The 57,671-nt window shown below is 37.4% G+C and carries 42 protein-coding genes (1 of these 42 running past the window's edge); 14 read left to right on the plus strand and 28 right to left on the minus strand.

Translation table 11 applies throughout. From position 1 onward, the window contains the following. Window positions 1–989: 989 nt before the first annotated feature. From CUS89_RS16260 to CUS89_RS01035, 7 genes are all read right to left on the minus strand, one after another. Window positions 990–1,280, minus strand: a complete 291-nt coding sequence (locus tag CUS89_RS16260; RefSeq protein WP_258082364.1) for a hypothetical protein — start codon at window positions 1,278–1,280, stop codon at window positions 990–992. Window positions 1,281–1,764: 484 nt separating this feature from the next. After that, window positions 1,765–2,931 carry a hypothetical protein gene (locus CUS89_RS01010; RefSeq protein WP_104870701.1) on the minus strand — a complete coding sequence of 389 codons (1,167 nt, stop codon included), beginning with the start codon at window positions 2,929–2,931 and terminating at the stop codon, window positions 1,765–1,767. Next, on the minus strand, window positions 2,912–3,967 hold the full coding sequence (locus CUS89_RS01015) for a hypothetical protein (protein ID WP_104870702.1): 1,056 nt from the start codon (window positions 3,965–3,967) through the stop codon (window positions 2,912–2,914). The genes CUS89_RS01010 and CUS89_RS01015 overlap by 20 nt, the downstream gene beginning before the upstream one ends. A gap of 87 nt (window positions 3,968–4,054) precedes the next feature. Next, on the minus strand, window positions 4,055–5,491 hold the full coding sequence (locus tag CUS89_RS01020; protein ID WP_104870703.1) for a restriction endonuclease subunit S: 1,437 nt from the start codon (window positions 5,489–5,491) through the stop codon (window positions 4,055–4,057). Beyond that, window positions 5,488–6,927, minus strand: a complete 1,440-nt coding sequence (locus CUS89_RS01025) for a class I SAM-dependent DNA methyltransferase (protein WP_104870704.1) — start codon at window positions 6,925–6,927, stop codon at window positions 5,488–5,490. Before CUS89_RS01025 ends, CUS89_RS01020 begins: the two co-directional genes overlap by 4 nt. An 87-nt stretch (window positions 6,928–7,014) precedes the next feature. After that, window positions 7,015–10,233, minus strand: a complete 3,219-nt coding sequence (gene hsdR / locus CUS89_RS01030) for a type I restriction-modification system endonuclease (RefSeq protein ID WP_181055279.1) — start codon at window positions 10,231–10,233, stop codon at window positions 7,015–7,017. Between the two features lie 411 nt (window positions 10,234–10,644). Beyond that, window positions 10,645–11,454, minus strand: coding sequence for a helix-turn-helix domain-containing protein (locus tag CUS89_RS01035; RefSeq protein ID WP_104870706.1), 810 nt, complete (start codon window positions 11,452–11,454; stop codon window positions 10,645–10,647). Between the two features lie 160 nt (window positions 11,455–11,614). Here CUS89_RS01035 and CUS89_RS01040 point away from each other — a divergent pair, with 160 nt between their 5' ends. The 3 genes from CUS89_RS01040 (at window position 11,615) to CUS89_RS01055 (ending at window position 16,116) form a co-directional block, all read left to right on the plus strand. Beyond that, on the plus strand, window positions 11,615–12,898 hold the full coding sequence (locus CUS89_RS01040) for a replication initiation factor domain-containing protein (protein WP_104870707.1): 1,284 nt from the start codon (window positions 11,615–11,617) through the stop codon (window positions 12,896–12,898). 393 nt (window positions 12,899–13,291) lie between these two features. After that, entirely contained in the window at window positions 13,292–14,527 is a 1,236-nt protein-coding gene (locus tag CUS89_RS01050; RefSeq protein ID WP_104870708.1) for a tyrosine-type recombinase/integrase, read from the plus strand. Window positions 14,528–14,787: 260 nt separating this feature from the next. Continuing rightward, window positions 14,788–16,116, plus strand: a complete 1,329-nt coding sequence (locus tag CUS89_RS01055; RefSeq protein ID WP_104870709.1) for an ISL3 family transposase — start codon at window positions 14,788–14,790, stop codon at window positions 16,114–16,116. 174 nt (window positions 16,117–16,290) lie between these two features. On the opposite strand, the gene rpsI is transcribed toward CUS89_RS01055, so the two are convergent. Then, complete coding sequence (gene rpsI, locus CUS89_RS01060; RefSeq protein ID WP_010733940.1) at window positions 16,291–16,683, minus strand: 30S ribosomal protein S9; 393 nt, start codon at window positions 16,681–16,683, stop codon at window positions 16,291–16,293. A gap of 15 nt (window positions 16,684–16,698) precedes the next feature. Continuing rightward, complete coding sequence (gene rplM, locus CUS89_RS01065) at window positions 16,699–17,127, minus strand: 50S ribosomal protein L13 (protein ID WP_153830627.1); 429 nt, start codon at window positions 17,125–17,127, stop codon at window positions 16,699–16,701. Window positions 17,128–17,504: 377 nt separating this feature from the next. Between rplM and CUS89_RS01070 the strand changes: the two genes are divergently transcribed. The 3 genes from CUS89_RS01070 to CUS89_RS01080 all read left to right on the plus strand — a co-directional run bounded on the left by CUS89_RS01070 (window position 17,505) and on the right by CUS89_RS01080 (window position 21,343). After that, window positions 17,505–18,716, plus strand: coding sequence for an argininosuccinate synthase (locus CUS89_RS01070; RefSeq protein WP_071867567.1), 1,212 nt, complete (start codon window positions 17,505–17,507; stop codon window positions 18,714–18,716). Between the two features lie 101 nt (window positions 18,717–18,817). Then, window positions 18,818–20,203, plus strand: coding sequence for an argininosuccinate lyase (argH, locus tag CUS89_RS01075; RefSeq protein WP_104870710.1), 1,386 nt, complete (start codon window positions 18,818–18,820; stop codon window positions 20,201–20,203). A gap of 156 nt (window positions 20,204–20,359) precedes the next feature. Next, on the plus strand, window positions 20,360–21,343 hold the full coding sequence (locus tag CUS89_RS01080; RefSeq protein WP_104870711.1) for a hypothetical protein: 984 nt from the start codon (window positions 20,360–20,362) through the stop codon (window positions 21,341–21,343). A gap of 29 nt (window positions 21,344–21,372) precedes the next feature. Here CUS89_RS01080 and CUS89_RS01085 read toward each other — a convergent pair whose 3' ends face one another. From CUS89_RS01085 to CUS89_RS01095, 3 genes are all read right to left on the minus strand, one after another. Further along, entirely contained in the window at window positions 21,373–21,621 is a 249-nt protein-coding gene (locus CUS89_RS01085) for a hypothetical protein (protein WP_258082365.1), read from the minus strand. A gap of 212 nt (window positions 21,622–21,833) precedes the next feature. Then, window positions 21,834–22,301 (minus strand): Dps family protein, encoded by a 468-nt coding sequence (locus CUS89_RS01090; RefSeq protein WP_104870712.1) that lies wholly within the window; start codon window positions 22,299–22,301, stop codon window positions 21,834–21,836. Between the two features lie 166 nt (window positions 22,302–22,467). Beyond that, window positions 22,468–24,018 carry a gluconokinase gene (locus CUS89_RS01095; RefSeq protein ID WP_374955045.1) on the minus strand — a complete coding sequence of 517 codons (1,551 nt, stop codon included), beginning with the start codon at window positions 24,016–24,018 and terminating at the stop codon, window positions 22,468–22,470. 59 nt (window positions 24,019–24,077) lie between these two features. Between CUS89_RS01095 and CUS89_RS01100 the strand changes: the two genes are divergently transcribed. Further along, window positions 24,078–24,752, plus strand: coding sequence for a prepilin peptidase (locus tag CUS89_RS01100; protein WP_104870713.1), 675 nt, complete (start codon window positions 24,078–24,080; stop codon window positions 24,750–24,752). 86 nt (window positions 24,753–24,838) lie between these two features. Here the strand turns inward: CUS89_RS01100 and msrA are convergent, their stop codons facing one another. From msrA to rpoB, 3 genes are all read right to left on the minus strand, one after another. Further along, window positions 24,839–25,363 carry a peptide-methionine (S)-S-oxide reductase MsrA gene (gene msrA, locus CUS89_RS01105; protein ID WP_104776040.1) on the minus strand — a complete coding sequence of 175 codons (525 nt, stop codon included), beginning with the start codon at window positions 25,361–25,363 and terminating at the stop codon, window positions 24,839–24,841. A 287-nt stretch (window positions 25,364–25,650) separates the two neighbouring features. Then, window positions 25,651–29,304, minus strand: coding sequence for a DNA-directed RNA polymerase subunit beta' (rpoC, locus tag CUS89_RS01110; RefSeq protein ID WP_104870714.1), 3,654 nt, complete (start codon window positions 29,302–29,304; stop codon window positions 25,651–25,653). An 80-nt stretch (window positions 29,305–29,384) separates the two neighbouring features. Beyond that, on the minus strand, window positions 29,385–33,002 hold the full coding sequence (rpoB, locus tag CUS89_RS01115; RefSeq protein WP_010733925.1) for a DNA-directed RNA polymerase subunit beta: 3,618 nt from the start codon (window positions 33,000–33,002) through the stop codon (window positions 29,385–29,387). Between the two features lie 475 nt (window positions 33,003–33,477). Here rpoB and CUS89_RS01125 point away from each other — a divergent pair, with 475 nt between their 5' ends. Then, window positions 33,478–34,461, plus strand: coding sequence for a biotin--[acetyl-CoA-carboxylase] ligase (locus CUS89_RS01125; protein WP_104870715.1), 984 nt, complete (start codon window positions 33,478–33,480; stop codon window positions 34,459–34,461). 863 nt (window positions 34,462–35,324) lie between these two features. On the opposite strand, the gene CUS89_RS01130 is transcribed toward CUS89_RS01125, so the two are convergent. Then, window positions 35,325–35,558, minus strand: coding sequence for a hypothetical protein (locus CUS89_RS01130; protein WP_104870716.1), 234 nt, complete (start codon window positions 35,556–35,558; stop codon window positions 35,325–35,327). A gap of 305 nt (window positions 35,559–35,863) precedes the next feature. Between CUS89_RS01130 and CUS89_RS01140 the strand changes: the two genes are divergently transcribed. The 3 genes from CUS89_RS01140 (at window position 35,864) to CUS89_RS01150 (ending at window position 39,478) form a co-directional block, all read left to right on the plus strand. Beyond that, window positions 35,864–37,237: a hypothetical protein gene (locus CUS89_RS01140; protein WP_104870718.1), complete on the plus strand. Its 1,374-nt coding sequence runs from the start codon at window positions 35,864–35,866 to the stop codon at window positions 37,235–37,237. A gap of 287 nt (window positions 37,238–37,524) precedes the next feature. After that, on the plus strand, window positions 37,525–38,388 hold the full coding sequence (locus CUS89_RS01145) for a hypothetical protein (protein ID WP_104870719.1): 864 nt from the start codon (window positions 37,525–37,527) through the stop codon (window positions 38,386–38,388). A gap of 235 nt (window positions 38,389–38,623) precedes the next feature. After that, window positions 38,624–39,478, plus strand: a complete 855-nt coding sequence (locus CUS89_RS01150) for a hypothetical protein (RefSeq protein ID WP_104870720.1) — start codon at window positions 38,624–38,626, stop codon at window positions 39,476–39,478. Window positions 39,479–39,974: 496 nt separating this feature from the next. Here CUS89_RS01150 and CUS89_RS01155 read toward each other — a convergent pair whose 3' ends face one another. From CUS89_RS01155 to CUS89_RS01170, 4 genes are all read right to left on the minus strand, one after another. Next, a complete protein-coding gene (locus CUS89_RS01155) occupies window positions 39,975–40,964 on the minus strand; it encodes a polyprenyl synthetase family protein (RefSeq protein WP_104870721.1) in 990 nt (329 codons plus the stop codon). A gap of 22 nt (window positions 40,965–40,986) precedes the next feature. Beyond that, a complete protein-coding gene (locus CUS89_RS01160) occupies window positions 40,987–41,553 on the minus strand; it encodes a Gx transporter family protein (protein ID WP_104870722.1) in 567 nt (188 codons plus the stop codon). A gap of 12 nt (window positions 41,554–41,565) precedes the next feature. After that, window positions 41,566–41,976, minus strand: coding sequence for a NusG domain II-containing protein (locus CUS89_RS01165; protein ID WP_104776045.1), 411 nt, complete (start codon window positions 41,974–41,976; stop codon window positions 41,566–41,568). 242 nt (window positions 41,977–42,218) lie between these two features. Further along, complete coding sequence (locus CUS89_RS01170; protein ID WP_104870723.1) at window positions 42,219–44,150, minus strand: NAD(P)/FAD-dependent oxidoreductase; 1,932 nt, start codon at window positions 44,148–44,150, stop codon at window positions 42,219–42,221. Window positions 44,151–44,453: 303 nt separating this feature from the next. Between CUS89_RS01170 and pplA the strand changes: the two genes are divergently transcribed. The 3 genes from pplA (at window position 44,454) to menA (ending at window position 47,686) form a co-directional block, all read left to right on the plus strand. After that, on the plus strand, window positions 44,454–45,392 hold the full coding sequence (pplA, locus tag CUS89_RS01175) for an extracellular electron transfer flavoprotein PplA (protein ID WP_104870724.1): 939 nt from the start codon (window positions 44,454–44,456) through the stop codon (window positions 45,390–45,392). 230 nt (window positions 45,393–45,622) lie between these two features. Continuing rightward, on the plus strand, window positions 45,623–46,720 hold the full coding sequence (locus CUS89_RS01180) for an FAD:protein FMN transferase (protein ID WP_104870725.1): 1,098 nt from the start codon (window positions 45,623–45,625) through the stop codon (window positions 46,718–46,720). Window positions 46,721–46,732: 12 nt separating this feature from the next. Continuing rightward, the gene (menA, locus tag CUS89_RS01185; protein WP_104870726.1) at window positions 46,733–47,686 is read left to right on the plus strand and encodes a 1,4-dihydroxy-2-naphthoate polyprenyltransferase; all 954 of its coding nucleotides are present in this window, start codon (window positions 46,733–46,735) and stop codon (window positions 47,684–47,686) included. 53 nt (window positions 47,687–47,739) lie between these two features. Here menA and CUS89_RS01190 read toward each other — a convergent pair whose 3' ends face one another. The 8 genes from CUS89_RS01190 to CUS89_RS01225 all read right to left on the minus strand — a co-directional run. Then, window positions 47,740–48,348, minus strand: coding sequence for a hypothetical protein (locus CUS89_RS01190; RefSeq protein WP_104870727.1), 609 nt, complete (start codon window positions 48,346–48,348; stop codon window positions 47,740–47,742). Continuing rightward, window positions 48,349–49,284 carry a hypothetical protein gene (locus tag CUS89_RS01195; RefSeq protein ID WP_104870728.1) on the minus strand — a complete coding sequence of 312 codons (936 nt, stop codon included), beginning with the start codon at window positions 49,282–49,284 and terminating at the stop codon, window positions 48,349–48,351. 59 nt (window positions 49,285–49,343) lie between these two features. Continuing rightward, a complete protein-coding gene (locus CUS89_RS01200; protein WP_258082366.1) occupies window positions 49,344–52,433 on the minus strand; it encodes a lysozyme family protein in 3,090 nt (1,029 codons plus the stop codon). Window positions 52,434–52,460: 27 nt separating this feature from the next. Next, entirely contained in the window at window positions 52,461–54,800 is a 2,340-nt protein-coding gene (locus CUS89_RS01205; RefSeq protein ID WP_104870729.1) for a VirB4-like conjugal transfer ATPase, CD1110 family, read from the minus strand. Continuing rightward, on the minus strand, window positions 54,797–55,147 hold the full coding sequence (locus CUS89_RS01210) for a PrgI family protein (RefSeq protein WP_104870730.1): 351 nt from the start codon (window positions 55,145–55,147) through the stop codon (window positions 54,797–54,799). Before CUS89_RS01210 ends, CUS89_RS01205 begins: the two co-directional genes overlap by 4 nt. Window positions 55,148–55,156: 9 nt before the next feature. Further along, window positions 55,157–55,981: a hypothetical protein gene (locus tag CUS89_RS01215; RefSeq protein ID WP_065096506.1), complete on the minus strand. Its 825-nt coding sequence runs from the start codon at window positions 55,979–55,981 to the stop codon at window positions 55,157–55,159. Between the two features lie 34 nt (window positions 55,982–56,015). After that, on the minus strand, window positions 56,016–56,243 hold the full coding sequence (locus tag CUS89_RS01220; RefSeq protein ID WP_019722809.1) for a hypothetical protein: 228 nt from the start codon (window positions 56,241–56,243) through the stop codon (window positions 56,016–56,018). A 412-nt stretch (window positions 56,244–56,655) separates the two neighbouring features. Continuing rightward, window positions 56,656–57,671: the 3' portion of a VirD4-like conjugal transfer protein, CD1115 family gene (locus tag CUS89_RS01225; RefSeq protein ID WP_104870731.1), read on the minus strand. 682 nt of this gene lie beyond the right edge of the window; the window shows 1,016 of its 1,698 coding nt (coding positions 683–1,698); its start codon lies off the right edge, out of view; it ends in the stop codon at window positions 56,656–56,658.

The raw sequence follows: 57,671 nt of genomic DNA on the forward strand, positions 1-57,671 counted from the left end.
GCTTAATTTGACAAATAATAGATTAAAACATTCGTATGCTACTGACCCATGAATATATATCCCTAGTAAATTATCATCAAGGTTTTGAATAAAAACTTTCTTTAATTGATGCAAACTTGATAAAATATTTTTTTCCATAATCAAATCCCCTTACTTTTTTTAATTTTACGATTAATTAATTTAGTAAATTATACTCTTTATTTTCTACTGTATCTAATAACTTTAAAATTTTATTAGCAATTGGCTTTCGAAAGCTATTCATATGCACAATATTATATTTTAGAAAAAGCAGTTAAATCGAGGATGTTCTTATAGTTTTTTCTAGATAAAAACCAAATTGAAATTTGGTAGTATCTACATGTATTTATACAATTCAACTAAGGAAACAACTATAGTAGCGACCATGTCAGCATGAGTTACACTAAGTATATATCCATACTTAGATCTTTTATCATAAAAAATTATCAGATAGTTTATCCTACTTCTAAAACCCAGAAAATTATTTGGAGAATATATTATTACTAATTCCAACCAACCGGCAGAACTTGCTTGTAACGTTTCATAGTAGGTTCGTTTCGACTCTTCAATTATCATTTCAATACTGATGTACTTGCCGACTAAATTCCCTGACTTGTATAGCAACTTCAAAGTCAGTAAACGCGACATTCGACCATTTCCTCACCAAATGGATGAATGGAGAGAAAGTCTCAAACAAAACAGAGAATCCACAGTAACGGATCAAACTCAGCCTGCAGAGTGGCTTGATTATATTGGTAACGCAACTCTTCAATTAAATCAGGTGCCAAATAAGAAAGTGCCGTACAAAGCAAACTCGTCCTTACCATCCAGCCCTTTTTCCGTGATAACATTATCGCCAATTTTGAAATTTTCTTTGTAGCTTTTAGCTGAGTAATCATAAAGGTTTTTGTGTAATGTTAAAATATTACTCCAAACTACTCGAATGTACTCATAACTATCATGAATTAGTTTCAAAACATCTCGATAACCGAAACTTCTTCTTCATCTAGATTACGAGGCTTAACTCCCCCCACAATTTGCTCCAAGCGACCATCAGTTGTCACGATCCCTTCAATTCTATTGAAAGCCTCTGTACTTTGAATCAATGCTAAGTCCGTCAGCTTTCTTAAAATATCTGGTTTTGTTGCAATATAGAGTTCTGGTTTTCCTTTATACTCAAGAATCTTAGTTATCATATTCAGCAGATTATTACTAAAATAAAGTCTTTTCAACTCACGATAATAGACGTCTTTCACCGCCATTCCATCTCATTTGGCGGAGAAAAACACCTAATGGCGGAGTAATTGGCTAAATTTATCTTACTTTCTTCAAATTGACTAAATCTTTTTTACAGTCGCTTCTTTCTGCTTCGATTTACTCTCGATGAAACCCCTTCAATTTGAACTCACCAACACTACTTATCAAAGAGCTATTAATTTTAGAAATCAAAAAAACACCCTCCAAACTGGAGAGTGTCTTGAATCTTTGATAAAAAGATTAACGTTTTGAGAATTGAGAAGCTTTACGAGCTTTCTTAAGACCTGGTTTCCGCAATTAAAATAATGAATATATCTAAATTCGTTGTAATATCAAGAATTATTAATATTTTTAAACAGATACTAAATCAATGAATTTTAACGAATTTTATAGTATTCGTACCCAGATACGTACATGAAAATCAACTGCAAACCAGAACACGACTATTTTTATAATATAACTAGAAATCATTGATTGCATCTGTCAAAATTAATTAAATGATTTTGCTACTATAAATTTAAATATATTTGAAATCCAGTTTAAAATTACTGGATTTAATATGCTGAATAATTCATCAAAAGAAGCGCTATTTAAAGCGATATTATCTTTATGATTCATTTTGAAATGGCACGTCTTATTTCTTAATAGAATAATAAAGTCATGCATATCCAATGTACTTATGTGTAAATTTTGATTTTCACAATCAAGATAAGTATACTTAACTTTTGATATTCCATTAGTTATGTTTTCTAAATATTTAGTATTCTCGCTTGCTCTCTTATTATCAAATTGGGTGATAAATGTAGCCAAGTGAGTACTTATCACTTGATATTCTTCTGGTGTTAAATCTATCGTATATTTTTCATTGTAAAGTTCCACAAGTATATAAGGGTCTTTAATGAATGTAGTACGTATGAAGGTTGAAAAAAACGTTAATTCCTTTCCGTTCTGTTTAAAAAAAGATTGTAAAGCTTCATATGATTCTTGATAAACTTGATTATTTCTGACGTAAATTAAAGGAAATACATATGAAATATACTCATAAATCCTATACAAGTGTATAAACGCAGAAAAATAACTTTTCTTATTTTGATAATCATAGAATTGAAGAAATTCATTTAATAAGGAATCATAAAATTTTTTATTTTGAGTATATAATTTAGCTATAGAATCTGTTTCATTACATGGATAGAACTCGGATATAAATTTCCCCATCGCATCAACTTGTATATTTTCCAATATTTTTTCGTCATTGGTTACATTTATTGTTGTTTGAAACATTTGAGAAACCATATCAGAGTTGTTATTAATATTATTTTCATTATTTATTACCTGAACATTTCCCATTAAAATTCTAAATATTATTATGATTGAATTAAAGTGGGGATATCCAGGTGTTTGTATATCTATTTCATCAGCAAAAAAAATATTATTCTGAATTTCTTTTAGATAAAAGAGGACCTCTTCTCGAGAAAACTCTTCAATAAGTTCTTCTACATTATCTATTAATAAACTAATTTCCAGTTCATTCTTTGCTGATGAAATTGTATCTGATAGATTAATTACTGATTCTTTTTCTAACCCTTCAATAATTTTTTCTAAAAAAATTCTTTCTTCTAAAAAAATTTCAGAAATTTTAATCTTCATCACCACCATAAACAAAATCTTCAACTTTTTCTGAAGATAATTCAGAATAAACCTCATATTTTTCAGTAAACTTAGATACTACTCGTCTTCTTTCTCTTGAAACTTTAATTTTTGATACATTCAACAATTTTAGAGCATAATCAATATTCTCAATTAAATATTTCATTTTTTTGTAATCCATATAAGTAATAAACTCGTTGTTTTTTGATATACCTGTAAAAACTCCTATCAAATTATTTTCATTGTTAAACCATGGTATTAAATTATCATCATGACGTTCCGCCTCTTCACAAATTTCTAAGATAAAACTAAGTAAATCAAATAAGTCAACAATATTATTTTTAATGTTTGACGTTACAATCTTTCTTGATACTATTTCATCTAATTTCTCTTCAATAATTTTTTGATTATCTATATCTATTGAGGAAGATGAATACGCTAAGTATGCTTTTGATAATACGTCACTTTTTATTTTTTTCTTTCCATCATTTCTTTTTGCATCCTTTTCAGTAACAACTATATCATCTAATTTTTCTCCAAATTGACTTAAGGTCTTTCCAACTAATATTTCTATTTGATGTCTAGTGGACATTGGCTTTTGTCCATTATTAAGAACAATCATTCTATACAGAAGTTTGTTCATAGAATCAGAAATAATTATTGAAGCATATAAAGGAGTAGATAAATCTAACTCTTCCTCTGATTCAATAAAGGCTTCATGTAACGTATTTATTCTTTGAATACCATCCAATATAAAAGCATTTCCTATGTTATTTTCGATCAACGTAGCTGCATTTTCATTTTTAAATTCATCAAATATTTGCTTATCGTCAAATGCTATAGTAATTGATGGCATAATACAGCCATCTTTTATATCTTTCTTTAATCTTTCATAATATTCTTTTTTCAATGTATTACGTTGAAATTCCAATCTATTAATTAATGGGTATAATTTTTCAAGTGCATACCCGTATGTTACTCTTATGGTCACATATGGACTACCTATAACTTTATCTTTAGTAATATCCAGTACTTTCAATGACATTTTGCCACTCCTTTTTTATAAAAATGTTATTATTAACATCATACCACATCAGAACATATGACTTTAAAAAGCATTGATTAACTAATCTCAACGTAGCAGCTCAGCTCTAATTTCCTCAATTTTTGAAACAATCTGTTTCTGCTCCTTTAGAGGAGGTATCGGAATTTTTGCTCCTAAAATATCTTCTCTCGATATACCGGGAATAACTCCTTTTGATGCTTTTTGTAAATGTTCCACGTAATTAAAAATAAACCAATATAAATATTTATCTTCCATCATCCTAGTCACATTTCTAATTGCTACAATTTGCCGAGCTATATGAACTTTTTCTGAATTTAAAACAGCTATATCGCCAATTGTTCCTTTTACAGTCAGCAAGATATCATTCCTATGCGCTTCTACTTTGGGATATTCAGTCCATCTAACTGATTTGATACTTCCTTCATGAAAGTTACTCGCTCCAGTAATATAAGGAATCCCTTTTGCTATATCTGAGTACTCAGACTTAGTGAGATCTCTGCCAGACAGCAAATAAACAACACTACCCAACCTCACCCATTTCCAATTCTCTGGAATGTCAAAAGGGAACTCTTCTTCACGGATCTCTGGTAGCGTTTTTTCTTTTTTGATCTTCTTCTCTTTTAGCAACAGTTCTTTCTCAGCTTGGATTTTTTTCAAGAGTTCGCTCGCAGGTTCATCGCTCGGGTCTTGTTCAACCAGCTTTCCGCGCATCGCCAAATCAAGCACTTTTTTATCCAATTGACCCGCCAACTGATTGTACTCAGTTAAACTCGTTTCAATGATATCAATCAACGCAAAAAGCTCTTCAATTTTTGAAACAATACGCTTTTGTTCTTGAAGGGGCGGCAGAGGAAAAATAGTCTGATTAATACTTCTAATTGATAATTTTGGCTGGGCAACTTGGCTAAACAATTTATCAAATTGCTCCTGTATTACTTTAGATTGTAACGTAAACAATATAAATTTAGACTCTAGGTTGAATATATTCACCAATTTGACTGCATTTTCGGTTAAAAGTGAACCGCTTAATGCAGTGGGAATAGTTCCAACTCTCCCGATCGTTCCAGCAATTGTTAAATATAGATCAGCTGAGTCAATAGTATAATTTTTTATTACTTCATAAACATCTTTGGTTGCATATTTTAAATTTTTCAGTTCGACAGTACTGTTCTTCATATCAGCTACTCTTATATAAACTTTTTCATCTGGAAAATCTACTAATTGTTTACCTTTTGGAACTCTTTTCCCCCCCTTTACTAATTGAATTTCTCCTATCCGCACCCACTCCCAACTCTCTGGAATACCAAAAGGTATTTCTTCTTCACTAATTTCTGGCAGTGGTTTTTCTTTTTTGATCTTCTTCTCTTTTATTAACTGTTCTTTTTCAGTTTGCATTTTTTCCAAAAATTCTCTAGCAGATTCATCACTTGCTACTTGTTCAACCAATTTCCCTCGCATTGCTAAATCTAATATCTTTTCTCGGAGTGCTTTTGTATTGATCATTCTGCGACATCTCCTAAAAGTACTTGCAGTTTTGCCACAGAGTCAGCGATTGACACAGACTTTTGTTCCATTAAGTCTAAAATTTCAGAAACAGAATAGTCTGGACCTTCTTTTTCTTCCTCCATCCAAAAAATATCTAGGCTTGTATTGGTACGTTTTTGAATTTCTTCAATCGAATAATTTCGCCAGCGACCATTTGGATTTTCTGCACTATAGGTTGCTGTTCGTTTAGATAAATCTTCAACATGATAGCATTCAATAAATTCTTCAAAATCTTTTTCATTTAACGGATTCCGTTTACCAAATGAACGGGCGTTACTGCGCATGTCATAAATCCATGTTTCTTTTGTATTGTCTTTTTCCGTTGTACCTCGAGTAAAGAATAAAACATTAGTTTGCACACCTTGTGCGTAAAAAATTCCGGTCGGCAAGCGTAAAATTGTATGCAAATCACATTTGTTCATCAAGTCTTTCCGAATTTGTTCGCCAATACCGTCAGCAAATAACACGTTGTCTGGCACGACTACTGCCGCTCGTGCATCACCAGTTGTTTTTAAAGAATTATAAATTATCTGTAAAAAATTTAACTGCTTATTGGAAGTTTCGTGCGTTAAGTCATCCCGCGTGGCACGCTCGCCGCCTTTTTTTGTTCCAAATGGCGGATTGGTCAAGATAAGATCAAAATCTTTCATCCACTTGCCATTTGCTGATAGTGAATCGCCTTGTTCTAAACGACCATTAATATCATGTAGTAACGCGTTCATCAAAGCTAAGCGATGTGTATTTTGAACTAATTCCATTCCTGATAAAGCTTCTTCTTTTTGAAATTTAAACTGTTCAGGACTCAAATCAAAAAATTCGTCATATTTTTCTTTCAAATAATGATCAGCAGCGATCATAAACCCAAAAGTTCCAGCAGCTGGGTCATTCAACCGCTCGCCGATTTGTGGTTTGGTTAAGTTCACCATCACGTCAATTAAAACGCGTGGCGTAAAATATTGACCGGCGCCCGATTTTGTTTCATTGGCATTTTTTTCTAGCAAGCCTTCATATAAATCGCCTAAGCCTTCTTGCTTCGCTGAATACCAATCTAGTTTGTGAATATCCTTGATGATTTTTTCCAAGTTTGCGGGTTCATCAATATGGGTAGCTGCATCTGCGTAAATCATATTCAGTTGTTTATCTTTAGTAATTTCTGGATTTCCTAAATCTAATAACAACTGCTTATAAAAATTTTTTAGTTCTAATCCTTCTTTTGATACGAGATCGTCCCAGCGATAACCTTGAGGTATGACCTCTTCTGTATTTTGTTCTTTCATCATCTTTAAAAACAATAAGTACGTCAGCTCGGTGACATAATTTTGATAACTAATCCCATCATCACGTAAAACATTCGCCATATTCCAAAGTTTGGCAACAATTTCTGTATTTGTCATAGTTTTCCTCCTACATATACTCATTGAGTGCATATCCAATAGTCCTATTATAGCAAAAAGAACCACCCATTCGGTGGTTCTAAAAAATTATGCATATAAATTTTCATTAATTGTTTCAACAATCGAATCCGTTTGTTCACCAAACATTGCTTTAACTCGTTTGTATCCGCCATTTTGCTGAAAAACACCCGAATCATCAAAAGCTGTTTGCGCATTCGGTCCTAAGACAGGTTGTTGCAATAGTTGTTCTTCAATTCGTTTTAACCATTTTTCTTGCATTGGTGTCCATTCTGCAATGCCATACACTTTTTGCATCGCATTTTTGATTCTTGTCTCGTGATCAATTAGTGGACTACCTAATGCAGCTTGTCGAATAAAGCTAATAATATCAGCAGCAATATATTCATTCTTAGTATTGCGCCAAGCAATTTGCAATGATTTTTCATCATAACGTTTTTCTTTAAGCTTTAACTCGATCGTGCGCAAATCTTCTCGCGTTAAATCTTTTGGCCGACTCACCACGATATGTAAAGCTGGAATCAAGTTGATATTTTCGCGAATAAACGTGTTGAATCCATTCAAGTAATCGCTTGGCTTTTCATTTCCCTCACCATAACCACGCTCTACAAACAGCAATTCATCGGGTGCTACTGAAATGTACATTGGTTGGGAGACTGCTTTATATTCTGCCATCCGCTGAATATTTTCGGATTGGGTTTCCAATTCTGTTTTACTCATGACTTTGATACTTTGTAACCAACAATCAAGTGATTGCACATCATTTAATTCACTAATCTCAGACTTCGATTTTTCAGATAATTTTTGTTTACGACGCTGTAATTTTGCAATTAGCTCTGCTTTATAAAACCCAAATGCCTCATCATTTTCGGAATGAATCGCTGCCTCATAAATATCCATGGTTGCTTGTTTAGGGTTAGCAACTAATGGCTTCATATCTGTAATATCTTGCAAAGTATCATACAAATGAACTGCATCATAAACTTTAAAAGAAGTTTTGCCGATTTCAGGACAAAGGCGCGTAGCACGTCCCAACATTTGATCATATAGAATACGTGAACGAAGACGACGTAAAAATACCAAGTTGCTAATTTCTGGTACATCAATTCCAGTTGTTAATAAATCTACGGTTACGACGATCTTTGGATATTTTTCGTTTTTAAAACGCTTAATTTCTTTATTGGGATGTCGAATATACCCAGTAATTTTTTTAATGGCATCATCATCTACTGGAATCCCTTTTTCAGCATAGGACTCTTTCAATAAGCGAACAATCATATCCGCATGACTATCCGTTGCTGCAAAAATCAATGTTTTTCCCGGTACTTCAGGATCAATATGTTCAGCTAAACTTGAAAGAATAACTCGATTGAACGACTCCGTAATAACTTTTTTATTGAAAGCTGTCACATCGAAATTCAATTCATCTTCTAACAATGCCTTATCAATATTTTGAGTCTCAGGATCCCATAAAGTAACTTCTTGACCTTCAGTAAACTTAATCCCGTTTTTCGATAGCTCAGTTTCAAATTTGTATGGTGGGTCATGATCAACTAAATAACCATCAACTACTGCATCTGTATACGAATACGTGTAAATTGGTTTGCCAAAAATTTCAGTAGTATGCAATGCTGGCGTCGCCGTCAATCCCAAAACAGCAGCATCAAAATAATCGATTACTCTACGGTATTGACTGATATATTCTTTCTCATTAAAATAAGTTAGCTCTTCTTCGCTCATTAGTTTATCTTCAGTATAACCACGATGGGCTTCATCAACGATAATAAAGTCATACGTCCCAACGGATGGAATATCTCCGCCATCCTCTTGATAAAACAAACGGCGCACCATGCCTTGAACGGTTGCAATTTGAATTTTCGTCGCATCTTCTGGCTTAACGTCCGAAACTTCTTTTACATCATAAATATCTGATAGAGATAAATTTTCAATCTTGGTATCTTTAAGTGCATCTGCGGCTTGCTTACCAAGTGAAGTTCGATCAACTAAAAATAAAATACGCCGTACGCGTTTTGATTTTATCAAACGATACATTAGTGCCAAAGCTGTTCGTGTTTTTCCGGTGCCTGTCGCCATAGCTAACAACATCCGCCGTTGATTATTTTCTAGCGCTTTTTCAACTGCTTTAACTGCTTCAACTTGATATGTGCGCTCAGCAAAATCTGGATATTGCTGATCATCGCGTAATTCTTGATTAGCTCTGACTTCATCGACTTCAAGTTTTTTGCTCAAATCCTCTGGTGAATGCCAATTTTCTAGTGCGTAAGACGCTTTTTGTGGCGTCCGCGCATCCCAAAACCAAATACCCGATTTATCTGCTAACTGCTTCAAATAAGGACGACCGTTCGTCGAATAAATAAATGGCGCATTATATTCTCCCCATTTACCAACAAGATCAATTCTGTCTATTTGTTGAACATCTCTGGCATATTCTTTAGCTTGTACTAAATCTCCTGAAATATCTTTGCCATAGGATTTTGCTTCGACAATACCAACTAATTTCAAACCGTCAAACAACGCATAATCCGCATAGCCATTCCCACATTTCCATTCAGCGATCGCTATTTTACGATTTTTTTCAGGCATTGTCTTGTTAAATTTATAATTTAATTCATCCGTATCAACTTCCCAACCATTAGCGCGGAGTTGTTCGTCGATTAGTATCCTTGTTTGTTTTTCATTAGGCGGATATTTTTGAGTATATTTCCAAGAACGCTCGCGACGTTTTTTTTCTTCAATTTGCGGATCTGTTGTAGGATAAACAACTGCTTTTTCAAGTTGCTCTTTAAAACTGCGTTCTTGTTCATGAAGCTGCTGCTCCAGCAACAGAATCCTTTCCACTTGCTCTTTTTCGTTATCAACTGGCACAACAAAACCTGAAGATTGAAAGTCATATGCAACATAAACTTCCATAAACCAGCAACTTAAATAAAAAACCAACTCCAGCATCTTTAAAGCTTCTTCAGTTGTGCCATAACTACCATCGTGCGCAGCTTTATTACCTGCTTTACGAATCGCATCAAAAATCGCAAACAATTCAACTTCAAGAACACCTTTATTACGCAAGGTATTCAACTTAACAAATTGATTTTTCAATCCCCATGAATCAATGTTTTCTATTTTAAAAATTGCATCTGTTAATTTTTCAGTTAATGATCTGATTTTAACTAACGCAGCATTAGGATCGCGATAAATACTTTGTTCTGCACTTTCTCCCAAATTTTTAAACAATTGCCATTCATTTGTAAAGTAAGAAAAATTTGATTGCATCACTACACCTCCGTACTAAAATACTTTCTTTTATTTTAACATAAAAGCACTCGTATAAGAGCGCTTCTACCATCAAAGAAGAAGCGCTCTTACGTACAATTATGAAATAAAAAATGTAAACTGATTTTTACTTTGAGAAAATTATATTATATCTTCTTCAAGCTAATCCAATCATCCACTTTCTATAATATTGAATATGTAGGCAATCACCACGGAGGGTTTCGCCCCAAGCGAATAACCCTTCGTGGTGATTTTGCCTGTTGCATAGTGGCGTAGCCACTATGCATGATAAGCCCCTAGTTCTAACAGGGGGCTAACTATGAGTAGTGATTTAACTACACTACCCAATACAGTCTGGCATATCAGCATTTCTGTTGTCACCTATTATCTAGTCTTGTCACCTTATAACGATTAATTTTCTTTACTATATATTTCATTCAATAGTTTTTCTTTTTCAATTTCTTTTAGGAATGGTAGATATAAATTACCATCCATCTTTTGGATATTATCCTCTTTGAATTCATACACATCGGTAGTCTTATCATATGACAATGGATAAAGTCTTATTTCACTATCTTCGGATGATGCAGAATACAAGATGATAAATTCTTCTAGAATTTCTGTATCTATTTCTTCAGCAAAATATGCCAAAGATTCCTCGTTTGAAAGATACACCATCAATCTATCCATTGGAAATGTGGAAAATGTGAAAGGTATAATATGCAAGACTTTCTTTTTTTGATCCTGCTTCAAATAGATTTGCGGCTTTTTACCATAATCAGTAAATCCCATATACAGACGTTCATCCTCATCAATCAACTGAAAGGAAAATTGATCTTTTTCAGTTGGTGGAATCAAATTTGCTACAAAGAAATTCAAAGCGCTATTCAAACTCTGAGCATCTATCATTCCTGCCTTTTTTACTTCTTCAAGAATCAAATTTTGTAATTCAGGATGCACTTTTCCAGCCTTTTTAGCTAGCAAGTCGAGAATGTACTGATTTTCTTGATTTCCATATAACAAATATTCATTCGTTGTATTTCCGATCTCTGCGATTCGAATTAATGTCTCTTGTTTAGGAAGATTGATCCCTCTTTCCCAATTATTCACTGTACTTCTTGGTAAATCGTCAATTAATTTACCGAATTTTTCCATACTTAACCCCATTGAGTTACGTAAGTTCCTTATCCTTTGCCCGACTTCTTTTTTATTTATTTCCACTTTCATTCCCCTGACAAAATTGATTTCTATATCAGAATAAACTTGTACTTAAAAAAAGTCAAATTTATATTGACTCAAAACAAGTACAGAGTTATTATTGATTTGTACTTAAAATAAGTACGATGCTCTTTGATAACTAAATAGCCATAAGGAGGTTTTAATGAATGAACTTAATTTAATAGAAGTAGGAAATTCTCTCAAAGCTTCTAGAGAAGAAAAAGGTTGGTCACAGAAAGAAGTTGCGGAAAAACTAGGGATTTCTCGTTCATTTTTATCGAAAATTGAAAGCGGAGCAAGAAAAATACCTGAAAGTAAACTGTCTGATTTGTTGAATTTACTTCAAACCGGTACTGAAAAAGAAAACTACAATGTGATCATTGATTACATTACAATCTTTTTTCCGTCTAATAGTTATGAAAAGTTAATCAAGAATACTTTAGGAATGTCCTTAAAACGCCTTGAAACAATCGAATCTTCTCCGTTGGGATACTCGGAACGACTAACATGGCTCAATGTGATCAATGTTCTAATATCCAGAGATGATCCAAAAAAAGGAACTATCATTGAACTTTCTGGTCAAGGCTGTCGGCATTTAGAGATGATTTTAAATTCGAGAAAAATTAATTGGAAAATTTTTATTCAGACTGTTTTCGAATCCCGTGGTCATTTTACAAGATTGGATTTATCTTTAGATGATTATAAAGGAGTACTAGACCTTACAGAATTAGCAAAAAAAATCAAATCAGGGTACTTCACAACAAGTTTCCGCAATTGTGATGTCATTCAATCGCAAAATCTTTCTAACAATGATTCCAACGGATTGACTCTTTATCTCGGTTCAAGAAAAAGTCTGACTCATTTTTGTTGGAATCAGAAAGATCATGAACAACGTAGGAAACGAGGGATTTCTTTAGAGGATGCCGAAGTAATCAATCGTTATGAGCTACGATATAAAAAAGAAAGGGCGCAGAAACTAGCAGAAACAATTCTGTATTATCCAGATTTCTCAATGCTCTTTTTCGATTTAGTAAATAGCGCAATTTGCTTTTATGACCGCAACCCAGATGATCCGAATGCCAGAGTAGACAGAAAATGGTTGTCTTTTATAGAGAACAGCAACGAATTGAAACTATCTCTAGAATCCCCTCCGCAATCGTTCGCCAAGAGTATCAACTGGCTATCTACTGGTGTCTCACCTACTTTAGCTTTTATACACGAGATTGATAATTTTTTTAGTTCATCCCTCTTATCACTCATTATTCAAAGTGGCAAAATGAATCCACATCAGCAAAAAATCATTGAGGAGATGAAATACTATCCAGATTACTATCACAAAGAAGTCAAAGTTTATGAAGAACGTTTGCAACAACTTATCAGAGATCAAAAAAAAAGCAGAGCACTGCAAACAAATAATGTTCACAATACTCCACCCTCAACAAGTTGAGTATATCATACTTTACAGTGCTCCCAAATAATCTCCGGGAGGAAACTGAATGAACGAAGTCAAAAAATCACATTAAGTGACGAACAAACGAAAGAACTCAGCACTACCATTTATAGTATATTTTCAAAACAAATTGAGCAGGTACGAAAAGATGCCGCACTAAATAAACGTTATCTCACAAAAAAGGAAACTTGCCAATATCTTCATATTGCCAATAACACTCTTGATAAATGGATTGACCAGGGATTACCAAAATCACGATTGAAGGTGTCATTCGCTTTGATAGAGAAGCCGTTGATTATTGGCTACATTGCTTTAATCAATAAGAGAGGTTTATAATTAGAATGTAGTCAGTCCTACGTTCTGGTTTGCAAAAAGAAAGTAGGAGAACCAATGGCAATTACAAAGCTAAAAAGCAAGAGTTATAAAGTTGAGATCTTTTATCCTAAAGAAGTTCAGCAAATACTCGGCAGCACCACGCAGCGTTTCCGCAAAACATTTAAAACAAAAAGAGAGGCAGAAAAAGCAGCAAAGGAAGTTGAGCAAAAAATCCAGCGTGTATTAAATGAAAAAAGCGCCAGGTCATTTGAGCTTGCTGGAAATATCAAATTCAAAGATTTTTATAAAACTGTTTGGCTAGATATGTATCTTGCAGGCTCATCTGGCCGTTCGCGTCAGATACCCACAGCTACAACCACAAGCAATCCAAAAGATGTATTTCGTCTCCACTTGTTACCGATGTTTGGTGATTATTCTATTAAGTTCTTGAATGATAATAAGGATTTTGTAATGCAGTCACTAATGAAAAAATCTCAAAGTTATGCAAATATCAAAGTTCTTAAGAGTTACGTCAACCAAATGTTTGATATTGCAGAACTTTTGGAGTATATCGAATACAATCGCATTGAAAAAGCCTTACGTTATGTAGGCGATCCAAAGAAACAGAAATTGAAAGCTGAACGTCAATTAGCTGGGAAAGCTTTATCTGCTGAAGAATTAATTGCTTGGCTAGATGCTGCAAATGAGGACTACGAGAATGGTGAGTTACTCATGCAAGATTATGTTTTATTCATGCTGACACTCAATTTAGGTGATCGTAAGAGTGAGTCTTACGCCTTACAGTGGAGACATATTGATTTAGACAATGGCTATATTACCGTTGTACAGAGTCGGGATAAATTTGGAAATTTGAAAGCAACTAAAGGACGGAAAAATACCAAGTTCAAACTACCAGCTTTTCTATTAGATTTGCTTTGCGATTGGAAGAAAAAGCAAAAAGAAGAACTTTTGAAGATTGGCATCAAGCAATCCGCGCAACAATTCCTTTTTACTTTTGCAAAGCGAATAGGTGAATTGAATGTCCCTGTTTATATTGATTACTTGAACTATCGTTTGAAGTTGATTCAAAAAAGACATCCTGAACTAACTAAAACATCTCCACATAAACTGAGACACACCTTTAGCACGCTTGCTCGTGAAGGTGGTGCTACAATGGCTCAAATCTCTCAGGCACTGACTCATTCTGATATTAAGACGACTGAAATCTATGTAAATACGCCAAATGTTGTCGATCTCTCTACCTATGAGAAATTTGAAAAACGTCTAAATGAAGCTAAAGAAGCAAAATAAAATAACGCAAGATACACCTATAAAGAACGCTATTACAGTAAATTAACCAGGTATTTAGAACAGCGATTCGTAAAACTCGTACCTATTCCCCCAAAAAAAGACACCTTCCAAAATTTGGGGTTCTATAATATCTAGTGTTGGTGGAAAACAATTTTGTTTTCTGCTAACATTATTTTTTTGAAAAAAAAGATAGAAAAAGAGATATCCAAATTGATAGAATTAAGTCGACTAAAACAAACTCATCAAGAAAGGATATCTCCATGGACTATCATACTAAAAAATTACTCGGTTTAACAGATAAAAATATTATTTTCCCTACAGAATGGCTTTCTGAAAAGAAAGAAGGTGGTATTACCACCTACGTGATTCATGGACGCTTAGATTACACTACTTGTTGTACAAAATGTGGAATTAAAAATGAAGGACAAGTGATTAAATATGGTACGCATCAAACCACCATTCAATTATTACCGATTCATTCACATAAAACTGTCTTCAATCTTAAGAAAACTCGCTTTCTGTATAAAGAGTGTGGCTCAACTTTCTCGTCTGAAACTTCTTTAGTCGATAGAAATTGTTCGATTTCTGTCGACTTGAAACGAAAAATCATGGCAGAATTAGCGACCAACTCTAGTAGAAAAGACATTGTTCTACGATACTTCGTACCGGATGTAACGATCTTACGAATCATGAAAGCCGCTGTGAAGAGCTTGAAAGTCCGCTTTGACTACTTGCCTTTTGTTCTTTGCTTTGATGAATTTAAAGCGATGAAATCTTGTGTTGGTAAAATGAGTTTTATCTTCATGGATGGCCAAACGAATCAAATTCTTGGTCTTCTTGAAAGTCGCAAACTCGCTTATCTACGCACCTTTTTCTCTCGCTATACCCGTCAAGCAAGAGAGAATGTTCAATATATCGTCATGGATATGAACGCTCCTTATTTTGAATTAGCCAAAAGTATTTTTCCCCATGCACAAATTGTCACGGATCGTTTTCATATTATCCAGCATATCCAACGGGCATTGAATCATTTACGGATTCAAATCATGAATACTTATCGCAAGAAAGATCACCTGAAGTACAAACGACTCAAACGTTACTGGAAGTTATTTCTAAAGGATTCTTATCTATTAGATAGCTCACACTACCGTTATGATTATTCGTTTAAGCGACCGATGACTGAAAAAACCACAGTCGATGAACTACTAAGCTATGATTCCACATTGAAGCTGGCTTATGACACCTGTCAATTTCTTCTGTATCACTATAAACAAAAAGATACAAACTACTTTTTTGAAGTGGTGAATACTTTAGACGCGCAGCTTCCTGAATGGTTTCGCAAGAAGCTCACTTTCTTAAATAAATATAGAAAAGGAATCGAAAATGCCTTCAAAACACCCTATAGTAACGGAGCATTAGAAGGGACAAATAATAAAATCAAAGTCATTAAACGTGTCGCTTATGGTTACCGTAATTTCCTCCATTTTCGTGACCGCATTTACTTGATTCAAGGCTTAGTTTTCCAAGATCAATCCAGAACAAAAAAGAATCAATCGAAGCCTATTTCTGCTTCGATTGATTCTCGATGAAATTCTTTCAATTTGAACTCACCAACTTTACTTATTTAAAACCCAAAAAAAGACGCTTCGCAAACTGAATTGCGAAACGCCTTGATTGTTTTAATTGAATGGTACTCGATTTCTTTAGAAATCTCCGTCCCATACTGTATTCGTAAGCGAATAAATTCGCAACTACTCCAGCAATTAACGTTTTGAGAACTGTGAAGCTTTACGAGCTTTCTTAAGACCTGGTTTTTTACGTTCAACCATACGTGCGTCACGTGTAAGTAACCCAGCGCGTTTAAGAGCTAAACGGAAGTCAGGATCAACTTCTAGCAATGCACGAGCGATTCCGTGACGGATAGCTCCTGATTGTCCAGCGTATCCTCCACCGTTTACGTTAACAAATACGTCATATGCGCCTTTTGTTTCAGTAACGCCGAAAGGTTGATTGATAACTTCACGCAAGTCAGCATGTGGAATATATTCTTCAACATCTTTTTTGTTGATAGTAATTTTACCAGTTCCTGGTACTAAGCGTACGCGAGCAACTGCATTTTTACGACGGCCTGTGCCGATATATTGAACTTGTGCCAATGAAATTCCCTCCTATTAGATTAAGTTTGTGATGTCTAAAACTTCTGGTTGTTGTGCTGCATGTGGATGTTCTGCTCCACCGTATACATTCAATTTTGTAAATTGTTTGCGGCCTAAAGTATTTTTAGGTAGCATGCCTTTTACAGAAGTTTCGATCAAACGACGAGAATTTTTAGCACGCAATTCACCAGCTGAGATTGATTTCAATCCTCCTGGGTAGTTGCTGTGACGGTAATAAATTTTATCAGTCGCTTTTTTACCTGTTAATTTCACTTTATCTGCATTGATAACAATGACGAAATCGCCAGTATCCAAATGAGGGGTGAAAGTTGGTTTATTTTTTCCACGTAGTACAGATGCAACAACTGTTGAAAGACGTCCCAATGGAACATCAGTTGCGTCTACTACATACCATTTACGTTCTACTTCGCCTGGTTTGGCCATATATGTTGTACGCACGTTAGTTTCCTCCAATTTAAGTTCTGATGTTTGACATACACTTCGAGTTTCCGGGGCTCTTTGTGGGGCAAACAATACCATTTAACATATTACCTGCAAATACCGATAATGTCAACGTTTTTCTATGCTTTTGAAAAATTAAATTTCTTTTTCATTTTTATTTTTTCATCGTTTTGGTTTCTTTTAGACTAAGAAATCCATTTTGTATAAAAAGCTGTTTATTTACATTATTTTTGAATATTATTTTCATTTTATTTATTTTTATGTATATTTATTTAATTTATTGATTGCTTTTTTATTTTTATGGTGTTATCATTTGAAACATCTATTTTGAAAATACTTAAAAATAAAGGGGCGATTTTATGAAAGAAAAAATTATATTGGCTTACTCAGGTGGATTAGATACCTCTGTGGCAATCAAATGGTTGGCAAAAGATTATGAGGTGATTGCTTGTTGCCTAGATATTGGTGAAGGCAAAGATACAGCTTTTATTAAAGAAAAAGCACTTCAAGTTGGCGCAATTGCGTCTTATGCCATCGATGCCAAAGAAGAATTTGCTCAAGAATTTGCATTGATCGCGCTACAAGGTCATACGTTTTACGAGCAGTCTTACCCACTGGTTTCTGCGCTTTCTCGCCCCTTGATCGCAAAAAAATTAGTGGAATTAGCTCGAAAAACTGGTGCAACGACGATTGCTCATGGCTGTACAGGAAAAGGCAATGACCAAGTTCGTTTTGAAGTGGCAATCAATGCCTTGGCACCTGAAATGAAAATCATTGCACCGGTTCGTCAATGGCAATGGTCTCGGGAAGAAGAAATTGCCTATGCGAAAGAAAATGATGTGCCGATTCCAGCAGACTTGGAGAATCCTTATTCTATCGACCAAAACTTGTGGGGACGTGCTTGTGAGTGTGGTGTGTTAGAGGACCCTTGGGCGACTCCGCCAGCAGGTGCTTATGATATTACGACAGCCTTAGAGTATACACCTGATCAGCCGGATATCATTGAACTCACTTTTGAACAAGGCGTACCAGTTGCTTTGAATCAAGAAAGTTTACCTTTGTCTGAATTGATCTTGTCTTTGAATCAATTAGCCGGCAAGCATGGGATTGGACGGATCGATCATGTGGAGAATCGTCTGGTAGGGATTAAATCGCGGGAAGTGTATGAATGCCCTGGAGCGATCACTTTGATGCAGGCACATAAAGAACTGGAAGATTTGACCTTCGTTCGTGAATTAGCACATTTCAAACCAATGATCGAGCAACAGTTGAGCCAAATGATTTATGATGGTCTCTGGTTCAATCCATTGACCGATGCGTTGATCTCTTTCTTGAAAGCAACCCAGACTGCGGTCAATGGGACTGTCCGCGTTAAACTTTTCAAAGGAAATGTCATCGTTGAAGGACGTAAATCAGCCAATAGTCTATATAACGAAGAACTAGCAACGTATACTTCAGCAGATACCTTCGATCAACAAGCTGCGGTCGGTTTTATCAAGCTTTGGGGTCTGCCATCGAAAGTCTATGCGGAAGTTCAAACGAAGCAACAAACAGCCGTAGGATCAGAGTAACGAGTAAAGCAATCAAAAGAAAAGTAAGGTAAAAGCTGAGTGCGAACTCAAACAGGAACTTTTGCCTTCTTTTCTTTCATTCAAAACATAGGAGGAATCACATGGATAAACTTTGGGGTGGACGGTTTCAAGGAAAAAGTGAACAATGGATCGATGCGTTCGGAGCTTCGATCTCCTTTGATCAAAAGTTAGCCGAACAGGATATTTTAGGTAGTCTCGCCCATGTGAAAATGTTGGCCCATACTGGGATTTTGTCCGAGGAAGAAGCGCAACAAATCATCGTTGGTTTAGAAAAACTGCAAACACGGTTAACAAATGGCACCTTGCATTTTTCGGTGGAAAATGAAGACATCCATTTGAATATTGAAAAATGCTTACATGAGGAAATCGGACCTGTTGCTGGGAAACTACATACTGCTCGTAGCCGTAATGACCAAGTCGCAACAGACATGCACTTGTACCTAAAAGAAACGGTACTTGAACTGATCGACAAACTTCATTCGTTGCGCCAAACGTTCGTGGAAAAAGCAACAGAGCATACGGCTACGATCATGCCAGGATATACTCATCTGCAACATGCCCAACCGATTTCCTTTGGCCACCATCTCTTGGCGTACTATCAGATGTTTACTCGTGACTATGAACGCTTCACAGAAAGTTTGAAACGAATCGATATTTCCCCTTTAGGCAGTGCTGCATTGGCAGGTACGACGTTTCCGATTGATCGTTCTTTCGCTGCAAATGAATTGGGCTTTTCTGCTGTTTATGCAAACAGTCTTGATGCTGTCAGTGACCGTGATTTTATTCTTGAATTTTTAAGTAACGCTTCTTTGTTGATGATGCACTTGTCACGCTTTTGCGAAGAAATCATTTTTTGGTGTAGTTACGAATGCCAATACATTGAACTTTCGGATACTTTTTCAACAGGCAGTTCGATCATGCCCCAAAAGAAAAACCCAGATATAGCAGAATTGATTCGTGGAAAAACAGGTCGAGTATATGGGAATTTATTTGGTTTACTCACGTTGATGAAGGGCTTGCCCTTAGCTTATAACAAAGATTTCCAAGAAGATAAAGAAGGCATGTTCGATACGAGTGAAACGATTTTAGCCAGCCTTTCTATCATGGAAGGTATGGTTAAAACTATGGAAGTGAACAAAGCCCGAATGTATGCGGCCACGCAAAAAGATTTCTCCAATGCGACTGAGTTAGCCGATTACTTAGCTGCGAAGGGCTTACCTTTCCGTCAAGCACATGAGATCGTCGGTAAACTCGTCTTACAATGTACACAACAAGGTTGTTCATTACAAGACATCCCACTAACAGAATTCCAAGCAATCAGCCCGCTGATCAAAGCCGATATTTACGACACCTTACTTCCGGAAACTGCCGTAAAACGTCGCAATTCATTAGGTGGTACAGGTTTTGACCAAGTAGAAAGTCAAATTGAACAAGCACTACATCAGTTGAAAATAGACAAGAACTAAAAGAACATCTTGAGACAATGTTTCCACACGTTGTCTCAAGACGTTCTTTTTTAGTTTACATTTTTCAAAAATATGTAAAAAAAGTTCAATCTTTCAAGAATAAACATGTCATACTTTAGTTTAAAAAACTTTTTCATACAGAAAGGAAAAACTATTATGCATTTCTTCCCCTTTGTCGATCCCAACCGTCGACCACAAGCAGAGATCAAAAAAATGACAGAAGAACTTACACAAAAATTTCATGCAATCGATCCAGATTTGACTTTGATACATAATGATAACTTTATTGATTATGGTCCAGAGGTCTTTCCACAACTTTCGTCGATTTACTGGGATCCTCGTGTGCCAAATCATCCGATGGAACATTTTGTGTATTCGGAGTATCGATTGAAATATCAATTTTATACGCTCTATTGTTTTACACCTTATGGCGAACAAATTGATGAACATTACGGAAAAGTAAATCATTCGGATCGAAAAACGCTACAAGCAATTGACGATTTGATATTAACTGTTATTCACACTTATCAAGCAAAAAACTTATCTTACTGGAAGGATTTATTTCCAGAAGAACAATTCCAACAAACAATCGCATCTCATTATCAAAGAACTTCACAGATGATCGGTGAAGGTAGAAAAAGTAGCCGACTAATCACCTTCACTGACCCTAAGCATCGACCTTTGGCCGCTGTAGAAAAGAATACGGAATTTCTAGAAACTCAGTTAAATCAATTAGATTCTCGACTAACTGTGACCCATGATGATTCATTTATTGATTTTGGTCCAAGTGATGGACATTTTCTTGTTGAGTGTCCTTATGATCCAGAGGAAGACGACCTAGACGACGATAGACGTGGTCTATCGGAGGAAGAATATGAGATTTGCTATGAAGATATTCCTCTATTTGGTTGTTCTCCCTATAACATAAGCTTTGGTATACATGGAGATTTTTACAGTAAATGGATGTTGAATATTGATTATCTTGATTTAAGAGAGCGATTGAATAACCCTACTTTAGCTATTATTCATCAATATCAGTTAGATAATCTATATTACTGGCGTGATCATTATTCCACTGAAAAATTCCAATCTGAAGCCCTTGATTCCAAAGAACGCGGGCTACGACAAATCCACTCCTGAATATTCAAAAGGGTGTACTCAATGCTCAGTCAATTACAAAAAAATGACAGAAAGATTCTTGTAAGGGTATCCGTAAATCCTCGGAGTTTTACCCATTCGTTCCATGTTTTTTCATCTTTTGCTGGCGACGTGCCACTTAAATCAATCTCAACAGCCGGACGCGAGATCGCTTCTTTGAAGGATCGATCACTCGCAAAGGCTAAGAGTGTCGGTTGGAAAACCGTCGACAACAACATTACAACCATCAACAACGAGAACCATTTCTTTTTCACTTTCATGTTTTTGCTCCTTTTCTTTTTTATTTACATCGTGAGTATATTGCAAGAAAAGTAAGCGCTTAATAAAAAGTATCGATTTTTAAAGAACGTCTTTTTCCCATTAGCAGAAAATAAATTTCTGCTGTAATTAATAGAAAAAATAACACCCTGTCGAAACACGTCTCAATGGATGTGTGTCAACAGGGTGTTTCTTATAGTTGTGACTCGTTTGTTTATGCGTCAATTCCTGGTGCTTTACCTAGATGTGCTTGTATCATCCAGATGCGTTTTTCTGTTGCTGCTTTAAAATCAATAAAGATATCTTGTGTTGGATCGTCGCCTTCTTCACCAGCAGCTTCAATTCCTTTTTGGAAAAGGTCTGCTAAATAGCGATAACCTGCGACTAATGTTTCTAAACGTTCTTCCATCGTGCGATCCCAACCACCAACTTCATCAGGGATTTTTGTGTTGTCTGCAAATTCACGTAATGTTGAATAAGGTGAACCATCTAATGTGATCAAACGTTCTGAGATTTCATCTAATTGTTCGTTCAAATCGTCCATGAATTTGTCCATCATTGGATGCAATGTCAAGAATCCAGGACCTCTCATATACCAATGTGTTTGATGAACGATCACCGACATTTGGCTTAAATCTGCTACTAATTGATTCAATACTTCTTTTGTTTGTTGAAATTTCATGTAATTCTGCCTCCTCGCATTTGCCTATACTAAAATCATAGTAAACTTTGAGGGAAAAGTACACTAAAATCCTTTAGATGAGAACGATTTTCATCCCCAGAGTAATGCTTTTTTTAAATAGCAAAAAATCCGCCAATCAAATAGAAAATATAACTAATGTCATCATTTATGATTCGCCTTCTTCATCTATCCTCTCTGTTGATAGATCCTCTCGTAGTTCCGCAAATAATTGCGAATAGCGGCTTAATTCTTGTTGTGTCGAAACAAACAACGGATATATTTTGTTATACATGTGACTGGCTTTTTTCTGAACAGTCACTTGTTGCGCTAATTCAATATATGCAGAAGCTTCCCCTAATGTTTCGATCCTTCCTTGGCTCTGCCAACCTAAAATAACTGCCCCTAAAGCAGAAGCTTCTTTGACTTTTGGAAAACGGATAGGTTGTCCCAATACATCTGCCATGATCTGCCGAAATAAAACCGATTGAGCAAAGCCACCAGTTGCACGTAACTCAATCACTTGATCGGGTGGACAGATACCTCGCAAAATCCGTTTGAGGTTAAAACAAACCCCTTCCAAGACCGCTCGCATCATGTCTTTTTCCGTATGCCATCGTTGCAGGCCAATAAAACTTCCAAATGCCTCCGCATCCCACAAAGGTGCTCGTTCACCCAGTAAATATGGTTGGAAAATCAGTCCATTGGCACCAGGCGGGATAAAAGCGATTTCTGAAAGGACTGCTTGGTACGGATCTTCACCTTGTTCCTTGGCTCGTTGAACGACATCTTGCATCAATGTATGGACCGCCCAATCAAAGATCCCTGCGCCATTACTGGTTGCTCCTCCGATGACCCAGTGAGTTTGATCCAAAACATAACAGAAGGTTTCCATCGTTGGATGGAGCTTTGGGCGATTCGAAATAAATCGTAATGCGCCACTGGTACCGACAGTCAGCGCTGCCGTCGTCTCACCAAATGCACCTAAACCTAAATTAGATAATGGCCCATCCGCTCCACCTAAAATAAAAGGGATTTCTTGATCAAAATGGAACCTCGCACGGGCCTGATCTGTTAATTTTGTGAACTGGGTAGTCGCAGGTGCCACTCTCGGCAATTGCTCTTCTTGTATCCCTAACTCTTCAAGAATAGGCTCTGACCATTGGAAACGGTGGATATCGAAGTACCCTGTACCAGAAGCAGTACTATAATCACTGACTAATTCAGCAAACAATTCATAAAAAAGGTAATCTTTGATTCCTACAAAATAAGCCGCTTGCTCAAATAAATCAGGAAATTCGGTTTTCAACCAATTGATTTTGATCAGTGGCGACATTGGATGGATCGGTGTACCAGTCCGTTCATAGATTGCGCGTCCCTTTTCAGTCGTCTTTAATTTTTCCGCTTCATCGACGGCACGAGTATCTGCCCACGTGAACATGCGCGTCAAAGGCTTTTTATTTTCATCTAATAAAATCAAGCTGTGCATGGCTGTTGAAAATGAGATGAATTGAATTGTTTGTGCTGGCAATTGTTGGATCACTTCTTTGATGACCGTATACACTGCATGGACGATCAATTCCTGATCCTGTTCAGCCATGCCTTGGATTTCTTGGATCAGCGGGTAATGAAAGTAGGCTGTAGCTACTTCTTCTGCTTCTTCATTGAATGCAACTGCTTTCGTTTGCGTAGTACCAATATCGACCCCGACTGCAATCATTATTTTTTCCACCTCTCTTCTCCTTTTTTGCGTATCTTAATCAAAAGGAGGTTGCTCTGATGTTTCTTTATTTTATCATCGGTTGTTGCTTTGGTTCTTTTTTGTGCTTGGTCGCACAACGTGTTCCTCAAGACCTTTCTATTATTTCCCCTCGTTCTCATTGTGTCAACTGTCACCAAACCTTACGCTGGTATGAGTTGATTCCATTACTTTCGATTGTCATTCAACAGTTTCGTTGTCGCTCTTGTCAGACCAAACTTTCACCCATGTATCCACTGGCCGAGTTGACCAGCGGTGCGCTATTTATGTATGCAGGATTCTATTCGCCAGATACAGTTCATTTGATCTGGCTCTTCGTTGCTTTTTTATTTTCGTTGATGGATATTTTTTACCTTGCGATCGACACTCGCATCCTCTATTTCTCATGGACATTCTTATGGGTCTACTGGTTTTTGACTGATCAGTTTCACCTAGAAACTAGTATGGTTTTCGGCTTGATCAGTTACGGTTTGCTGCGTTATGGGCAAGCTTATTTAGGCGCAGGTGATACGTTACTCTTACTTAGTTGGAGTGGCGGATTGATCTCTTCACAACTCCTCATACTTTTGTTTATCGCCAGTTGTCTTGGTTTAAGTTATTTTTGTGTCGCAGCTTTACTCCACAAACAAAGAAAACATCTCCCCTTTGTTCCTTTTCTAAGTATTGCCTTATGGCTAGTCCTCCATTTCCGATAACACAAAAAAGAAGAAGCATCTGGAACAAAATGTCCGATCTTCCTCTTTCTTACGTCTATCATACGTGACTACTTATGTTTAAAAGACTAGTCTTTCCAGTTTTTTCTAAGGAATCCCGCCCGACCAGAGCCTTCACGATACAACTGATAATGGATCTTGTTTTTCTTGTAGTAATCTTGATGATACTCCTCTGCGGGATAAAAGGTCGTACGAGGTTCGATCTTCGTGACGATCGGTTGATCGAAACGGCCACTTGCTTGTAACTGTTGTTTTGATTTTTCTGCGGCTTCACGCTCTGCTTCATCACTATAATAAATGACCGGACGATAAGAGTCCCCACGATCAGCAAACTGCCCTAAAGCATCTGTCGGATCGGTCTGTTGCCAATAAATCTCGACTAATTGCGCATAAGTGATGATTTCAGGATCATATTCGATTTCTACCGCTTCCGTATGCCCAGTTGTTCCAGTCGTCACTTGTTCGTAGGTTGGATTTGGTACATGTCCCCCAGTATAACCGGAAGTAACGGAGAGGATACCTGGTTGTGTTTCAAACGGTTTGACCATACACCAAAAACAGCCACCTGCAAATACAGCTTTTTTCACTGCCATTTCTTATCAGCTCCTTTGGTTTTTATCATACTCGTTTTCATTGAAATAAATAGTAATATGCTTATTTTACCCCCTACCGGTATTTTCAGCCTATTTATATTGTTTTACTTTTATTATTTGAAGATTGGTGGATAAATTTTGGTATACATAATAATTATCCACTGTGGATATCTATTGTCATTTCTTTTATCCACAGTTGCCTTTTACTTCCTTGATTCTAGTTTATCCACAAAAAAAGGTCAAGCTCCTCAAACAGGAACTTGACCTTCTTTATGTGAACTCATGGTTTATCGTGTTTGTTCATTCATTGCATCTTCGGCAGCCATTTGTGCTTCGATGTCAGAAATGCTATACACGTTCTCACTTGCAACGCCAACTTCTTTTGGTTCCATGTTGCGGTAACGTGGCATACCAGTACCAGCTGGAATGATCTTACCGATGATAACATTTTCTTTCAAACCAAGAAGTGGATCTTTTTTGCCTCGGATCGCAGCATCAGTCAAGACACGAGTTGTTTCTTGGAAGGATGCAGCTGATAAGAAGCTGTTTGTTTCTAATGATGCTTTTGTGATACCTAGCAAGACTGGACGAGATGTCGCAGGAACGCCACCAGCAACTAACGTATTGTAGTTTTGGTCTTTGAAGTCTGCGATATCTAACAGTGTACCTGGCAAGATTTCTGTATCGCCTGGGTCCATGACGCGCACTTTACGAAGCATTTGGCGAACCATTACTTCGATATGTTTGTCGCCGATTTCTACCCCTTGCATACGGTAAACGCGTTGTACTTCACGTAATAGATAGTTTTCAACAGATAGAACGTCACGTACTTGCAACAATTGTTTTGGATCAATTGATCCTTCTGTCAATGGTGCACCACGATGGATCATATCGCCTTCAGCGACTTTCATACGTGCAGTGTAAGGCACTGTATACGTACGTGTATCTGTTTTCCCTTTGATCGTTACTTCTTTAGTACGTGTTGCAGGATCTTCAGAGATATCGATAACATCCCCTGTTACTTCAGTGATCACTGCTTGCCCTTTCGGATTACGTGCTTCAAATATTTCTTGGACACGAGGAAGACCTTGAGTGATATCATCTCCGGCAACCCCACCCGTATGGAACGTACGCATTGTTAACTGAGTACCTGGTTCACCGATTGATTGAGCGGCGATGGTACCAACTGCTTCTCCGACTTCAACGTCAGAACCAGTTGCCAAGTTACGTCCGTAACAATGTTTGCAGACACCATGTTTTGTGTTACATGTGAAGACAGAACGGATCGTTACAGTTTCAACACCTGCATCAACGATTTGTTTTGCAACATCTTCAGAGATCAATTGATTTCCGGCAATGATCATTTCGTTGGTTTCAGGATGACGAACTTCTTTACGTGTGTAACGTCCAATCAAACGATCTTCAAGAGATTCGATGATTTCATTTCCTTCACGGATTGCTTGGATCTCAAGACCGCGGTCAGTGCCACAATCTTCTTCACGAATGATGACATCTTGGGCAACGTCAACTAAACGACGTGTCAAGTAACCAGAATCGGCTGTCTTCAAGGCTGTATCGGTCATTCCTTTACGAGCCCCGTGAGTTGAGATAAACATTTCCAAGACAGAAAGTCCTTCGCGGAAGTTCGAAATGATCGGCAATTCCATGATACGTCCATTCGGTGCGGCCATCAATCCACGCATACCAGCAAGCTGAGTAAAGTTGGAGATGTTACCACGGGCACCAGAATCTGACATCATGAAGATTGGGTTTTTCGCTTCCAAACCTTCCATCAGTTTTTGTTGGATGCTGTCTTTCGCAGAGTTCCAAACAGCGATTACTCGTTCATAACGCTCGTCGTCAGTGATCAATCCACGACGGAATTGCTTCGTGATCGACTCTACTTGTTTATGTGCTTCGTCAATGATCACTTGTTTTTCATTCAAGACACTGATGTCGGCGATCCCTACAGTGATACCTGCATGTGTTGAATGTTTGTATCCTAAGTCTTTCATACGGTCAAGCATCTTAGATGTTTCAGTTACTTTGAAACGTTTGAAGACTTCGGCGATGATGTTTCCTAAGTTTTTCTTCTTGAATGGTAAAACTAATTCTTGTTCTTTGATGTGAGCAGGAATATCTGTTCCAGCTTCAACAAAGTATTTGTCCGGTGTTTGGACAGTCAAGTTGAAGTCAGTTGGTTCATTCAAGTAAGGGAATTCTGGTGGCATGATCTCGTTGAAAATGATCTTACCAACAGTCGTGATCATCGTGCGTTCTTTTTGCCATTCTGTAAATGGTTTGTCCCCTAATGTCGTTGGGTTCACACCGATACGTGAATGTAAATGAACGTAGCCATTACGCCATGCGATGAGTGCTTCGTTTTGGTCTCTAAAGACCATTCCTTCGCCTTCACGACCTTCTTCTTCCATTGTTAGGTAGTAGTTTCCTAAAACCATATCCTGAGAAGGTGTAACAACTGGTTTACCATCTTTTGGATTCAAGATGTTTTGAGCAGCTAACATCAGCATACGTGCTTCTGCTTGTGCTTCTTCGTTCAACGGTACGTGAACGGCCATTTGGTCTCCATCGAAATCGGCATTGTATGCTTCACATACCAATGGATGCAAACGGATCGCACGACCTTGGACAAGAACTGGTTCAAATGCTTGGATACCTAATCTGTGAAGCGTAGGTGCCCGGTTCAATAGAACTGGATGTTCTTTGATGACGTCTTCTAAGACATCCCAAACTTCATCTTCTTGACGTTCGATTTTGCGTTTCGCATTTTTGATGTTTGAAGCAAGTTCACGTTGAACTAATTCGCGCATCACGAATGGTTTGAACAATTCGATCGCCATTTCTTTTGGTAGTCCACATTGGTACATTTTCAAGAAAGGACCTACGACGATAACTGAACGACCAGAGTAGTCGACACGTTTACCAAGTAAGTTTTGACGGAAACGACCTTGTTTCCCTTTCAACATATGAGAAAGAGATTTCAATGGGCGGTTACCTGGTCCTGTAACAGGACGGCCACGACGACCGTTATCGATCAACGCATCTACCGCTTCTTGTAACATCCGTTTTTCATTTTGAACGATGATTCCTGGTGCATTCAAGTCTAACAAACGTTTCAAACGATTGTTACGGTTGATCACACGACGATATAGATCGTTCAAATCACTTGTTGCAAAACGTCCACCTTCTAATTGGACCATTGGTCGTAGATCTGGTGGGATGACAGGGATAACGTCCATGACCATCCAGCTTGGTTCATTGCCAGAAGCACGGAATGCTTCTAAAATGTCCAAACGACGGATCGCGCGTGTACGTTTTTGTCCTTGTGCAGATTTCAACTCTTCTTTCAATTCAGCCGCTTCGCCATCCAAATCAACGTTATCAAGTAATTGTTTGATTGCTTCCGCGCCCATTGCTGCTTGGAATTCTTGGCCATATTGTTCACGTTTTTCGCGGTATTCGCGTTCAGTCAACAATTGTTTTTTCTCTAAGCTTGTGTTTCCTGGTTCAATGACAACATATGAGGCAAAGTAAATGATTTCTTCTAATGCGCGTGGGCTCATGTCTAATACAAGACCCATACGAGAAGGAATACCTTTGAAATACCAGATATGTGAAACAGGTGCTGCTAATTCGATATGACCCATACGTTCACGACGAACTTTTGAACGAGTCACTTCCACACCACAGCGATCACAAACGATTCCTTTATAACGGATACGTTTGTATTTTCCGCAGGCACATTCCCAGTCTTTTGTAGGACCAAAAATCCGCTCACAGAACAACCCTTCGCGCTCAGGTTTTAAGGTACGATAGTTAATCGTCTCAGGTTTTTTTACTTCACCGTAAGACCAGCTTCTGATTTTTTCGGGAGAAGCCAAACCTATTTGCATACTTTCGAATTTATTTACATCGATCAAAAGGGGTTCCCTCCATTTCATTTAATGGCAAAATCGTAAGGCGGCTGATCTTCGACCGCCTCACAGTATCTCAGACCGGATTAGTCTAAATTATCTTCTGCGGTTTCAAAGTTTTGGATGATGTCTTGTCTTTCATCTTCGACTTGTTCAGCAGCTTGTTTTTCTAGTTCTTTTGCTGTTTGTTGTTCAGCGAATTTTGTCAAAGCATCCACTGTGATCAAATCATCGTCTTCGTCATCCATGTCGCGAAGTTCGATCTCGCTATCTTGGATGTCTAGAACACGCATGTCTAATCCTAGTGATTGTAATTCTTTAACTAATACGCGGAAGGATTCAGGTACACCTGGTTTTGGAATTGGTTCACCTTTGACGATTGCTTCGTATGTTTTCACACGTCCGACTACGTCATCTGATTTGTATGTCAAGATTTCTTGTAAGGTATAAGCCGCACCGTATGCTTCCAGTGCCCAAACTTCCATTTCCCCAAAACGTTGTCCACCAAATTGCGCTTTACCACCTAATGGTTGTTGCGTAACTAGTGAGTAAGGTCCAATTGAACGTGCATGTAACTTGTCGTCAACCATGTGAGCAAGTTTGATCATGTACATCACACCGACAGACACACGTCCGTCAAATGGTTCACCTGTACGTCCGTCATAGAGAACAGTTTTTGCGTCGCTAGCCATACCAGCTTCACGAACTGTTTCCCATACGTCTTCATCACTTGCACCATCAAATACTGGTGTTGCAACGTGGATGCCTAATTGACGTGCAGCCATCCCTAAATGCAATTCCAATACTTGTCCGATGTTCATACGTGATGGTACCCCTAGTGGGTTCAACATGATGTCGATCGGTGTTCCATCAGGTAAGAATGGCATATCTTCTTCCGGCATAATACGGGAAACAACCCCTTTATTACCGTGACGTCCGGCCATTTTATCCCCTTCATGGATTTTACGTTTTTGAACGATATACACACGAACTAACATGTTGACACCTGGTGATAATTCATCGCCAGCTTCACGCGTAAAGATCTTCACATCGTGAACGATCCCGCCTCCACCGTGTGGTACACGTAGAGAAGTATCACGTACTTCACGTGCTTTTTCACCGAAGATCGCATGCAATAAGCGTTCTTCTGCTGAAAGTTCAGTTACCCCTTTTGGTGTTACTTTACCGACTAATAAGTCACCGTCTTGGACTTCTGCCCCAATACGAATGATCCCCATTTCGTCTAGGTCTTTCAATGCGTCTTCCCCGACGTTCGGGATTTCGCGAGTGATTTCTTCTGGTCCTAATTTTGTATCACGAGCTTCTGATTCATATTCTTCGATATGGATCGATGTATACACATCATCTTTTACTAGACGACGGCTCATGATGATCGCATCTTCATAGTTGTAACCTTCCCAAGTCATGAAACCGACCAAGACGTTTTGTCCTAGAGCCATTTCACCTTGTTCCATTGATGGGCCGTCTGCCAAGGTATCCCCTTTTTCGACTTTCTCACCTAAATGAACGATTGGGCGTTGGTTGTAACTTGTTCCAGAGTTTGAACGACGGAATTTTGTTACTGAGTATTTGTCTAATGCGCCATTGTCGCGACGTACGCGGATCTCAGAAGCATCAACAAATTCAACTACACCATCGTGTTTACATAGTAACGCAGCTCCTGAGTCATGAGCTGATTTATATTCCATACCAGTACCAACCCAAGGTGCTTGTGGATTGATCAATGGCACTGCTTGACGCTGCATGTTGGCACCCATCAAGGCACGGTTGGAGTCATCGTTTTCCAAGAAAGGAATACATGCTGTCGCTACCGCAACTACTTGTTTCGGTGAAACGTCCATATAATCGACTTTATCGATCGATACTTCTAAGTTTTCACTTTGGGCACGAGCCATGACGATTTCTTCAGCAAATGTACCGTCATCATTCAACTTACTGTTTGCTTGGGCAACGATATAATGGTCCTCGATGTCTGCTGTCAAGTAATCGATTTGTTCTGTCACACGTCCTGTTTCGCGATCAACACGGCGATAAGGCGTTTCGATAAAACCAAATTTGTTTACTTTCGCATAACTAGATAAACTATTGATCAACCCGATATTTGGTCCCTCAGGCGTTTCGATCGGACACATACGACCATAGTGGGAGTAGTGAACGTCACGTACTTCATAGCCGGCACGGTCACGAGTCAAACCACCAGGTCCTAAGGCAGAAAGACGACGTTTGTGCGTCAATTCGCCCAATGGATTTGTTTGGTCCATGAACTGAGACAATTGTGAAGAACCAAAGAATTCTTTGATACTTGCGACAACTGGACGGATATTGATCAATTGTTGTGGTGTCAATGTTTCTGTATCTTGGATCGACATTCTTTCACGTACGACACGTTCCATACGTGCTAATCCGATACGGAATTGGTTTTGTAAAAGTTCTCCGACAGAACGGATACGACGATTTCCTAAGTGGTCGATATCGTCCACGTTGCCGATGCCTTCCATTAAGTTCAAGAAATAGCTCATTGAAGCAACGATATCCGCTGGACGAACAGTTTTCACTGTTGTGTCTGGGTAGCCGTTACCGATCACGTTGACTTCACGTTCTGGGTCTTTTGGTGAAAAGACTTTGATCACTTGGACAGTCATTGGGTCAGTGACTACGCCATCTTCTGTTGGGTAGTAAGTCACTGAGTTCAAACCATTGTCGATGAACGGTGCTAATGTTTCCATCACTTGATGGGTCAAAGCTGTTCCTTTTTCAACAATGATCTCGCCTGTTTCAGGATCAACCAACGTTTCAGCTAACGTTAAGTTCAATAGACGTGTTTTCAAGTCTAGTTTTTTGTTTACTTTGTAACGACCAACATTTGCTAAGTCGTAACGTTTTGGATCAAAGAAGCGGGCATTCAGCAAGTTACGTGAACTATCTGCTGTTTTTGGTTCGCCTGGGCGAAGACGCTCGTAGATGTCTTTTAATCCTTCTTCTGTTCTAGAATCACTTGCATTTTTGTGTAAATCTTTTTCGATCGTGTTACGTAATGTTTCACTGTCACCAAAGATTTCAAAAATCGTGTCATCTGAACCGAAACCTAATGCACGAACTAACACAGTCAATGGAATCTTACGTGTGCGGTCGATACGTACATAAGAGATGTCTTTTGCATCAGTTTCCATTTCTAACCATGCACCACGGTTAGGGATCACAGTTGAACCGAATCCTTCTTTACCGTTTTTGTCTACTTTCCCATGGAAGTAAACACCTGGTGAACGGACTAATTGGGAAACGATAACACGTTCCGCACCGTTGATGATGAATGTACCTTGCTCTGTCATCAATGGGAAATCACCGAAGAATACTTCTTGCGCTTTGATTTCACCTGTCTCACGGTTTGTTAAACGCAAAGTCACATGTAATGGCGCAGAGTAATTTGCGTCATGTGCGCGTGCTTCTGCTACTGTGTACTTTGGTTCTTTCAATTCATAATCTACAAATTCCAAAGAAAGATTGCCATTGAAGTCATCGATTGGCAAAATATCTTCAAACATTTCTCTTAGTCCTTCATCCAAGAACCATTGGTACGAGTCTGTTTGAATTTCGATCAAATTTGGTAATTCCAACACTTCACTGATTCGTGCGAAACTTCTACGTTCGCGATGTTTTCCGTATTTTACTACGTGTCCAGCCAAGCTCTTCACCCCTCTAAAATGTCATTCAAAAAGACTACCCGATCAATTGTTACAATAATATTAAAAATATTATATTTAGGTAACAACAGACATTTTTTGCGGCTTTTAGGCAAAAAAAAACCAAAAATAGAACGTTCTCTTGAGTACTTGCCTTCGTGAGCTTCTACTTTTGTTTCCTTATATTAAAGCCGAAACGGACAATATTTCGTTTCTGCCTTCGCTTCATCAGATAGTTTTTGCAACTTCATATGATACACTGTTTTAACGTAAAAGTCAACACTTCCTGGCGTTTCCTGTAAATTTTCGTAATTGTTTCTTAATCTTTCTTTTTGTTTCAATTTCGTCCAATCCTAATTGATTGATTCTTTTCTACAAAACCTCTTTGTCTTTACAGATACTAAAACAAAAAGGATGGCGCACTGTCCTCATTCGATCATAAATCTGCTAATATATATAGTAGAAAGGAGTTTGATCCATGACGACAAAAGCCAAGGTACTACACCTTTTAAAAAGCACACCCACATTTTTATCCGGAGAGAAAATCGCGCAACAGCTGAATGTTTCTCGGACAAGTATTTGGAAAGCCATCAAAGAATTAGAAAAAGAAGGGTTTCGCTTTGAGCACCAAGCAAAAGGATACCGTTATCTCCCATCCGATGTGTTAGATGCTACAGAAATCGCGCAAGAATTACGCCCTTTTGACGTGCAAGTGAACGTGCTAGCTCAATCTAAATCCACTATGAAAGATGCAAAATTTGCTTCTGGCATCGACACGACGAAACCTAGTTTGTTCGTTGCCGACACGCAAGAACAAGCCCATGGTCGTTTTGGGCGTTCCTTCTTTGCTCAGCCTGGCCAAGGAATCTATATGAGCCTATTATTGCATCCACAAAAACATTTTGAGGAATTGCCACAATATACGTTGATCGCTGCCAGTGCTTGTGTCAAAGCAATCCAAGAATTGACAGGAAAACAGGCAACCATTAAATGGGTCAACGATATCTACCTTGAAGGGAAGAAGATTTGTGGCATTTTATCCGAAGCAGTGAGTGATATGGAATCTGGTGAAATCCGTTCGGTGATCATTGGTGTGGGCTTGAATTTTTCGATCCCTCAAACGCAATTTCCTGATGAGCTCCAGCAAAAAGCGACCTCTTTATTTCCTATGGGTGAGGCATTGATTACTAGAAATCAATTGATCTGCGCGATTTGGAAGCATTTCTTTAGGTATTTAGCAGACGATTCTCCTGCCTATTTCGATCTCTACAAAGAACGGTCACTTGTCCTAGGTAAGTCTGTCAGCTTTACCCGACAAGGAAAATCTTATCAAGGAATTGCCCAAGCAATCGGTCCAAAAGGAGAACTGATCGTAGATACGCCAAACCAGCGTTTCCAACTACTCTCTGGTGAAGTCAGCTTAACAGAAATCGATGGGTTACCATCAGCAAAAAGAGGCTAGTTCGTTTCCTAGCCTCTTTTTTATCAATGGTGGGTTTGTCATGCTCGCTTTATTTTCATAAGCTTGATGTCGCGAGAAAACATGCAAGCTTCTTTACGATGTACTATATTTTTCTACTATGTGCTTGATTCTATGTTTGAGGTACTACATGATGTGTTTTGTTTTACTTTTGAGTCTACTTCTAAGTTCTATGGTTGTTCTATGTTTTAGTTCTATATTTTAGTTCTATGTTTTAGTTCTATGTTTTAGCTCTATGCTTTAGTTCTATGTTTTGGTTCTATGTTTTAGCTCTATGTTTTAGTTCTATGTTTTGGTTCTATGTTTTAGCTCTACGTTTTAGTTCTATGTTTTGGTTCTATGTTTTAGTTCTATGTTTTAGTTCTATATGTTTGTTCTATGTTCGATATAATATTCAAATATGATAGTACTATGTGCTATTGTAAGTAATAGTAGAACAATCAAACTACTTTACTGACAATACTTTTCCCTTGATAAAACTTACCTACGCTCTTTTCTGGACGCTATGAAGCAATCACGGATGCACGTCGTTAAGCAAGTGGAACTGATCAACTATTTTTCCCCGAAATAGTCTCCAGCAATCAATTCGTGTTCTATGTCTGTTTAGTTATTCCTATTTACTACTTCTTCCGCGGAACCACGGCTTCTTTAATAGATTTTCAATCAAATCTATTCCAACTTACCGCTAGTTACAAACCTTTATTCATTTAACGCCCCCTTTTTCCTGTCGTTCTTTTTGTATAATAACTTATAGGGAAATGAATGAATTTTTTTGTATCGAATTACAACATTTTTATTTCAACCTACATTTATTTTTCCAGAACGAGCCAATCCAATGTCTATTCTCAAATTTTGCAAAATTGTAATTGGTTGGCTTTGGAAGAAGAAAAATATTCGATTTTCAAATTGAATTTTTTGACGATCAAACATCGGATCAAAAATTTATCCGCTGCAGTTAAAGGTTGCTGATACTCTTCTTCAATATCGCGAAACGAAAAATTTTTTTTCTTTTCACTTAATTTTGTTATGATCTCAATTACCGTTAACTTCGTTAATTCTGATGTATATTGTTTTCTCACAGGAGCTCTCCTTTATCCATAGCATTCTTTATTCCAGAATATAGCATGGAATTTTTCTTTGTTGGGACAACTTTTTTCCAAAAACAAAAAAAGATTGTTCTAAATAAACAAAACATTTCATTTGAACATTCGTATCCATAACCATCTACGAAAGACGCCTTTGCTTTGAAATCCATCTGAAATAACATTTTCTCATCAAATGATTAGTACTAATAATTTACTTGTTATAGAAATTATCGGTCTCTAAAAAGAGTTTGAAAGTGATATTTTTGTTATATATTAATGAAAAGATCGAAGGAGAACGAATGGAGAACCTAAAAAAGAATATAGAAGTGACCCGCTTTTTAAATACAGCCATCAGAGATGGTGTTTTAAATCCACAAGCAATCGGTCAAGAAAACTTATCTCGTTTAAGATTACATATATTGATCAAAGAGCAGTCGCTGACCCTAAATTTAAAAGCTCCTAATCTTTCTGATAATGTTTTTAATCGAATAAGTAGACAATTAGATGTCGTGAAGAAATTTTCGCAACAAACAGCAATGATTGTTCCAGAAGAAATCCGCTTGTCTGCTAAACAAATTGACCAGAAAATTGAGCGTTTAAACGAACAAGACAGAGAGTTAAATGAACAAATCCGGGAAATCAAAAGTGAAGTAAAAAAACTTTCGAGCAGAACAGCCAATCCGGATGAATATAACAAAGCAACAACAAAACTCAATAACGCAAATAAAGAACTAAACAATAATCGAAATAACATCTACAGTCATCGCGCAATGAAACTTGTCCTAAAAGAACAAGAACGCCAGCAAACGAAAAGTGTTCGCCGAGAATCTGTCGAACAGTCGCCGAGACGACAATCCGTTTCTCAAGTAACATCTGAACCTCGTCAGTCCGTTACACAAAAGCTTTCTACGCCTCGGCAATCGGTCACACAGCATCAGGAAAAACTATCAGAAAAAGTAAACAATCTAACAGAGAAAATCATGAATACTGAAAAAACAATACAGGCACTTGCAAAAGAAAGAGATGGTCTCGTTAGTAACCCTAACGTAAAAGAAGAATTTGCTATATATACTGAAGGTATCCAAGTATATCGAAAACAAGCAGAGAAACTTTACCACCAACTTGGGGCCATTGATTCAAAGACTGCAACGAAGTTAGAAAAAAAATTTGCTGATTCCCCTTATGGCAAAGTCGCGTGTCCATTAACACCTAAAGAAATCTCTGCAATCAAAGTAGAAAAGGCCAATGAAAAGTTCAATCAATCTTACCGCAACTCATCTCCTGAACCTAAAATGAACAAAAAGCTAAGAATAGACACGGGAAAAACCCTCTCAGAGAAAGAGAAAGCAGCCGAACATAAGAAGTTTATCCAAGAAACTAAACGTAATTTGCAAAAAATTGAGGGCAAATTGCAAAAGTACCAAAAACGGAAAAAAAGTATAATCGGTCTGATTGCGAATGCCTTTCAAAGAAAAAAAATCCAAAGTTTAAAGGAAAAGAAAACTGATTTGATAAACAAACTCGAGCAACCGCAAAAAAAACCGCAAAAAGGTATTCTAAAACCAACATTTAAAGAACAAGTAACTGACGCTCATAATAAACAAGAACAACAAATGAAAAATCAAAAACTACGTGGAGATCGAACTCAATCACCTAGTTTTAGCAGATCATGATCATCGCCCACACCGATAAAGATTTTCTAGCTAAAGTTGTTCAAGCAATCCATATATTTATAAATAGTTATTTTATATGATTCATTCCATTACAAAAAGATACACGGTATTCTAATGAACAAGCTCTATTATTCAAGCAATCTACATGTTTTAATGTTAATTTTACAACGTTTTACTATCACAGGATTCATATCAAAAATTTTCCTTGATAGAAATTATCGGTCCTGTTTTCCGATAAAAACATGTTATGTTTGTTTATGTATAACGAATAAGAGAAGGAGATAGATATGGCTAAGAATGAGCAAGAGAAGCAACCAATCACACAGGGAGAGAAAACAGCAATCACTCAACTGTCGAATCAAATTATCAACTCTGAGAATAGGATCGAAGAGTTAAAAGGAGAACGAGCAGCGCTTGGTGACATTTCAAAAACTTCAGAAAAATATCAGGAATTAACAGACGCCATCAAAACTCATAGAAAAAGAGTTCATGTTTTATATGAAAAAATCGAAAAAATTTCACCCGCACATGCGGATAGATTGGAAAAATACATAGATAACCATTTCACTCAAGACAACAGCGTCAAGAAGAGCAATGAGAAAATCGTTAATGAACCTATCTATGAAACAATTCCCGGAGATAAAAAAGGCATTGCAGAAGTCGAGGTCCCAATCACAGTGAAAAGAGCTCGATCCAGAGAAGAAATTCAGTCAGCTGTTAAATCTGCTAATGATAAATTCAACGAATTTCATAAAGATATAGATTCAAAGTCTTTTGATAAAAGAGAGAAAACGATCGAAATCAAAAAAAAACCAATCAAGGATAATATGAGTCAAAATCTTTCGTTAGATAAAGCCAATAAAAAGTTAGACCAAACGGAAAAAAAACTAGCTACTATTAAAAAAAGAAATAAGACGTTAACTGGCAAAATCATGAATTTATTTGGTAGAAAAAATAAAGAAGAATTAATGAACCAAAAAAAATTATTGATTGATCAGATTAAAACTTTAAAAGGAGAGCCTATAAAAGGTATTCTGAAACCGCCATTGACTGAGAAGTTAGCTAACGCACAGGAAAAGGTCAAAGCTAACGCCCAAGAAAAAGCAAGTCCAACGCTGAATAGCCGACCAAAAACTAGCCATACAATTTAAAAATAAAACAGCTTCACACTAAACAAAATAATTCAGGATATTGATCAAAAATAATGGTCAATGTCCTGTTTTCTGCTATCAAGCATACTTTCCTCCTCTTTGTTTTCTCGCTCATGTTTCAAGAGCAAGAAATGCTTACACTAATTTTCTTTACTTAGAAATTATCGGTATAAATCACGAAGATTAAAATGCTATTTTTGTTTATGTAACCAAGACAAGAGATGAGGAACTAATTATGGATAATCGTAAAGAAAATATTATGCCAGTAGAAAAGATGAGACAGCGTTCAAGGGAATTAAGTAAGCATCTACCAAAAAGTCCTGCTACAGAAATCAAGCAACTGACAAAAAGCCTGATGAATGCAGTAGGTAGGATCCAAGAGCTAAAGGAAGAAAGAGAACAGCTTGGCGATCGTTCTAAATCTTCAAAAAAATATATCGAACTAACAGCTGGCATCAAAAATAATGAACAAAGAGCGCAAGACTTACTTGATAAAATCGACAAGTTGTCGCCAAAACAAGTAGATAAACTTGTAGAACGATACACAGACTCTGCTGAACCGATCTACGAAACGATTCCTGGAGATACTAAAAGCAGCGAGAAAGATGTACCGCTTCCTGAAATACGTGACCGAACAAAAAAAGAAGTTGCGAAAGCAGTTGTGGAAGCGAACCGTAAGTTCAATGAAAGACATAAGGGTATCTCTAAAGACCCTTATGCCAATCGACAGCCAAAAGTAACGTTTGATGGAAAAGCAATGGCAAATGGAATGAATAGAGAAGATGGGCCTAAGAAAAAATCGCAAAAATTAGATGAACATATCTACGAAACGATTCCTGAAGATACTAAAAGTAGCACGAATAGGGTTGAATCATCCCAAAAACGTGATCACAGAGAAAAAGAAACTGGAAAAGCCAGTCATAAGTTACAGACCGAATCATTACAAAAAAAGAGTTTACCTGAGACTCAGAAACTTACATTGAAGGATCGAATCAATAATGCTCATCATCAAAAGGAAAATAATCATCTAAAACACGGTAGCCCCTCACGCAACAATCGACCACAAACTAGTCCTAACCATGGGAGATAAAAGATAAAAGATAAAAAACCAGTGATTTCCTTTTCAGTTAGAACTGTATAAGGCTTTCACTGGTTTTTATTGACTCATTTATTCTTGTCATTCAGCGACATTTCCCCCAAAATGTTAACGATACTGATTGTAAGAATAAACAAAAAATGAATGTTTTAACTACTTGTTTTGTCCATGGTTCACTTTATATTATGTATTATTTCTTATGTGCTTCGATTTCCCTCCTTTATTCTTCCTCCGTCACTTTATGTACTTACGTCCATAAATAAAACGATGTAGGCCCCTGTTCGATAAACGATCCATGGCCATTCTACCAATGGCGCATGTTTTTAAGAGCAACAAACTGCTGATACGTATGTTACTACTAAGTGGAAATCTGCAACTATACGATACCTACTATTTAGTATACCTCTTTCTTTTAGAAGGTGCAAAACCACTTTTTCTGTGCAAAGAAAAAAATGAGTGTTACTTAAAAGTAGCACTCATTTTATATAATTTAGTCTGCACGTCTTAAGATCAATGACGTCAATGTCTCTAATGTTTCTTTTGTTTGTACCGAGGTATTTGGTAATTTTTTGATTTCTTTTAGTGCTTGTTTCGTATAGGATTCTGCCAACTTCTGGGCACTTTCAACACCCTGCGCCTCAATAACTAATTGTTGAACCTTCTCAGCTTCTGCTTGTGTCATTTGTTTTTCTTTGGACAAATACTCAAGTAATTCTGCTTTTTTATCCGTTTGTAACGCATAGATCAAAGGTAGCGAATAAACCCCTTGACGAATGTCTTCTAATACAGGCTTACCGATGTCTTCGCTCTGTTTTGTATAATCTAAAATGTCATCAATGATTTGAAAAGCCATGCCGATCGCTAAACCGATATCCCCTGCTTTTTTCGCAAAACGTTCGCTTGTGCCACTTTCATATGCACCTACAAAACAACTCAATTGAAACAGTTCAGCAGTTTTACCAGAAATATTCTGTAAATATTCTTCAACCGACAATTGGGCATTGTAGCGATCATCCATTTGTCCTAGCTCGCCATTCAATACTTTTTCCATACTTCGTGCATTTAATTGCATACTCTTTAAGGAGGAGGTATATTCGGACAAGAGTTTGAAACAACAAACAAATAAATAATCTCCAGCATAGACAGCAACGCTATTGCCAAAACGGCTACGTAAGTTGGGTTGTCCTCTTCGTAGGTCAGCTTCATCAACGATATCGTCATGGATCAACGTGGCAATGTGTAGCATCTCAATAGATGCTGCCAACGAAATGGCTTTGTCGCGATCTTGTTCTGGTCCAAATTGTGCAAATAATAATTGATACGCCGGACGCAGCAACTTTCCACCTGCATGAATCGTTTCTTTTATCGCTTCTTCTACTGGTTTATTTTTCAGCCGAACAACACTTTCCATTTTTTTTAGTGTTTGGTTCAATTCCACTTGGATCGTTGGATAGTCCCCCCACATTTGATGTAACTTCATAAAAAAACTCCTTGTATAACGCTTATTTTTTCAGAAATACCGATTGCCATTGACTATTGGTCTGCCGATCATAATCTGCTTGGAACCGCTGAAGTGTTCTTACATGTTTCAGCAGATAATTAGCAGCTATCCCTATGGCCAATCCTGATAGAATACCTAGGAATGATAAAATCGGTAAGTAGAGCATGACTGTCCATGATTGAGCGATAAATGACGCGGTCAATAACTGACCGACATTGTGCATAAATCCACCTGTCGCACTGATCCCAATGATACTGACTCTTTTAGGTCCCAGTTGTTTGACTACCAACATCCCTACATAACTCAATAACGCACCACTCATACTATAAAGAAACGTCGAAATCGTGCCGCCTAATAACGTGGTCAAAAACAAACGTAACCAAAGTAATAAGAAGCTATCTCGTTTTTTCATTGTAAAAATTGCCACAATCGTAATCAAATTAGCCAATCCTAGTTTTGCACCGGGTGCAAAAGCGAAAGGATAAGGAATCATATTTTCCAATAAACCGATGATCACACCTTGGGCAACCAATAAAGATATATAGATCATTTTTTGTAATTTACTCATGACGTGAACCGTCTAATAAATCAGACTGTCTTCCCCACTCCCGTCTGTTGATCGCACTTCGATCACTAATTTGTGAGGCAAACAAACGATTGTTTCTCCTTGATTCGTTGCCCATCCTCGGCGAACGCAAATCTGGTCGTCGCAGTCTGCTTCTTTGATCCGAATTCGTTCCCCATCAATCTCGATCACATTTTTATCGCCGTGATCGTCTTCATATAAATAGGTATAAGCTTTGGTTTCAGCTACTAGAGGAAAAGTCTTGATTTCTGTTCCATCGACTCGTAGCACCGCTTCTTTATTTGGTGTTGCGTCCACTTGTTGATAACTAAAGATGACAACCGGTAAGAATGAGAGCATGACTAACAAAAGAATAATGATGATATCCCAAGGTTTCAATAAACTTTTTTGAATAAATTCTTTCAAGTACTCACTCCCCTTTTCTCCTCGTTTGATTGCTCCAATTTTACCATGAATAACGAAGGTTGTGAATGAGTGGCACAACTCAGTTAATCCAAGGGTTTGATCGATTCTTCACTTTTATACGAACCTATTTAAGAAAAAGACGAGCTTGGGATGTTTGCACACCCCAAGCTCCTCCTTATTTCTTCTCATATCATGATTTTAATTGCTAAAATCATCTTGATTGTTTGAATTTTTAACTTTGTTTATTCGCCGTAACGTGCCTTCGGTTTCCCGTACCACCAATTACCGACTGTTTTTTGTAACCAAGGAATCACCCAACGATCCAAACCGATCGCACGACCTGAACCATTCATCAAGGCAAAAGCCACAAAGATGAACCAGATGTTTACCCAGTAGAACATACCAGAAATACAGAATGTGATAACTAAAACAATCGTTGTTGCACTACATAACCAAGTGAATAAACCGGCAATCAATGCTAACGCTAGTGCGATTTCAAAGAAGACCATGAATTTTTGGAAGAACATCGCAACATCGTTATTTGGCATGATGACTTGCATGATGCTATTGAACCAGTCTGGTGATTTATCGAGCACTGCCATTGGTTCTTCACCATACGCATAGCTCAAGCCAAAATGTGCCGCTTGTGTTGCTGCTTCTCCAGTTGTTGCACCTGCACCACTCGCAGCTGTTGTGGCATCGCCTGCTGCTGAAGCACCACTTGCTACATCTGCTACATTGTATTCCCAAGTCCATGGGAACACACTATTACCAGTAAACCATGAACCTTCACCAAACCAAGTACTTGGTTTCAATACTTCACCATTACCGATCATTTTCTTCGAAGCTTCGACTAACCAAACGAGACCGTAGAAGATTCGTAATGGAACGCTCCATAAAACATTACCATAACGAGAAGAGTGTCCACGAGTCACATTGCGATCATCTTTGATATGGAAGAATTCATGCATCATATATTGGAACATATAATAACCTGAACGGATATCAAAGAAATATTTCAAGTTGACGATATGTTTCATGATAATTGCTAAAAAGCCACTTAAATGGATCTTATCAAAGAGGTTTGCTACACCCCATTTTGCGCCAACAGAAACCATAAATCCTTGGTAGTTCCCTTTAAATTTATGTTTCTCGCCACCTTTGATCGAAGCCACGATATTCGCTGCAGCAGTATGACCTGTTTGCTCTGCGGCTTGAACGATTTGTGGGGTTGGAGTATTAGGAAATTCTTCGTAGTAGACTAAGTCCCCAATGATATAGATATTTTGTTCTTCATATCCTTTTGCTTGCATATATTCGTTTGCTACTAAACGTTGACCACGTGCAGTCTCTAATCCGAAATCAGCCGCATCTGTTGTTCCTTTGACACCCGCTGTCCAAATCAATGTATGTGTTGGCACTTCACGACCGTCTTTTAATTTGATATGGTCAGGAGCGACTTCAACGATTGGTGCATTCAACAATAGTTCAACATTCTTTTTATTTAAATAGCGTTCTGCTTTGGCTGCATCGTTACGGTCCAACATATTCAAAATCGTTGGCATTGCTTCAACAACCATCAGTGTAATCTCATTTGCATCTAGTTTGTAGTCTTTTGCTAAACGATCTTTCCAATCAACTAACTCACCGATCATTTCGATCCCAGTCAACCCAGAACCACATACAACAAACGTCAACATTGCTTTACGCAATTTTTCGTCTGGTTCTAATGCCGCTTTTTCGACAGTTTTCTCAATGTGTTTACGGATCTTGACGGAATCTTCAAATGACCAAAGAGTAAAGCCATTTTCTTTAACACCTGGCGTACCAAAATCATTCGGCTCGCCGCCCATACCTAAAATCAATTGATCGAATGGATAAGCGCCTAATTTGGTTTTGACGATTTTTTTCTCTTTGTCGATGCCGATTACTGTATCAGTAACTAGATCTACGTTTTTTTGTCTTGCAAATAATCGTTGTAAATCGTACTGGATCGCCTCTGGTTCCACTCGTCCGCCTGCAACTTCGTGAAGTTCTGTCATCATCGTGTGGTACGAATGACGATCAATCAATGTGATTGTTACGTCTTCTTTTTTCAGTTTCTTCGCTAAGTGTTTTGTAGCTGAAACACCCGCATAACCAGCACCCACAACGACAATATTTTGCTTTGTCATTGAATATCCGCTCCTTATTTTCATCTATATAAATTATTAATAGTTGATCGTTTTTTCAATTTGATAATGATTACACAATCTTTATACATTATATAGATGTTTTGTATATTTGTCTAACACCTTTTTATGTTTTTTTGTTACAATAAAAACGCCTGTTTTTCACGAAACTTCCAGAAAGAAAACGCTCAATTAAATCACTATCGTTATTTTTGTAAAACGGTTGACTTATTGATGAATTCTATTAGAATGTATAATGAATCACAAGGAATTTGTGGATAAAAAATGAAATGGCGGGGTTAAAAAATGAAGAAAAATCGGTTTGTTACGGGGTTTGCGGTATTAGCATTCTCAACATTATTGCTAGGAGCTTGTGGATCAGATAACAATGATAGTTCAAGTAGTACATCTTCTTCTACTTCTACTGCACAATCTTCAACAACAGAAACTAGTACAACAGAATCATCTAAGGAAATCGTTGCTGGTGGAGAATTACAAGACGGTACATATAAGTTAGAAGAGAAAAACTACTCTAATGGTTACCGTTCAGTCTTTGAAATGGTCGTGAAAGACGGCAAGATCACTGAATCAAATTTTGATTACATCGATGCAGATGGCAAATCAAAACAAGATGACACAGAATACAACGAAAAAATGGAAGAGAAATCTGGTACAAATCCAGAGATGTTCATTCCTGAATTAAATGAACAATTGCTAAGTGCACAAAGCGCAAGTGGTGTAGAAGTTGTGACTGGTGCGACACATTCATCAGAAAGCTTCCAAAACTATGCACAACAATTGATCCAAGCGGCTCAAGCAGGCAACACAGAAACGATTGAAATCGACAATGGTGCAGAACTTAAAGACGGCACATACAAATTAGAAGAGAAAAACTATTCAAATGGCTACCGTGTGCAATTTGAATTGACAGTTGCAGATGGCAAAGTCACTGAATCAAACTTTGACTACATCGATGCAGATGGCAAATCAAAACAAGATGACACAGAATACAACGAAAAAATGAAAGAAAAATCTGGTACTGACCCTCAAACTTACATCCCAGAATTAAACGATGAACTTGTTTCAGCAATGGGCGAAGAAGATGGTTCTCCAGCTGATGTGGAAGTGGTGACTGGCGCAACACACAGTGCACATTCATTCATCATGTACGCACAACAATTAGTGAATGCCGCTGAAAAAGGCGACACACAAACAATCGAAGTCGATAACATTGTGACAAAATAAACTTTGTCCTACAAAAGGCTCATCTGCCTTTATGATAATCCTTTTGGAGATGTGGCAACTGTCACATCTCTTTTTTCTATGTCTATCTGCACAAACACCACATGCCCCGAAAAAAAGATGTTCATTCCTGCCAGATTATATTAGAATACAAAGCATGAACTTACTTTTGATTTCACTAAGAGAGTTCTTTTATGTGAAATAAGAAATAGATAAAAAGAAATGAGGAATAGATGTTGAAGAAACGATTACTCCCTTTCGCCTTGCTCTTGTGTCTACTGACCATTGCGGGTTGTAGCACAGATCAAAAAACCGAAGGAAAACAAGAGAACAACACTTCACTGCTTTCTGACCCTTACACAGATGAACAATTTTTACTTGGTACTTACGTGCGTATCCGTATCTACGATGAAGGGAAAGAAGACGTATTAAAACCTGCTTTTGACCGTGTCAAAGAGTTGGGTGATAAAATCACGATCAATCAAAGCGGCTCCGAAGTTGATGAAATCAATCAACAAGCAGGGATCAAACCAGTCAAAGTATCTGATGATGTGTACCGTTTATTAAAACGTGCGTATGAGTACAGCGAAGACTCCCATGGAGGCTTTGATATGGCAATCGGTCCAATCACACAACTATGGCGTATCGGTTTCGATGATGCCCGTAAGCCATCTCAAGCAGAAATTGATGAAGCATTGAAGTTAGTCGACTACCATAAAGTCCAATTCAATGATGAAGAAAAGACTGTTTACTTGCAAGAAAAAGGCATGATCCTTGATCTAGGGGCAATTGCGAAAGGGTTCATTACCGATGAAGTCGTCAAAGTCTTGAAAGACAATGATGTAACGACTGCGATCGTCGATCTAGGTGGGAATGTCTATGTTCTTGGACACAGTCCTAGAGGAGAAGATCAAGATTGGACAGTCGGTATCCAAGATCCAAATCTTGCTCGTGGTTCGATCCTCGGCTCGATCAAAGAACGAAATAAAACATTAGTCACATCTGGAATCTATGAGCGCTATTTAGAAGTCGATGGCGTGAAGTATCATCACTTGTTTGATCCAAAAACTGGTTATCCATTTGATAATGACATCGCTGGTGTCACGATCATCACAGATGAATCCATTGATGGAGACGGACTATCTACTGCGGTCTTTGCCATGGGTGTAAAAGATGGCTTGGCTTATATCGAGGATAAACTGAATGATGGGACTGAGGCGATTTTTGTGACAAAAGATGATAAGGTCTATGTGACAGATCCAATCAAAGACACTTTCAAACTCGCCGAAGATTCAAAATATACCATGGGCGATCGTTCTGAATTAAACTAAGGAGTAACTGATATGACACTAAAAATCTTTTTAGAAGTAGTTGAACTACGTACGAAAGTCGCTAGTGTATTTCCTTTTGCGATAGGGGTTTTATTCTCTATCGCTTTTTTTCACGAAATACAGTGGTTGAACACTTTACTGTTTTTTATTGGTATGCTTGTCTTTGACTTGGCAACTACCGCAATCAATAACTATATGGATTATGAAAAAGCACATTCGGAAATTTACAAATATGAAGAGAACGTCATTGGACGGACTGGTATTTCACCAAAGCTCGTACGAAACATGATTTTGGGAATGATTGCTTTTGTCTTAGTCATAGGTATAGTACTTACGTTGAGGACCGGTTGGTTATTGTTACTGATGGGTATGATTTGTTGCTTTATTGGGATCTTTTATACTTTTGGTCCTATCCCTTTATCACGCATGCCGTTAGGAGAGATTTTCAGCGGTTTTACCATGGGTTTAGGGATCTTTACGATGGTCATTTATATCAACACTCACCGTAGCGATCTATTTGATCTAAACCTATCTTTAGCAACTGGCACCTTCAATTTATCCGGCAATATCTGGGCAGTAGCCGCCATCTTCCTAGCAGCACTCCCACTTGTTTTTACAATTGCAAATATTATGTTAGCGAATAATTTACGCGATTTGGAGCGAGATATTGAAAATCATCGCTATACGTTGGTCTTCTACATCGGTCGCCCAATCGGGATCATGCTTTTCCAACTCTTGATGTACGCGTGCTATTTTATTCTATTCATCGGACTGATCAGCGGTATTTTTCAATGGCCGATCCTTCTGGCTTTCTTGACTTTACCAAAAATCTATCTTAATCTTCAGCTATTCAAAGAGAGTCTACCGCAGCCTATCAGTTTTAGCTATTCGATCAAAAACATGATTTTATTCAACAGTAGTTATGCACTTGGCTTATTCGCAACGATTCTTCTCAATCAACTATAAACATAAAAAAACAGGTGGAAATTCTCCACCTGTTTTTTCTCTAGATCTACAGACTATCTCGTTGGTAATGGTGTACCTTTTGCTAGTGGGTTTCTTGCCAAGCCTTGACTTCTTAATGCATCATTGTGTAGTTTTGCTTGACTATTCGCTCTATTCGTCATTGCGGATAGTCTTGGCTTTCCATCTGGAGTGCCGCCTTTTTCAGCTGAATTACTTCTAGACAGTAAAGGCTTTTCAGCTGAACTTCGTCCATGAGACATTGACGCAGTCCCCTGTTCTCTTGTCAGATGGTCTCTACTAATAACAAGTTTTCGCTTAGCAAAGTTCCAAGCTTTAGATAAAGTTCCCTTATCTTTTGGCTCTTTGTCTATTAACTTTTCTCTTCCATCTGCACGATTTTGCTGATACGTTCTGTATTTTTGCCTTAAGAAATGCCAAGCTCTGGCTAGAATTCCTTTTTCTTTTGGATCTTTACTTTTTGGATTTTCTCGTGCTTCTTTACGTTTTTGTCGAAATACCTGGACTTTTCGATATACTTTCATTCCTAATCGGAAAACTGTTTTTACGAATCTATAGAGCCAAATTGGCCCTTTTTGAAACATTCTTTTGAAAATATTCTCGAGCTTATCGATTTCTGGATCTTTATCTGCGTTATTATGCATTTAGGTCACATCTCTTTCTGTTATAGTGACTGTATTGCCCTCTTCATCTGTGGTTTCTTGTGTTCTTGAGGTGTCTGAACGACTCGTTCCATCTTGTGTCATTTGTACAGACTCATACGGCTTTTCAAATAGAGTGTTCCATTGGAAGCTTCCTTCATTTCCGAGCAACCTGTATTGATTCGCTTCTTCAGTGATTCTAAAAGTGATTGTTTTTTGTAGATTCCCACTGTCTGTTCGATTGACGACAAAGTTGGCACCCTCATGATCGGTATCAAATGAAACAATTCGATACTCAAACGTTACTTCTTCATCTGATCTCCCTTCTTCAATTTTTTTCTGAGTAAATGTGTCTTCTCCAAAGTCTAATGTAAAGGAACGACTATTGTTCGTATTTTCCCATGTTCCTTGCATCAAGATATCCATCCACATTTGTGAAACTGCTCGTTGCGCGGCTTCAATCTGCTCAGAAATTTCTGCTTCTAACTGCGCTTTTACTTCTTCTGTAGGATAAAGATACACATCTTCCCCATCATCTTCTCGATATAAGATCGTGTTTCCCATCTTAGTTTGTAGGGCAAATTCTTTGGTTTGCTTATTATCGTTTTCTAAAACTACCTGACCACTTGTATTTAAATAATAGGTCCCTGATTCAAACCAATCACTAGAGACTTTATAGGTTCCATCAGTTGCTAATACGATTTCTGTATCATCTGGTAGATTAGAATACCAGGTGCCACTGTAGATCGTTGCGTTAAAACGATCTCTTGACTCTGTTGTTGCTTGTTCTTCTGTCGTTGAGTCTGTTGATTTACCTGTATTTTCTTGTGCAGTATTCATTAATGAATACCCTACGAGCCCAGCAACCACAACAACAAACAATCCAAGTCCGATAATTATTTTTTTACCTGACTCTGTTTCTAAAAAATTTTTTAACATACTTCCTCCTTTCAAGATATCCTCTAAACCATCTGTCAATTATTTTCAGTTTTATCTTCTTAAGGAAGTCCATATCCTGAAATAACATTACTCCCAATGGCGTAAGTTCTTCTTCTTACTAGATTGTCAGAGTTACCTTCGATAACCTGAATAATATTTCCGCCAGAATACTCAACGATCCCTACATGGTCTTTTCCTGTTCTTCCACCAGACCAGTCAAAAAATACAAGATCGCCAGACTGAGGAACATAGTTTTCATCATGTGTTTTGAACTTATCATTCGCTTCAAACCATTCTTTCATATCAAGAACATTTGCGGTGTTTAATACTCGACCTTGTTCTAAGTAACCTGCTTCATTCGCTATCCACGAAACGAATACGGCAGACCACTCCATTCGATGATTGAATCCAGCCCATCGCCAATACTTCTCACCATTCGGATTGCCAAGTTCTCTTCTAGCCAGTTCAGCCAATCTGCCTGTATCTGCCATGATATTCCTTGTAACCATTGCGGTGTAAAACATATTGCCAAAAACGTATCGCCAGTTATAGCCCAATCCTTGCGCAACAATATGATTGAACGGAATGGTTTGATTATTACTTTTCATTTGCGCATACAAGCGTGCATCTTCAAAGGAATATGGCGCATTTCGTTTGATCAGATCATCGAGATACGCTTCGCCATAATTATAGGCTTGAACCGCTGCAAGGCCATTAAGATTATTGCTTTGTGCTTTTTTGAGCAGATAAGCAAAATGTTCGACGCCTTTTTCAATGGATTCCTCTGGCGTGGTGATTCGATCTGGAGAGGATAGTGCCAGTTGCGCATTCATGATATCTGGTTGAATGGCTTCATTTCCACCAGATTCTACCCATATCATGGATAAAATGGCATTAGTAAATGCTTCAATGCCATGTTTGCTCGTTTGCTCTGCAACTCTATTTTGCCATTTAGTAACTGCTAATGGGGGATTGATCAGATTCCCATGTAACCCGCCACCATTACGCATATAGGCTAAGTTGGTATCTGTACTAAAGACTAGATTATTGATGTAGATTGCTGGATAAACATCCGGATCTTTATGCCAGAAACGGTATTCTTTCATTGCAACCAATAAATTTCCATCAAACTGATTTCTTGTATAACCAATCAAATCACCTGCTTCTAACGTTCTTCCTGGTCTCACTACTGGATCGATATTGACATAATAGGCATAATACAGACCTGTATCCGTTTCTATCGCTGTCGTTACAGGTGCTGAACCATCTGTATGACCAGCCTGATAACTATAGTTGATACTTTCCACTGTCTCAAAGGTGGTAGCATAAACAGGAGTTCCAGGTTCTGCTTCCAAAGCGATTTGGTAGTGTTGCGTATTAGGATCACGTCGACGATAGCCAAAATTATCCACCACGTTTGCGTAGTTCATCTTACCAAATGGATTAGCCATGAAAATTTTATCTTCAAAGCGATCTTTCTCCATGATTGGGTAATATTTATCTACTTCATCTTCATCAAAAGCAATGACTCGTCCATAGTAATCGTCATCTCTTGAATAACGCCTAGCCACATAGACTTCTACTTCAGGATCCGAGTCAAACATTTCACCAATTGTTTGGACATTGATTTTGACGGTCGCAACATCTTTTTTCTCACGTTTTACTTCAGTATGCTCTTCACCTGTTTCTTTATCCACCGTGATCACAACGGTTTCAACTTCTTTGTCTTTTTCAATGACGGTCGTGTAGTTGTAGACCATGTCATGTAATGCATGGATTTCATCTTTTACAGTGAATACTTTGATAGGTTCAGGTGATAATGGGTGTGGTGCGTCCTGAAAAACAGCATATGTGTTATCCCTCCATGACCATGGAATCCAGACACCTGTTTTTTCAGCCACTCTTTTTCGATAGGTAGCAATGGCAATATTATCGATATCATAATCTTCAAATTTTGCATTTAAGTAGTAGATATAGTTATCTCCATTGGATACATACATAAATTGCTCTGGATCAGATTCAATCCCGTTAACTTCAAAATAAACCTCATCATGCTCCGGATCATCAACTAGTCGATTGTACGTATCATATACCTCTTTGTTTTTATAAGTATCTAACCACGTGACATAGTTGTATGCTTCGGTAATCATCATCGACTCTGTTTTTACGACAAATAAACTTAAAATCGTTGTCCAAAAAGAAACGAAGATTGCAATGATCGCAATGATCACTGCAACAATCAAGATGACTACGATCAATTTCAATAAGATAGGTAACTTTAGAATAATAAGTATGGTGATAAGCATACCAACCAAATTCAAATTACCCTCTTCATCTCGCCCAACCTTATCAATAATCAAATCTTTGATTTTATTTTTAAAAGGATTTTTAGGCGAAACTTGATTTTTTAACATATTATCTAATTTGGCCCGCATATTCCTTTTAGCTGCTACCTTCTTTTTTCCTTCTTTTCGCTTATTATTTCTTTTCTTTTTTTCAAGCTGTTCATTTTTAGAAAGGTGTAACGCTTTTCTGTCATTTTTATGACGTATCTTCGATGTGGTAGAGCTGATTCTCTCTTGTTGTCCGGTTTGCTTTTCTAGCTTTACTTTACTGATGTATCCTTTATAGGTAGTATTTTTCTTTTGTTGTTCACGAATCTGTTGATGGCGGTTCTTTTGATTGAAGATTGCTTGAGTATTCGCTTTTTCTTTTTTTTGTTCTGTGTTGTTATTAGTAACAGGAGCAGGAGCGATGGTTGTATCGACTTTATTAGGGCGCATCATTGAATCATGTTGCTGTTGCTTTAGCTCATCTCTTCGACTCTCTCGAACTCTTTTTCGCCGATGGATGCTCTGAGTATTGACCGATTTGCCTTTATTGATGCTATCTAAAGGTTTCTGATTCACATTGTTTTTATCATTTTTACTTTTGTTTCTCTGAAAAATCGCTTGCTGTGATTTTCTTTTGATATGAGGATTGTTCCCCTTCAATAACTTCATCAGCTTTTTTCTTCGAGAAGTACTGATAGAACTGCCTTTTTTTAAAGATAGTTTGCTACCTTTTACTACCATTCTTTTATTATTTGTACTGGTAGTTGTAGCATTCTTACCTGCCCTGTTCTTGTCTAAAATTTTTGAATCAGCCACTTTCCTGTTTCCTTTCCCGTATGCCTATCAAGTTTCCCCAGGTTTCGTTGACATCATCTTATAGAGCTGTGTATCTTTAGGGAAGTGATCATAAAATGGTAACGTTGTATCCCCAAATACCATAAGACCATAACCTTCTGGAGAGTTCACTACGTATTTTTCTTGTTCTTCTGAAATATCAAACAGTCTAACTAGCTGTGTACGGTCTGATTTTGCTTGATTCAACATCATGATAAAATCGCTATTTGACAACATCCGTCGAGCTAAATCAGACAGTAGTAAGGTTTCGACGTTCTGGGTAATGCCAGTCGGGATCGCTCCCCATTTTCGCGCACGACTCCACAGTTCAAAGAAGTAATTCTCAGAATATTCATTCGTAAACAAAAGCTGCATCTCATCAATATATAACCACGTTCGAACGCCTCGTTCACGGTTGGTCGTGATTCGATTCCATACTTGGTCTAATACGATCAGCATCCCCATCGTTTTCAATTGTTTTCCTAGATCCTTGATATCATAGATCACTAAACGCTTGGTAATATCGACATTCGTCTCTGCAGAAAAGACCGACAAACTTCCTTCAATATAGATTTCTAGATCCATGACTAATTGCTTGGCTTCTTCTTCTTGTTCTTTTAAAATATTATAAAAGTCAATGAAGGTTGGCGTACGATCATTCAATACTTCATACGTTCGACGACAAACTCGGTCAATCAATGTCTTTTGTGCCGAACTTAGCCCCAAGGCTCCACCAATAATCAGGTCAAACAACGAAATCAGAAACTCCGATTTTAGCACGACTGGATCGGTATCATCTCCATAGTTTTCATTGATATCCATTGGATTGATCGTTGTCGGTGAATCACTAGAGATTTTGATGATCTCACCGTTAAAATTTTGACCAATAACAGAATATTCTCGCTCAGGATCGATAATGATCACTTCATCATCCGCGTCTCGCAATAGTACATTGACGATTTCACGTTTGACTGAGAAACTTTTACCAGAACCTGGTGTTCCTAGAACAAATCCATTCGGTGCTTTTAATAATTTTCGATCGAGTGAAAGAATATTTTTTGAGATCGCATTGACACCATAATACTTCCCATTTTCCTGAATCAAATCCGAAATCGTGAATGGGATAAAAATGGCGGTACTCGCTGTTGAAAGTGTTCGATCTAATGGGATTGCATTGATTCCCAAAGGTAAGGTCGCATTCAAGCCATTTTCTTGCATGAACTCCAATTCAATGAGTTTGAAGCCAAAACGTCGAGACACTGAGTTTATTTCATCATGGACTTCAGCCAATTTTTCTTTCGTTGGTGAATGGAAATAGACAGAACCTGTTAGCGCATATAATTTTTGTCCCCTGTTTTGTAGATCATCAACCAGACCTTTGGCTTCTGTTAGTGAATAGGAAAGTTCATAAGAGAGCATCTCAAAGTCATATCCACTTTGTAACGCCTTCTTCTGCTCATCAACTTTTTGTTGTTCCATAAAAGCCAATTTCGTCTTCACTAAATCGAAGGCTTCATCTTGATCCATTGGTTCAATATGTAAAGATACAACAATTTCACGTGGGATCTCTAACATTTCAAAAAGAAACGTATCTGATAATTCAGAAGGAAATTCTTGTAAATATAATGTTTTTGCATAATGGTCATCGATTTTTACATGGTTTTTATTTTCCTTAAATTCCATGACTTCAGGTAATACCTCTTCGACTTCTGTTTTAACCGTCTTGTCATTCGTTAATAAGATTTCGGAAATCATATGTAATAATTTTGTTTTTTCTACTTTTTTTGCTTGACTGCCTAAGCGACTAGCAAACATTTCAAAACGATCTGCTACCATCTCTAATTCTTTTTGTGCAATTTCTAACGTAGGGTGCTTCTGCACAAAGGTAAATAAGATCGTTTTTTTGAAACCATTTTTTTCTTCATCTAATTTCCTTGAAATGACTTGATTCATTTCCTCACGATACGAATCGAGGAAATCATTTTTTGCCTTGTAATAAAGAACCGATTGCAAATCAGCAAGCGGTCGTTTCTTTTTATAGACAGTCAATTGCAACTTTGTTTTGCTACTCAGTGAATTTAAAAAGTCGCAGTATTGAGAGAAAATTTCAATTTGATGATCGTCAGAAGATAATTGATAATTGATATCTTGTAACTCAAGCGTCAACGAATAGGTAAACTCATCGATTTTACAAATACCACTTTCATAAATCTCTTCAAACCTAAATGTATCCCTAAAAGGATCAATATCTTCTTTCTTCTTCGATTTAGGTTTACTAATAAATTGTTTTTCCTCATCTTTTGGTTTTTTTGTTGGTTTTAACGCTTTGAGCGCTTTTAACTTCATCATGTTTCTTGCCCGCCTACATCTTCGATTTCTTTATTCATTTCTTCCTTAGACTTCTTTTTTCGTGTACCTGGTGCTACGTGGTACTTGAAAAATTGTTTAAGATATATATCAAAGGTCAAGCCATTTCTTTTAAACCAACCAAATGAAACGATTGGAATGGACGCAAGAATCATAAACCAACTTGTGATTTCCATAGGAATCTTTAAGCCGGCAATGAAGATCAAACTGATTACGACATTTACTCCAGCTGCAATAGCTAAACAAAGCAGCTGCTTTAAATTCATTCCTGCAATTACCTTTTCTTTATATTCTTTAATATCCTTTGGTATCTTTACCTCAACTGCCATAGTTCCTCCTTACGATGCTGACATCAATGTTTTTGCCCATCCTTTAGTTTTATTTACAGAAAGCAATAAAGCAATCATGTAAACTGTCAAACCTAAAATAATTCCGAAAATTCCTGAACCAACTTCTTCCATGATACGATGGAAGATCGTCGGATAAATCACCAATACTAGCGCGATGAATGTTCCTTGTAGTCCGAGTGCAGCGAAATTTTTGAAGAAACCCTTGCTCATCACTGAAAACTCTTGACTTGGTAAAGCACTCATCGGAATTGGCGCCATTGCACAAAATATATACATCTCTAAAAAACGAAGATAAATGGTGACTTGAACCAGTACGCGAACAACTAGTGATGCTAAAAACAAGATACACATCACGAGTAATACGACTAATTGTGACCACCAACTTAGTTGAGAGACCGCTTGTCTCACTGCATCTGCTGTATCTCTTACAGCTGAAGCATTTCCAATTGTTAAAATTCTAGTTGTTAAATTACCGGCAATGATAACCATACCATCTAGAATATTTTGAATTCTTAAAATAACTATGTAACAAATGACGAATTTGATCAATGCTTTGATAATCATCTCAAATCCTAACATGGGAGCTCCACCTGCACCTTCAACTTTCGTTGAGATTTTCTGAAACTCTAAAAGAATAAAAATTGCTAGAATGGATAAAGCAAGTGGCCCAACTACGTGTTGCTGTAGTCGTTCCACTAAACTGTAGGCATCATATATGTAACTTCGTAAATCCATTCCTAAAACATTTTTTAAATCGTCCCCATTAAGAAATGTCATGATTTGATCAAAGATAGTCATAATTGCAGATTCCATATGCTATACTCCTACTCTTCTTTTTGCGTAACGATTATGGTAAAAACGATCCAATGTTGAATGAAGTAGCAAACCAACCTGCAGCGACTAGAATCAATCCACCACCAACAATCTGCCAAATCCCTTGTTGCAATTGAGGACCATTTTTATCTTTTAACGCTCCAGCTAAGATAATCGTTCCCCAAATCAACCATAGCCCACCACCAATTAATGTAAACTGTGAAACTAATCCAAATACTTGTTCTAACAATTGTGCATTCATAATTTTGCTAATCTCCTTTTTTGTAAAAATAATTTTTTATTTTATTTCATAAATTTAGTATATGCGAAATTCTCTGTTTACTTGTATCAGTTATTTCTTCCAATAGAAATTTTAGAATAAATTCGGCCTATTCCTTTAGTAGATCAACTGGATAATCGCCTATTATCAAATGAATTTTGTTTTTAGGACTAGAATCATCCTCTACAATTAACCTTCGATAATAACCCTTAAACATGTTATTCTTAATTGATATTTCTGTATTACTGCAAAATACGATGAATGAAATGAACAGATTTCATTGTTCTTTTCAGTGATCCACCATTTATAGCTAATAAAAAGCACCACATTCTCAGTCTACAATTCGAATGAAGGTGCTTTCTATTTATTATGAGTGATTCATTGGTCGAACTAGCTAAGCAGATAGATTTCGTTCATACATATAGGAATCTGTCACATCGCCTAACTTCTTATAGTTTTTATGTTTCACAATATCATATTTCTTTGATAAAAACGGATGGACTCCGCGGATTTTTAAAATACATTCCTGTCCTTTGAGACTTGCCACTTCATCGGGGTCCATTAAGTTCCTTCCTAATTTCTGGAAGTTCTCACTAAAGGAACCATTGCTCCCTTTGGTGACGCTTGTATTTCTTTGTTCAATCGTTTGTTTACCTAGCAATTTTGAGATATATTCGTGCGTACTTTGTTCCATTCCGCCTAAATATAAAAAGACATCACTGGTACCAATAATCGTTTCCCACGTATCTTTATACAAGGTTTTCAGCTGACTGATATTTTGTAAAATGACATTCGTGGAGATTTCACGGCTTCGAATAACCGAAATTACTTTTTCAAAATCAGGAATTTGTCCAATATTGGCAAACTCATCTAGGATACAACGGACATGACAAGGTAATCTTCCCTTATAAACGTTATCAGCTTTATAAACTAACATATCAAACAATTGCTGATACATCATACTCGCTAAAAAGTTGAAACTGGTATCTGTATCAGGCAATAAGATATATAGGATCGTTTTGACATCACCAACTGTATCTAGCTCAAGTGTATCTTGTGAAACGAGTTCCTTAATACTTGGAATATCAAATGGTGACAAACGTACCCCTAAACTGACTAAGATACTTTTCGTCGTTTTATCACCAGAAAGTTTAAAAATCTTGTACTGTGATACCGCAAAGTTTGTCGGATCTTTTTGTTCTAACTCATTGAATAAAATATCTAGTGGACTGACATAGCCAGGCACATCTTCTTCAATATCTGCTAAACGGACTAATTCAATCACGTTTCCTAACGTCCGATCTTCTGCGGTTACTTCTTGGATCAAATAGCTAAAAATGGCCATCAATAAGGCTGTTTCAGCTTTTTCCCAAAAATCGTCTCCGCCTTTTTTATCTGGGTTCGTCGTAT

Origin of the sequence: Enterococcus mundtii (genome assembly GCF_002947535.1) — a bacterium.
In the GTDB taxonomy this organism is placed as follows: Bacteria; Bacillota; Bacilli; order Lactobacillales; family Enterococcaceae; genus Enterococcus_B; species Enterococcus_B mundtii_B.

Bases quoted from the DNA above. Each gene is read 5' to 3' on its own strand.
- CUS89_RS16260 (WP_258082364.1), bottom strand. From the start codon at position 1,280: ATGGCGGTGAAAGACGTCTATTATCGTGAGTTGAAAAGACTTTATTTT.
- CUS89_RS01010 (WP_104870701.1), bottom strand. From the start codon at position 2,931: ATGGTGGTGATGAAGATTAAAATTTCTGAAATTTTTTTAGAAGAAAGA.
- CUS89_RS01015 (WP_104870702.1), bottom strand. From the start codon at position 3,967: ATGTCATTGAAAGTACTGGATATTACTAAAGATAAAGTTATAGGTAGT.
- CUS89_RS01020 (WP_104870703.1), bottom strand. From the start codon at position 5,491: ATGATCAATACAAAAGCACTCCGAGAAAAGATATTAGATTTAGCAATG.
- CUS89_RS01025 (WP_104870704.1), bottom strand. From the start codon at position 6,927: ATGACAAATACAGAAATTGTTGCCAAACTTTGGAATATGGCGAATGTT.
- hsdR (WP_181055279.1), bottom strand. From the start codon at position 10,233: ATGCAATCAAATTTTTCTTACTTTACAAATGAATGGCAATTGTTTAAA.
- CUS89_RS01040 (WP_104870707.1), top strand. From the start codon at position 11,615: ATGAATGAACTTAATTTAATAGAAGTAGGAAATTCTCTCAAAGCTTCT.
- CUS89_RS01050 (WP_104870708.1), top strand. From the start codon at position 13,292: ATGGCAATTACAAAGCTAAAAAGCAAGAGTTATAAAGTTGAGATCTTT.
- CUS89_RS01055 (WP_104870709.1), top strand. From the start codon at position 14,788: ATGGACTATCATACTAAAAAATTACTCGGTTTAACAGATAAAAATATT.
- rplM (WP_153830627.1), bottom strand. From the start codon at position 17,127: ATGGCCAAACCAGGCGAAGTAGAACGTAAATGGTATGTAGTAGACGCA.
- CUS89_RS01070 (WP_071867567.1), top strand. From the start codon at position 17,505: ATGAAAGAAAAAATTATATTGGCTTACTCAGGTGGATTAGATACCTCT.
- argH (WP_104870710.1), top strand. From the start codon at position 18,818: ATGGATAAACTTTGGGGTGGACGGTTTCAAGGAAAAAGTGAACAATGG.
- CUS89_RS01080 (WP_104870711.1), top strand. From the start codon at position 20,360: ATGCATTTCTTCCCCTTTGTCGATCCCAACCGTCGACCACAAGCAGAG.
- CUS89_RS01085 (WP_258082365.1), bottom strand. From the start codon at position 21,621: ATGAAAGTGAAAAAGAAATGGTTCTCGTTGTTGATGGTTGTAATGTTG.
- CUS89_RS01090 (WP_104870712.1), bottom strand. From the start codon at position 22,301: ATGAAATTTCAACAAACAAAAGAAGTATTGAATCAATTAGTAGCAGAT.
- CUS89_RS01095 (WP_374955045.1), bottom strand. From the start codon at position 24,018: ATGATTGCAGTCGGGGTCGATATTGGTACTACGCAAACGAAAGCAGTT.
- CUS89_RS01100 (WP_104870713.1), top strand. From the start codon at position 24,078: ATGTTTCTTTATTTTATCATCGGTTGTTGCTTTGGTTCTTTTTTGTGC.
- msrA (WP_104776040.1), bottom strand. From the start codon at position 25,363: ATGGCAGTGAAAAAAGCTGTATTTGCAGGTGGCTGTTTTTGGTGTATG.
- CUS89_RS01125 (WP_104870715.1), top strand. From the start codon at position 33,478: ATGACGACAAAAGCCAAGGTACTACACCTTTTAAAAAGCACACCCACA.
- CUS89_RS01140 (WP_104870718.1), top strand. From the start codon at position 35,864: ATGGAGAACCTAAAAAAGAATATAGAAGTGACCCGCTTTTTAAATACA.
- CUS89_RS01145 (WP_104870719.1), top strand. From the start codon at position 37,525: ATGGCTAAGAATGAGCAAGAGAAGCAACCAATCACACAGGGAGAGAAA.
- CUS89_RS01150 (WP_104870720.1), top strand. From the start codon at position 38,624: ATGGATAATCGTAAAGAAAATATTATGCCAGTAGAAAAGATGAGACAG.
- CUS89_RS01155 (WP_104870721.1), bottom strand. From the start codon at position 40,964: ATGAAGTTACATCAAATGTGGGGGGACTATCCAACGATCCAAGTGGAA.
- CUS89_RS01160 (WP_104870722.1), bottom strand. From the start codon at position 41,553: ATGAGTAAATTACAAAAAATGATCTATATATCTTTATTGGTTGCCCAA.
- CUS89_RS01170 (WP_104870723.1), bottom strand. From the start codon at position 44,150: ATGACAAAGCAAAATATTGTCGTTGTGGGTGCTGGTTATGCGGGTGTT.
- pplA (WP_104870724.1), top strand. From the start codon at position 44,454: ATGAAGAAAAATCGGTTTGTTACGGGGTTTGCGGTATTAGCATTCTCA.
- CUS89_RS01180 (WP_104870725.1), top strand. From the start codon at position 45,623: ATGTTGAAGAAACGATTACTCCCTTTCGCCTTGCTCTTGTGTCTACTG.
- menA (WP_104870726.1), top strand. From the start codon at position 46,733: ATGACACTAAAAATCTTTTTAGAAGTAGTTGAACTACGTACGAAAGTC.
- CUS89_RS01190 (WP_104870727.1), bottom strand. From the start codon at position 48,348: ATGCATAATAACGCAGATAAAGATCCAGAAATCGATAAGCTCGAGAAT.
- CUS89_RS01195 (WP_104870728.1), bottom strand. From the start codon at position 49,284: ATGTTAAAAAATTTTTTAGAAACAGAGTCAGGTAAAAAAATAATTATC.
- CUS89_RS01205 (WP_104870729.1), bottom strand. From the start codon at position 54,800: ATGATGAAGTTAAAAGCGCTCAAAGCGTTAAAACCAACAAAAAAACCA.
- CUS89_RS01210 (WP_104870730.1), bottom strand. From the start codon at position 55,147: ATGGCAGTTGAGGTAAAGATACCAAAGGATATTAAAGAATATAAAGAA.
- CUS89_RS01215 (WP_065096506.1), bottom strand. From the start codon at position 55,981: ATGGAATCTGCAATTATGACTATCTTTGATCAAATCATGACATTTCTT.
- CUS89_RS01220 (WP_019722809.1), bottom strand. From the start codon at position 56,243: ATGAATGCACAATTGTTAGAACAAGTATTTGGATTAGTTTCACAGTTT.